Raw genomic sequence first — 57,671 nt, forward strand, 5'->3', positions numbered from 1 at the left:
AATTCATCAATTAACGTTTTCAGCGTAGAATTAGTTACAGAAATTGTCCGATCGCTAACTTGCATCTTTACTTACCTAGTCGTTTTAAAGCTTGCTGAATTCCTTTCTCAAAAGCCAGAATTTCGCTATTATTAATCTCTCTCTTCTCTTCCTTCGCGTCATGAGCACCTTCGCGGTTAAATCATTCCGATACAACCTGAAACGATATCACACCCTTGAAACAAAGTAGAGATGCGATCGACGATCGCATCTCTACCAAAATTTAAAGTAAGGCGCGCGCAGCGCACCCTACAAATTACCTACAAATTAGTAGTTTTGTGGAACCGGAGAACCTGACGCTCCTGAAAGGCTCGGTGACGCAGTGTTACTTGGTCCCGTACCATTCTTAGGCCGCTTCTTGATCAAGATCGGCTTCACACCATTTTCGGCGATCGGGGGATCTTCTTGTTGAGCGTAATCCGCACCCATCCAAGCTGGACGGCTTTGATCGAAAGCCATTTGCAAAGCAGCAGCGGCGATCGCGTGGGAGTCATACTCCTCAGACAACTGAGACACCAGAGGCAAGAAAGATGCCATCCGTTCCCCAGCCAAGGCTTCGCGAACCTTAGACTGCATCTTTTCCAACTGCCGCGCTTCTATTTGCGCCCGCGTCGGAATATTTCGCACCGTCAAACTTTGGCGAACGTGACGTTCGATCAAGCGCAGTTTCCGGCGGTCTACTGGTTGGATCAGCGTAATTGCGGTTCCTTCCCGACCGGCCCTGCCCGTGCGGCCGATCCGGTGAACGTAGCTTTCCACGCTGTCGGGTAAATCGTAGTTAATTACGTGAGTCAAGTGATCCACATCCAAACCGCGGGCTGCAATATCAGTCGCCACTACCCAGCGCACCTGACATTGGCGGAACCGCGACAGCAAACGTTCCCGCTGTGCTTGGTTCAAATTACCGTGATATTCATCAACGCTGTGGCCTGCTGCTTGCAGTTGGCTGGTGAGTTCCGCCGCCGACTGCCGAGTCCGCACAAAAATCAGCGCCGATTCCGGGTCTTCCATTTCTAGAATAGGCTGCAAAGCTCTTGCCTTCGACCAGCCGCGGGGAATCATGTAGACGCCTTGACCAATGCGCTTCGGCGTTGCTTTTGGTTGTTCTACGGTGACGTTAACTGGATTGCACAAATGCCGTGCCACCAATTTGCGAATGGAAGGTTCCATTGTCGCCGAGAAAAATGCCGTTTGACGTTCTTTTGGTGCTGCATCCAAGATTTTTTCCACATCTTGAATAAAGCCCATGCTTAGCATTTCGTCAGCTTCATCCAAAACCAACCATTTCACTCTGTCGAGTTTCAGGCTTCCCCGGCTCAACATATCCAAGATACGTCCGGGTGTACCGACCACAACGTGAACGCCACGCTTCAAGCGCTGCATTTGGCGATCGATCGACTGACCACCGTACACCGTCAAAACTTGTAGAGAGCGACCTACTTTCACCGGACCATCACTACTAATACCGCTCAAATCGCGGATGGCTTCAGTTACTTGCATCGCCAATTCGCGAGTTGGTGTCAGCACCAGTGCTTGCACCGCAGTTACATCTAAATCAATCCGCTCCAAGATGGGCAACGAGAATGCTGCCGTTTTGCCCGTTCCAGTTTGGGCTTGACCCACAACGTCGCGACCTGCTAGCAAGTGCGGAATTGCTTGTACTTGGATGGGAGTAGGTTCTGTAAAGCCTAGTGTTTCCAGATGGAGAACGAGTTCTTCCGAAAGACCCAAGCCTTCAAACAATAAATTCATTAATGCTCCTAATAACGAGTCTTAGCCTTCTAAGTCGCCCAACTCGGATGCGGATTTCTGCTCTAGGGCAGGAACTCATAAGAGTTCTGTATGGTGCTGCGCCTGCGCGCACCTTTTTAAATAGCAATCGAGTATAGGGCAGCTCCGTCGATGGTGACTAATTTACCAATTCGACAGCCGTCTTTGATTTTGTGACATGACCTACAAAAACCGCCAGCGGTTTGTTGTAAGCTTCCAACAGCCTTGAAAAGCATATTGAACTTCCTTTGAGGTACTCGCCAGTTTTCCCTCTTGGGCTTTTTATAGTGAGGATTATGACTAGCCCCACTTCACTAAATAATAGTAACCACGTTTATTGGTTCAGGCGCTATCCCGCAATCTTTCGTCTACGGGATTAAGTAAGGGATGTAGCGACCGTCACCGCCTATCAGCTCTACACTTCTTCGGCATACCGTTGTGGTGTGGGACCGACGGCGAAGCAATCTAGGATCATCCCGCTTATGTCTGGCTTGTTACTACATTATAGCTCTTTACATTCAGAAACAAAACATTAAATTTGTTAAAACTTTCTGATTGTTCTGTAGAGACTAACTACTGACTTGACCGTAAAGGTCGTAGACGTCTGCACCAGTAATTTTCACGGATACCATTGAACCGAGCCTCGCTGGTCCTGTTACATAGACGAGTCCGTCTACTTCGGGGGAGAACCGGGCGGATCTACCAATCAACTCACCTGTCTCTGGTTGTTCTTGTTCTATCAGGACATCGACTACCTGACCGACAGATTCTTGATTCTTCTTCAATGATATAGGTTGTTGTGCCGCCATTACCGAATTGCGCCAAATTTCCATTTTTTCTGCTGGAAGTTGATTTGGCAAGCTGTAGGCTGGCGTTCCTTCTTCGGCGGAAAATGTGAATACTCCGACGTGATCGAATTCGTGGCGCTTGACAAATTCCAGCAAGTGTGCTGCGTGTTCGTCTGTTTCGCCGGGGAAGCCGACTATAAAAGTTGTCCGCATCACGGCACCAGGTATTGATGCTTTCAGCCGATCGACTATAGCATCATTAATCCCAGCTTGAAAAGGCCGGTTCATCGCCCGCAGAATTTCGGGATGGGAATGTTGCAGGGGTAAATCCAAGTATGGCAGAACGTTTGGCGTTTCTCGCATTGCTTCGAAAACTTGCGGAGTCAAACCTGTAGGATAGGCGTAGTGCATCCGAATCCAAGGTACATCTACTTTACCCAAAGCCCGAAGTAGTTCAGCTAGCTTGGGTTCGCCGTAGATATCTTTGCCGTAGTTGGTGGTAATTTGAGAAATTAGGATAATTTCCTTTACCCCTTCCGAGGCTAATTGCTTAGCTTCGGCGACAATAGATTCTATGGTGCGCGATCGTTGATTTCCGCGCAAGTGGGGGATAATGCAAAAAGCGCAACGGTAGTCACAGCCTTCGGCTATTCGCAGATAAGCGACACCTTCGGATGTTGTGCGATAGCGGGGAGTAGTTTCGTCGGCGATGTAAGTTGGTTCACTAGAGACGAGGGAAACTCGATCGCCCTTTTCGACCCTTTGCATTACATCGACAATTTTATGATAGTCGCCAGTGCCGACAATTGCGACAGCTTCGGGCAATTCATCCAGCAATTGCTGCTGAAAATGCTGTGCCATGCAGCCAGTGATGACTACTTTTTTATTAGCTTCGGCTAATTCTACCAGGGTGCGGACTGATTCTTCTCGCGCAGCTTGGATAAAACTGCAAGTATTGACGACGACGTAATCGGCTAATTCTTCATTAGAATCGACTTCATAGCCTGCTTGAGCCAGCAAGCCAATCATGTGTTCGGTATCAATGCGATTTTTTTCGCAGCCGAGGTGGGTAAATGCGATCGTTGGCTTCGTTGCCATGCAGTAATATTTGCTGTTGCGCTATTTTCGAGAACATTTTATGATATCACACAATTTGAAAAATTGCAAGGTGTCGGTGGATGCGATCGGGGAATTACGCATCAAAACCAGAGAAACCGGGTTTTTACGAGAATACTTCGTTAGAGCGACAGAAACGCGAAAAAACCCGGTTTCTGACCACCCGCGCGTAAGTGATTCGGCGGTTGAAACCGCTACTAGACAAACAAAGTCCGCCTCTGCGGACTAAGAAATGGTTTGCCAAGCTTCGGAGTTATTGCGTAGAGTAATATAAGCTTGGTTTGCTGCTTCTAGAAACTGTTGTCTTCGGTATTGTTCGATGGCTTGTTCGAGAACTGCTTGGATTGATTTTCCAGAGCTTGCAGAGAGTTCTGCGAGGATTTTATAAGATATATTGGCGATCGTAACTGTAGAAGTTTGATTCATGTTAGTTTTTTATTTACCCCAACGTTACTCAACTATTATAGCTTTTATTGAAGACACGTTTTGATTAACCGACTCCATACAGATGACGGCAACTTTTAAGTTGACCGATGTTTTGCCGTCTAAATAAAAACTTTACACCAGTAATTCTATCCGTTCGTCTTGCGGGAAATCTTGCGGGAAGATTGCACCTCGTTTTTGTAGTTCATACTTTGCATCTTCAGATAGTCCGGCATTGTTACGAAATCGAGAACTTTCTACTTTGGCAGTGCTCAGATTGGCATTACTCAAGTCGGCATTGCTCAAGTTGGCAACTCTCAAGTCGGCATTGCTCAAGTTGGCACCACTCAAGTTGGCACCGCTCAAGTTGGCACTGATTAAGTTGACATTGCTCAAGTTAGCACCGCTCAAGTTGGCACTGCTCAAGTCGGCACTGCTCAAGTCGGCACCGCTCAAGTTGGCACTGCTCAAGTTGGCACTGCTCAAGTCGGCACTGATTAAGTTGACACTGATTAACTTGGCAACTCTCAAGTCGGCACTGCTCAAGTCGGCACTGCTCAAGTCGGCACCGCTCAAGTCGGCACCGCTCAATCTGGCACTTCTCAAATCGGCATCGCTTAAGTTAGCAACTCTCAAGTCGGTAGCTATCAGGTAGGCACTAATTAAGTTAGCACCACTCAAATCGGCATCACTCAAGTTGGCACTGCTCAAGTTAGCATCGCTCAAATTGGCGGCGCTCAGATTGGTCGATGTTAAATTAGCATTGTGCAAATTAGCATTGCTTAAATTGGCATTGCTTAAATTGGCATTGCTTAAATTGGTACCTCTCAAGTCGGCATCACTTAAGTCTGCAAAACTCAAGTCGGCATCCATCAGTAAAGCATTTCTCAAGTCAGCACCACTTAAGTCAGCGCGACAAAGTTTTACGTTTGTTAGTTTAGCATTGTTTAAGTTAGCAAAACTTAGATCGGCACGACTCAAATTGGCATTATCTAAGTCAGCGCGACTGAGATTGAATCTACTTAATTTGCAGCCAACTCCTTTAACACTACTTAAATCAGCTCCTGCTAAATCTTCATCGGGATTTAGGCCAGCCTGTTTTATCAATTCAGATAAATTATCTGTATCTGCTTCAATAATTTGCTTAATGTTATTAAGCGATTCAGACTCACTAGATTTAAGAGGTTGCGATTGCTTCGTTTCACTCGCAATGACAGAATCATGTATTAGCTGAGTCTGCCTCGCATAAAATTTAGTCAGTCGCTTCTCTTCACTCCAAGCAACAAACGCAATTCCCCCAACTACACTTAACCCTACTGTCAAAGCTGGCGGACTGCCCCCTGTCAGCAACAGCATCCCCAACCAACCCGTACCAACTTGAGCCGTTTGCTTGACTAAAGAATTTAAGCCAGCTTCAGCTTCTTCATAAAGACTAATTTGTTTGCGGTTGACTAAAGTCATATCAAATATCTCCTAGGGATTATTTTTCAAATCTTTTAAATCTGCCCAAAATCGACCAATAATTCGACCTGCGAGAACTATCCACAACAGAAAATCAGAAGCTACAATAATGAAACAAGCATAACGGGATACACCCCAAGGGCTTTCTTTCAGACAAATATCGAAACTTGAAAAATCTTTACCGATAATAATTTCACCGATTAAACCGGGAAGCTTTAAAAGAATACCGATCGCGATCGCATCCTGAATTGACCCAAAAACCGTCCTCCCAAGCGGGCCCATTAACCCATATAAAACCTGATCGACAAATTCTAAAACATTCATCACTAACTTTTGCGTGAATGTACCCAATTTCGTACTTACTGGAGGAGATGGCACTACAGGAGTTGGACTCGATTGGGATGGTGTCGAAGTCGGCGGAGTCACCGGAGTCGGTGGCGGATTCGGCGGCGTAGTCATTACGGCACGGTATAAACGGTATAAATTTTTATAAATCTCGATCGCACTTTTTCAGATTATATCACACCAGAAAGTCTAGGAATAACAGCTTTGGTTAGTTCGGCAAACCAGCAAGAAAAATCTGTTCTGCCGTTAATTTCAACTCTGGGAATGCCAGCGACTCAACTGTGTCATCTCCCCGAAACTGGCTGATTTGATATTCCCCGTCAACCAACTGGTAAACCGAGATAGTAGGTTGTTTCGGATTGCCAATGAAGCGTCTGCCGCCCAAAGCAGCATAATCCACAACCCAATATTCCGGGATACTTAATCTTTCATAATCAGCTACTTTAACCAGGTAATCATCTTGCCAGTTCGTGCTGACGACTTCTACAGCCAGTCGCACCGAAGACCCCATCGTGATGACAGATTCTTTTTTCCAGCGTGGTTCGTTTGCAAGTGCGGTTCTGTCTAGGACAATTACGTCTGGCTGATAACCTGCCTCGTCACGGGAAAGCTTGAGTAAGCAGTCACCAGGGATTGAGTAAGGCAATTGCAGTCGCCTGATTTCAAAATTGATTTCACTGGAAAGAAAACCCCTAACATCCGAATGGTCGCCGGTTCCTAAAGGCATTTCAACAATTACTCCATTGTGTAATTCGTACTTATGGACAGAGTTCTCTGGATACCAAGCAACGAACTCATCAAACGTGATTGTTTTGGATATGGTTTGGATCATATTGCGGTTTCCTCTGTCTGGTGATTAGTATACGGAAATCTAAAAGATGACACAATGTACAGAGTACAATTGACAAATTGGACTGTAGCTGATCAGACTACGATCGCCCGTCCCGACAAAACAGCACTTGATACAAAACGGGGATTTATCAAAAAATTGGTGTTCTTTTGTACCCGATTTGATATCCTTTTAATACCTGATCGCCCCCCAGTCCTTCTAGCTCGGCTCGGTTGCAGGCAGACCGGCTTGAAAAATCACCTCGGCCGTCAACCTCAACTCTGGGAAAGCCAGCGACTCAACTGTTTCATCGCCCTTAAACTGTTTTACCTGATACTCGCCGTCAACCAACTGGCAAACCGATAGTGTGGGTTGTTTGGGAGTACCGATGAACTTGCGGCCGCCCAAACCGAGGTAGTCCGCAATCCAGTATTCGGGGATGCCCATTTCTTCGTAGTCGGCGAATTTGAGATGGTAATCGTCCCGCCAGTTTGTGCTGACGACCTCTACAGCCAGCCGTACTGAAGACCCCATCGCGATGATGGTTTCCCTATCCCAGCGCGGTTCTTTTGCGAGAGCTGCTTCGTCTAGGACAACTACGTCTGGCAGGTAGCCCGCCTCGTTGCGGATGGGTTTGAGCAGGTAGTGGGCGGGGATAAAGCAAGGCAATTTCAGTCGCCTGATTTCTGCGATGATTTCGTCCCTGGTTAAAGCTATAACGCGGCAATGGCGGCCAGTTCCTAAAGGCATTTCAACAATTACTCCATTGTGTAGTTCGTACTTATGGACAGAGTTCTCTGGATACCAGGCAACGAACTCATCAAACGTGATTGTTTTCGATATGGTTTGGATCATGTTGTGGTTTCCTCTGTCTGGCGATTAGTATGCGAAAAGCTAGAAGATGACACAAGTCTTTTCCGTAAAATACGGAAAAGACTTGACATAGGAAGTGAAGTTTGCTATGTTATACTGCCCACAATATCAAAATACCGATCGCGCCGATCGACCTCAAGAAATTAGGAGACGGCAATGCCGTGTCCCTACCCACAATAATACTGTAGGGACACTCCAAGAGCCCATTGGTGTCAACTTAAGCTGTCAGCCCGCCAAGTCCTTTTGTCTGCCCCTCACGAGTCCAACCGGGGTTTAAACCCCTGTCTAATAGCTAAAGTCCTCTAAAAGAGGACTCAAGAACTCATCATCATCAGTCCTCTTTGAGAGGACTTGCGCTTTGAGACAGGGGTTTCAACCCCTGTCGGGCTATTGGTTCTACCTTAAGTTGACACCAATGGGCATTGCCGTCTCCTCTATATCATAAGGAGTGCAACCGGAATTGAAATAACTTAGTTATTTGGGATTTCACATAAGGCATTTTGCAACATACTTTCAAAAAAAGTATCCAGAGAAGTTCCTGATGCTTTCGTCATCGCAGAAAGCACACTTTTCTGAGCAAAAGAACAGTATAGCCCCGCTTCCAAGAACCAAGGTTTTCCCTGCGGATCTATCCGAAAATCAAATAGACTATAATCGCGACATCCCAAAGCGATGTGACACTTTCTGGCCATATCCCAAACTCTCTCAGTTACCGGATCGCTGATGTCAACTATCCACGATTTGGTACTATCTTTAGCGGCATAACCCAAGCTTCCATCATCATTTTGTTTCAGTTTATCGGCATAACTACGAATTGGCATTGTATCAGGATCGAGAGCATATTCTTCTAGTGGTAAACAGACTAACTCGCCAGCTTTGACGATAATTCCACAGCGAACTTCTCTACCCAATTCAATGAATTTTTCTACTAGCACTTCATCTGAATGAGTTAATGCTGTCTGCAAAGCTGCATCATAGTCAGCAGCATTTTTCACGAAAGCCACTCCAATGGAATTATCACTATTGACTGGCTTAAGTACGATCGGGAAATCAATCAAAGTTCGATCGCCCCCACGGACAATTTCTCCCAATGGTACACTTACCCCAGCGGCTGCTACCACTGCTTTAGCCTTCGCTTTATCAGCCACCAGCGCCATCAACTCTGCGGGATTACCCACATAAGGAATACTCAGCAAATCGAACAAGCTGCGGTATTGAGTCATGCCTGGGATACAAAACATCTGGGGGATCATTATGTCAATTTGGAGGTCGGTCAGCACCTGCACAGCGCCCGCTAAAGACATGGGACTAGCAGCCTCGATCGCACTTAGATCCAGAGAGGTAGGAAAACGCCATTGGCGATCGGGAGAAACATAGGCAATATGAAATTCATACAGTGCTGAATTAGCCGTATTTTCCAAACAATCTTGGGCATAAAGGCGCGACAAATTACAGTAAAAATCACTGACAGCCGATCCGACTAAATGCAAAACCCGTAATACTGACATACTCAATCTCCCCCTATTTCCACAAGTTTACCAATATTAAAATCAATCCGAATCCACTCTTTCGGCTTCTGCAAATTTCCCCATAGCAATAATGGAATTTGCCAATGATGCACCATCAAAAATGGTAATGGATCGTTCCAATCGAAGATGGCATCTTTACCTTGGGTGATAATTTGTAACCGCTCAGAAACTAGCTTTGGCGACGACAAATTAGTCACCAATCGCCAAATTTCATGGTAAATCCAGTAAGTCGGGCGACTTGATGCCAAGGGCTGCACAGTCTCAGGTAGAGCATCGTGTTCTAAATAAGCCTTAGCTACATCGGGATGGTTGTAAAACATCGTGATGGCTGAATGGGTGCGGGGATTACATTCGATCGCATAAATCTGTCCATCATCCGCCGCCTGAATGAAATCAAAGGAAACTTGTCCAGTCAAATTGAGGCTTTTGGCAAACTGACGAATCCAATTTTCGATGTCCGGGCGATCGACATTTTCGTAGTTTACCTGAAATGCGGATGATTCACAGCAACAATGCAACTGAACATGACCATCACGGATTGTACTGTGAGTGCAGAACTCTTGTCCCGGAATATATTCTTGCATAATCCAAGGTTTACTCTCAGAAATTGGTAAAGAGTTGACAAAAGCGGCAGTCTCTGATGGGGTTTGGCAGGGTAATTTAGTTAAGTTTAATCTGCGGATAGAATCGTAGGGAATACTTTTGATAATGTACGGGCGCTGTGCATGACTAAAATCAAAATCAATTACTTGCTGGGGATGGGTAATGCAATAGGACTTCGGGACTCGCAGCCCCAAGGCTTCCGCAGTGGCGGCAAATGTATATTTATCATCCAATCTTTGAAGGGTTTCCACATCGACGTGCATTACCGTACAGTGGGGAGAAAGCACCCTTTGGACTTCGGCATCGTAGTAACTGGCGACGGGACTGCACACGGGAACATAAACATTAACTCCCTCTTGTTGAACAATTTTTAAGAGTGCTTGGGAGTATTCTTTTGTCTGGGGATTTGGTACTGTGTAAAAGCGCTCGATCGCCCAAGAGTAACGATGACCAGTCAGCCAGTATTTCTCCGTTTCTATCAAAATTACTCGATGACCGGCTTTGTGGAAAGATCTCGCTAGCTGTAATGCCTTAGTCATCTTGCCCCCACTTATCAAAATTGTTTGGGGATTAGCTGTAGTCGGTGGAGACTGGAACGGTTTGATGATGATGGCTCTGAGCAAGGCTACGATTGTCAAGGCGAGATTCAGGGGCATTACTAATAGCAACAAAGTCAGAGTTGCTATTGTTTTAAGTGCTGTTTGGAAGCGCCGATTCCCCGCATTTTTTTCCTGTTCAGATGGCATCGCTGCAACTGAAATTGTTTTCATAATTAACTTTCTGGTATGACGTACTAACGGGAGCGTCCCGATTTTGCAAATATACTCGTAGGGGCGAAGCCTTCCGGCAGTAAATCTCTGGTTCTGACGAATTAATTCTCTATGTTAATCGACATCTAAATGCAGTTTTAGAGCAATATTTACAAACTGCATAATTTCCTCATTTAAACTCCCGACTGCATCGCTGGTAATTCGCTGTTTAGAAATTGTCCGTATTTGCTGTACTTGCACTTTAGAAGATTTGGATAAACCGCTATCCTCTGGATTTAGCAATACCTCGAAAGGGTAGACACGGGTTATATTCGAGGTAATTGGTAGAATTGTAACTGTATTGGCGGCACGGTTATTAGCATCATTGCTTACCACCAATACGGGACGGCTTTTGTCTATCTCAGAACCGACTGTAGGACTGAGATTCGCATAGTAAATTTCACCACGTTTCATCTGTTAATCCATCGGCAACTGTTAAATCCCAAACGGAGTCTACTTCGCTAGATGCTTGTCGGTAAGCAGATTCTAGTTCTTGATTCCGCAACAATTCCAAAGCTAATTCAATTACTTTGGATGGCGATTTGCATCCTTTGGCAATTTTGTAGCTTTCAATGAACTGTAGTAGTGATTGTGATAGGGAAATTGATATTTCTTTAGCTTGCATTATCTTAGCAATTGGTAATTACAAAGATTTCTACTTAACTATAGCATAAGCAGTAAATGCAGTTTCAGATTGGGGCAACTACCTGATGATTTTGGGGTAGGGACACCGCACCGTGTCCAAGGAGTGTCAACTTAAACTGTCAGCCCGCCAAGTTCGTCTGTGGGCCCGGAGTCCGCCAGGGGTTGAAACCCCTGTCTAATAGCTAAAGTCCTCTCAAAGAGGACTAATTAGTTGAAAATTCTTCTCTTCAGTCCTCTTTTAGAGGACTTTAGCTTTGAGGCGGGGGTTTAAACCCCCGCCGGACTATGGGTTTGACCTTAAGTTGACACCAACGGGCACGGTGCCGTCTCCTAATTAATATTGCTAAACGCGCCGAATCAAGGTAATCCCATCTCTCAATGGCACTAACACCTGCTCTACGCGCGGATCATCAACCAGAGACTGATTGAATTTGCCGATCGCAATTCCGTTAGCATTAGTAGTACCAGACAAATAGGGCTGTCCCTGCATCAGAGTATTGTCAGCACAAATCAAGCCATTGGGAGCCAACAAACCAGTCGTGAGTAGTAAATCGAGATAGTCAGTGTATCCACCTTTGTCAGCATCGATAAACACTAAATCGAACACTTCTCCAGCATCAGCCAGTTGTTTCATGGTTTCTAAAGCCGGTGCTACCTTCACTGAGATTTTGTGGCCAGCAGTCGATTCGTTGAAACACTTTTGGGCAAATTGTGCGACGTAAGTATCTACTTCGCAGGCTACTACTTCTCCATCAACAGGAAGGGCTTCAGCCATCGCTAGTGCTGAGTAACCAGTAAACATCCCGATTTCCAGTACGCGCTGTGCTTTGGTGAGATGGACGAGAAATTTCAGCATTTGCCCCTCCACATGGCCGGAGAGCATTTCCTGTTCCAAGTGGCGCACTGTCTCGCCGTCGGAGAATCGCTGACTCCAATCTTCTGATTGGGTGCGTTTTACTAAGGTGGCTAAATCCGCAGATTCCGCTGTGGTGCAAAGGTTCAGGTAGGGATCGAGACCATTTGCTAATTCGTAGGCTTGTTGCAATTCTGCCTTGAAAGCTCGATCGATCCCATCTTGAGACTCTACCTGCTGGACAAGACTTTCCAGTAAAGAGGCTAAAATCCCGACTGGGGTAACAGGTCTCATCTTTATACCCCGGCTGTGGAAAGAGTCCCAACTTTGTCCAATACCACGTACATATTCTCGCCATCACCATTGCGTGGATAGCTATGACAGATTTTTTGATGCACCGCTAGGGCTTCATCCAACTCGGTTCGAGTCAAATCGTTCATGAAAAAGCAGTCACCAATGGGGCATGGAGCTGCCGCACGTTGGAGACCGTCACGGGTACGGGCGATCGATGTTGTAGCCTTCCAGAGCAGTTCTGAGGTGAGATAAGGGCTATCAATTGCTAGTCCTAGGCGACTCATTAATCCTAAGATGCGATCGCGATCGGCGATCGAAATGTAGCCCCGCTGTTGAGCAATCGTCGCCGAAAAAGCCATATCGATAGCGACACTATGGCCGTGGAACATCGGAATTTCCGGTGTTAGTTCCAGCGTCGGACTCCAGGTGTGACCATAAGCAATCACTCGATCCAAGTCTAGCTCGTGTAGGTTTGGTACTTCTAATGCCAGCATTGACTCAATGGCGTTGTAGGTTAAGCGATGTGCTACTTCGCGCAGTTCAGATGTGCCGTCTAGATACCCAAAATGGCTATGCAGCAATGCTTCACCGTAGTTTTCCAGCAACTCAAAGATTTCTTTGTTACCTACTACGGCGATCTTAATTAACTCTGCCATGCCGTTGCGTATTTGGTCGATCGGCAGAGTTTTCAGGAAAGAGAAGTCTAAAATTACTTTCTTTGAAGCGTGGTAAGCACCGAGGCGGTTTTTCAGTTTACCGTGGTTCACGGCTACCTTGATCGCCACACTGGCATCAATCAGCCCAATTAGACTTGTTGGTACACGAATATAGTTAGTCCGACGGCGATAGGAGGAGCAGGCAAAACCAGCTACGTCAGTAGTCAATCCACCACCAACTACCAACACAGGTTCTTTCCGCACCAGTCCGAAATCAACGAAGGCATCTATGATGCTTTCAAAAGTTGTTAAGGTCTTATCGGGTTCCTTGATACTCACTGGAAAGACGGTTAAATCTATCTCGTGATATTTGAAATAAGCCTGCATCTGCTTGCCATACAGACCATACACTGTTTCGTCTACAACCATTAAACAGCGGCCAAATTGGCGGTAGCTATCGGCAATTTCTGGATTTTCAAGTTTGAAAGCACCATCTACATAGAGTAAGCTGAAGTCAATTTTTTCGTACCCTTCAATATGAAAAGCGCGATCGGTAGATGTAAACGTAGCTTGAATGTCACCCATAAAATTGTTGCAATTTCCGGCTGGTAAGTAACTGTAAGTATCCGGGCTACCCTCAAAATTATCAATCCCTTTTCTGGCAAGCTTTCTAGGTGTTAACTGAACAAATTGATTATTTAAGATTTCATTAACAATTGACCTGAAAATTAATTTTCAGGGCTGTTCGTTAAGAATACATTAAATACTGTTTATACAGTCTTTATGATGAAAGCTATCCTAGGATCTAGTTGAGACTGCCTTAATGCTTACACAAAACTTAACATAACGAATTTCTCATATTTGTGCAACCAGATTCATCTAAATCTCATAAAAATGTTGAGAAATATTAGATAGTTAGGGATTTTTAGTTAAAAAGTCGATCTTCATTCAGTATTTTATCAGTATTGTGTATAATATAATATTTAATAAATATAAATTACTTAGGTATGTCTATAAATGTATAAAAAAAATACATAAAATCGTGAGAGTATTTTATAGCAGTCGCCTTAACAGCCTTGGCGGTTGCTATAAATTAACTTAGAGCCTCAATTCAGCTTAGGCTGGAAAGACCAAAGACAAATCCAGAGACAAATCGGGAAAACCCGGAATTACCACAGTCTCATTTTGTAGAACGATGTTTTGCGATCGATAATTGAAAGCCCCTTGTCTTTTTTGATAAGGTTCGCTGTACATTTCCAGTTGATTATCGACTAAATTAAATATCCAATAATTAGAAATCCCAGCTTCAGCATAGAGAGATAACTTAGTTATTTGATCGTATTTTAAACTAGAATCGGAAACCTCAATCACTAACAAGATATCCGCAGGTTCCGGGTGAGAAGCTAAATAATTATCAGAACGATTGCGGGCGATAACCACATCAGGTTCTGGTTCGCTATCTGTAGTAGATAAAATTATCGGATCTTGTACGCGGACACGAGCGCGTCTTGTCAGTAAAATTATTAACTCCTCAACTAAAAGACTGTTGCAAAAAGAGTGAAGTCTACCTTTAGCAGCCATTTTGATAAGTTCTCCGCGAATCAATTCTACTCGCTCATCGGGACCGAAAAATCCTAGTTCTCCCAAACAGTGATATTCGGCGATCGAGAATCGTTTTGCAGTTACAGTAGTCATAGCTTTGCTTACCTAGTATTCTACAAGCGACGAGCGAGGCAGAGCCTCTGGATCTCGGTTCCCAGGCAGAGCCGGGGAACCAGTTGGAATCACATATTGACACTCAAGCGGTCTAAAGACGCTGAGATTCTGCGGACAAAGTAGGCTTGGGTAATACCCAAAGTCTAACTCTCGCGGGGACTAAAGTCCCTCGCGCCGCTTCCCTAGGAAGGACTGAAGTCTCTGAGTTTCCCGCATCCCGTATTGATTTATGATATATATTAGGCTAGATCACCTGACAGCACTTCAACAGCAGACGCAGCAGCTAATTTATCGTAAGAACTTCCACCCAAACCATTAACTTGACGCATCAAAGTGCCCATTTCCAAAGCACTCATTGCATAATTCCAGCCCAAATTGCTCTTAATTCCGGCCCTTTCCAAAGCTTGCTGCATCGTGTCAGTCGTCACCACCCCAAAAATCACCGGTACTCCACTTTGAAAAGCAGCAGCAGCAATTCCCTTAGAAACCTCACCAGCGACAAAATCGAAATGAGGAGTTTGGCCGCGAATCACCGCACCCAGACAGATTACTGCATCATAGCGACGAGAAAATGCAGCTTGACGAGCAATCAAAGGAATTTCAAAACATCCCGGAACCCAATAAAAATCAACCTGATTACCATGAGGATTGATATCAACCCCGTGGCGTTTCAAACAATCTTGACAACCTTCCAAAAGTTTGTTGACTACCATGTCGTTAAAACGACCAATGACAATCGCAAACCGCAAAGATTCTGTTTGAGTAAAAGTACCCTCGAAAACTGCCATAATTTTATACTTTGGTAATTGGTAAGTGGTAATTGGATTTTTTTTAGCTTTATTTATGAGTTGTGAGCTTTAAATTTTGGCCTTGAATTAATCTTTTGAAAAAGTCACTTCAATCAATAATTCAATCCAAATTTAAAACTACTAATTATAGCATAAATTTAAGTCAAAATTCAAAACTCACAACTATTTTACGTCGATCTAGACCGAATTTTAAACTACCAAAAAGTTTAAAACACCCACGGCAATAACCAGCAAAAACCAGAGACCCGAACCTGCAAAAATCAGTGTTTTAGACTGACTCCAGTTTTGGGGAGAAGCATAAGCAACTGGAACGCCAACTACCATCACAAAAGATAGCAGTACCAAACCTAGTAAAACAAGTTGAAACAGAATTGATAACATTTTTTCTCCTTTCGATATAGCGGTGGGATGATTGATCGGAAAATTGTCGGTTGTTGAAATTCGACTGGCCCGTACAAATTCTCAGTGGTGCGAACAGCAGTCAGCAGCTCTTGAGATTTACTTAAATTTTACCATTATTGGCTGCTGCGATTGAAACTAGAATCCATACTTGACTAAGCTTGAGTTATAGTGCGATCGGCTCGTGTGCTGTTCGTGAGCCAGATTCAGGGACACTTTGGGTTAGAGATGCAGGATTTGTTTATGGACTTAGTTTTGTGCCACACTACAGCAGATTTTGACACCTTGGGAGCGGCGGTGGGACTTTGCGTGCTGCACCCCGGTACTAGAATCGTGCTCGCTGGTGGGTGTCACCCCACGGTACGGGATTTTTTGGCGCTACACCGCGATGAGTACCCGTTAATCGAACGTCGATCGGTCAATCCGCAACAAATTCGATCGATCGCCATTGTTGATGCTAGCACGCGCGATCGCCTAGGAAAAGCCGCCGAGTGGCTAGATTTGCCACAACTTAACGAAATTACGGTTTTCGATCACCATTTAGAAGCCCCTTCAGACATCGGGGCCACCGTCACCCACATCGAAGCAGTCGGGGCCACCACTACTTTAATAGTCGAAAAACTTAGGGAAAAATTCGCAAATCAAGTCCCACAGAGCAACCAAGAATTCCATCTCGATCCCTCAGAAGCCACAGTCATGGCCCTCGGTATCCACGTCGATACAGGTTCCCTCACCTTCGAGGGTGCAACGGCGCGAGATGCAAATGCTTTGGCGTGGTTGATGCAGCAGGGAGCGAGTTTGGGAGTCATCGCTGAATATGTAGAACCCGGTTTGTCTGCTCAATTACAGGATTTGCTCAAAGAAGCTCTGAATAATTTGCGATCGCAAACTGTACGCGGTAACAGTGTAGCGTGGGTATTGCTCACCACCGATGCCTATGTTCCGGGACTTTCTGCCCTAGCATCTCGCTTGCTGGATTTGACGGAAACCGATGCTCTGCTATTAGGAAATGTGTATAAATCTGGTGAAAAACAAAAGAGCGATACCATCGATCCCGACTCTCCCGAATCGTCAGTTTCCAATCGATTAACTATTATCGGTCGATCGCGCATAGAAGGCACAAACCTCAGCACATTATTCAAACCCCTAGGTGGCGGAGGCCACGCCCGCGCCGCCTCCCTAGCTGTCAGAGATGTGGAACCCTTACTAACTTTAAATCAGTTAGCTGAGGAACTCAAAGCTCAAATTCCCCATCCGCCCACAGCCCGTGAATTAATGTCATCTCCAGTGCGGAGTATTCGCCCAGAAACTTCTGTGGGTGATGCTCACCGTATCCTCCTACGTTACGGACATTCCGGGCTTTCTGTGGTCGATAACGGCGATCGGCTGGCGGGAATTATCTCGCGTCGCGACATTGACATTGCCCTGCACCACGGCTTCAGTCACGCTCCTGTCAAGGGTTACATGACTCCGCAGCTCAAAACCATCACCCCCGATACCTTGTTACCAGAAATTGAATCTTTAATGGTGACTTATGATATCGGGCGTTTGCCGGTGTTGGAAAATGGCTTACTGGTGGGAATTGTGACTCGCACTGATGTGTTGCGCCAATTGCACCAACAAAAAGGACGAGACACAGCAAGTGATACCGAATTGTCCTATTGTCATTTACCTGAAGTGGTTGAGCCGTTGTTGCGATCGCGTATTAGTCCTGAATTATGGCAATTATTGTCGATCTCCGCCAACATTGCACAAGAGCGAGGCTGGCAACTGTATATTGTCGGTGGAGCCGTTCGAGATTTACTCTTAACTTTGACATCAGACAGGCAAGATGCCCAACCCCTACTCCCGACAACAACATCCAATTCTGGTGCTATAGGCAAGATGCCTGTTGCTGAGAGTGCCGCCGATCGGTTAGAGGCTAATGATACACTGCAACTAATGGATATCGATCTGGTTGTAGATGGTGATGGGCGATCGGGTAACTCTGGTGCTGGTGTCGAATTAGCCTCCGAACTACAAAAACTATACCCCACCTCCCGTTTAGAGATTCACGGTGAATTTCAAACCGCCGCCCTGTTGTGGCACAAAGACTCCCCTTTCGGCTCCCTCTGGCTGGATATCGCTACGGCTCGTACTGAATTTTATCCTTATCCCGCCGCCAATCCTGAAGTTGAAGCCAGTTCGATTCGCCAAGATTTGTACCGTAGAGATTTTACCATTAATGCCCTAGCAGTCAGATTGGGTACGCCGCGATCGGGCGAATTGTTAGATTTTTTTGGCGGTTTGTTAGACTTGGAAGGTAAACAAATTCGAGTTTTGCACGCCAATAGTTTTATTGAAGATCCGACGCGAATTTATCGAGCTGTGCGGTTTGCGGTGCGGCTGGGATTTTCCATTGAGCCGCAGACGGAAGGATATATTCGCCACGCTCTAGCCAGCGGGATTTATTATCGAATTCAAGGAGAAAATGGTCGCGCTCCGGCTTTGGAAACCAGGCTCAAAAGTGAATTAAAATACATTTTGCAAGCTCCTTATTGGCAAGTTGCTTTGCAAATTTTGGGAGATTTGCAGGCGTTGCGCTGCATTCATCCTACGTTAGATTTGGACAAAGCGCTCTGGCATCAATTGCGTCTGCTAGAACGTTTTTTGCAAGGAAGGAAGGAAGAAGAACCCCCCCCAGCCCCCCCCAAGGGGGGAAGGAAGAAGAACCCCCCCCAGCCCCCCCCAAGGGGGGAAGGAAGAAGAACCCCCCCCAGCCCCCCCCAAGGGGGGAAGGAAGAAGAACCCCCCCCAGCCCCCCCCAAGGGGGGAAGGAAGAAGGAAGAAAAAGAAACTATTCCCAATTCCCAATTCCCAATTCCCCATTCCCCATTCCCCATTATCAATATTCCTGATTGGCAGATGCGACTAGAAGTTTTAATCGCTTATTTAGCGCCGGAATATCGGGGTAAGGTGGCTACCAATCTTAAATTACCTGCTGATAGCATTAAGCGACTTCAAGATTTGTCAGCCCGCAATTCTGAGGTGTTAGAGCGTTTGCCCAAGTGTGAGTTGCCGAGTCAATTGGTGCTATTTTTGCGGAATTATGAGTTACCGATGTTAATTGCGATCGCCCTGCAAAGTCCCCGAAGTGTTCGACACCAAATTTGGGAATTTTTCACCAAGTGGGTGAAGGTTGAAGCCCCTTTGAATGGCAATGATTTGAAGGCTTTGGGCTACAAGCCTGGGCCTGGGTTTAAACTCATGTTGGATGATTTGTTGGCGGCGACTTTGGATGGGCATTTGGGCGATCGCACTTCGGCAATTGCTTTTTTGGCAGCACATTATCCTCTATCAAAATAGGTGAAAATAATCAGGTGAAAAAACAGCGCCCCCCCGGTTTAATCGCCATAGTGATTTACAAGACTTTTGTGGCTTCCCTCTTGACAGTGACTTCTCTTGCTTTGCTTTTTGCTATGAAAAATCATCAATTATTAGAAGATTTTTCTGATTCTTATTTGTTAGAAACTAAGGTGAAACTTATTGAATTTTTATTAGATAAGCTGCTGATACTCAAGCCTAAGACATTACTGTTTAGCGGAATTGCGACCGGACTTTATGCAGTGCTCACTGCTGTTGAAGCTGTAGGATTGTGGTACGAAAAAGGTTGGGCAACAATCTTAGTTTTAGTGCTAGTTGGTATCAGTATTCCGCCGGAAATTTTTGAATTAATTCAGGGTGTTACTCTCCTGAAGTTAGCGGTATTTATCGCCAATGTCGCTGTATTCTGGTATTTGTTGCACCATTTGCCGAAACACGGTAATTGAACGTGCGATCGCCAGTGGCTAGCCTGGATATTGATTGGTGGGTGGATTTTTTTAAGCTCAAGCTCGCCCTCAAACTCTCAATTACCATACTTATTATCATAAGTCAAGCAAAATACTAAAAATTGACAAAAGTGAGTCTAGTATAAAGACTTGTTAAAGGAGAGAGGGGTTACACCCCCCATAGGCTATAGTCATAGATATAGATGCACCCTGATGGCTTTCCCGCTCCAAAAGAGCGGGATTTTTATTGGAAAACTATTATATTAAGTTTTAAGACGCTGGTTACAGATAAACTGATTGGGACATCCCCATAAAACCATCGCCAGATACAAAGTCTAGTAATTTAGACAAAGCAGAGTAAAATCAGGCTTCGGCTCCATCGAACCGCTCGCCCTCAATCTGCTTTAATTACCCAAAGGCGGTAGCATAGGTTGGGACACGGCATCAACTAAAGATGAACTTAGCGCCAACAACAGTCCTGCAACAGGGCAAATACACACTTAACGCGACTTTAGGCATAGGAGGGTTCGGGATCACTTACCGAGCCACACACTGCCATTTAAACCAAACCGTCGTACTCAAAACCCTTAACGAAAGTCTGCGCCAACACCCTGAATCTGCCCAATTTCAGGAGCAATTCATCGCCGAGGCCCAACGCCTCTCTCGCTGTCAGCATTCCAACATAGTCAGAGTTATAGACTTTTTTACAGAAGCCGGACAGTCCTTTATCGCCATGGACTACATTCCCGGCCAAACTTTGGCTAAAATAGTCGCCACAGGCGGGCAACTACCAGAAGCTCAAGCCCTACACTACATTCGGCAAATAGCCTCAGCCTTAAGCACAGTACACCACAGCGGCTTGCTACACCGAGATCTCAAACCAGAAAATATGATCCGGCGAGAGGATACTCATATCGTCATGCTCATAGATTTTGGCATAGCCAGGGACTTTACTGCCGGCACAAAACAAACCCACACTAACTTGCTCTCCCCAGGATATGCACCGATCGAACAATACCTCCATGGTGGTAAATGTACACCCGCCACAGATGTTTACTCCCTCTCGGCAACCCTATACTACTTACTATCAGGCCAACCACCCATAGCAGCACCGTTGCGCGATCGGATTCCCCTGCCAAATTTGCGACAATGGCAACCCAACCTCAGCCCCGGAGTTGAGCAAGCTATCCTTCGGGGACTAGAAACTGAACCCGACAAACGCCCCCAAACCGTGGAAAATTGGCTCGCTATGCTGCAAGAAGCAGAGCAATTACCAGCAATCAAAACTAAGCAAACTCTGCGTTTGCCCGCACCACCGCCCCCACAGTTGACTCTGCTGGTCTTTGTAGTCACATCTCTAATTGCAGGCTGGATGGGTTTTGACCTAGCATGGCGCTACAATAGTACGAATCTCAGCAGGAATAGCACTGCCAAAACTGAATCCTTGCCATCTTTGGAAGATTTACTCAAATCCCGCGATTTGTCGGGACCTATGTTTGGACAGCCTTCCGTTGAAAGTAGTCCTGTGGCACCGCCAGAAGTTGACAATCTGCCCACATCTACACCAGATAGCAGCACTCCCGAACCCATTGAGTCCCCAGAAGTTAGCTCCCAACCAGAGGTATCCCCAAGCCCAGAAATTCCCAGCCCAACACTGCAACCGCAACCCTCGGAAACTCCCACCCCCACACCGGAACCGAAGCCTTCAGAAACTCCTACCCCAGAGCCTAAAATCCCCATCGCTCCATCTCCTCCCATCGCCCCAGCACCCGTACCAGAGGTTCCTCCTCTGCCCCCGGAACCGCCTCGCAAATCCTTCGGGGTTCCCACTCCGCCAGTGGCTAAGAGTGCTGAAACTTTCTCTCCGCCACAGGAGCAGCCTTCACCAGTAATTCTGCCAGATCGATCGCCTCAAGTCCCGATACCGAGCAGTAATGAAGGCAGTTTCGATAGTCCGATCGTACCTGACTCCCCGCTCACAGTTCCAGCACCAACCGTACCTTTCCCAGAACCTGCTACGAATTAGTCTGTGGACAACTCAGGAGCGGATTCCCAAGATGGTGGCAGGAAAAGAAGTTGAAATCATACCCTGAATAGATGCTCGTGAAGTTTCAGAGAAGGGATAACCAAGTTATAATTGTTTGGGGAAGTACACAGAAAATTTTCTCGTCAGCGATCGCGAATTAAACGGATGAAAAGATGGGACAAAATTCTTCAAATCCATTAAATTCGTTGAAGCATGACACAGATTCAGAATCTGTGAAAATCGTGTTTAAACCATAGTCTAAAAACATAGAGTTTCCCTACTTACCGGAGTTTTTTATGAGTAAACCCCCAGTTCATGCCTTTTTCATAGGCAGAGCACTTGCAGAAGCACTATACGAACAATTGGAGAGTGCAGCCACTAACGCTTTCTCTGAATTCGGTAAATTTGATGCCGAACAAAGAGAGCGACTGCGGCAGTTCACAGATCGAGTTGTGGAACGAGCTCATAGAGAAGCTGATTCGGCAATGCAAGGTAGAACAGGCACTGGAAGCACTACTACCTCTATTCAAGACATCCAACCAGCCGACTTGCAAGTAACTATTGATGAGTTACGTGCAGAAGTGGCCTTAGTGCGATCGGAATTGCAGCGCTACCGCAGCAGTTTGCCCTAACAGCCACTAACAAATATTTACCCTAGGAGCGCAAAGCTATGCGCTCTTACTTCTAATCACAGCAACGACATAAAATAAGCAATTTAGGAACCCAAGTGTCTGCTCTCCTTGATGACTCTGTTAATCGCAAGCGATACGCCAAGCCTACCGGCGATGCCGTTTTGCCGCCCACCGCTGGTAAATCCTACGGCAATAAAGCTTATCGCTGGAACCGCGAAAAATACTCCCGGCAGCGGCGCTTCTTCGACATTTGGACCTTTGTATTGCTCTGGTTGGCTTCGCTGTGGCTCGACAGCAAAGATTGGAGCTACTGGAAAGGTGTTACTGAAGAAAAGAAAGTTGCCAGACGGCGTTTTCAGGCTATCTGGGTTCGTGAAACTCTCTTGGATTTGGGCCCAACTTTTATTAAGGTAGGTCAGTTATTTTCCACCCGCGCTGATTTGTTCCCCGCAGAGTATGTTGAGGAACTTTCTAAGCTGCAAGATAGAGTCCCTGCTTTCAGCTACGAGCAGTTAGAGGCAATTGTTGAGCAGGATTTGGGCAAGACGGTTCACGAACTCTACCAGAGTTTTGACCCGGTGCCTCTGGCTGCTGCCAGTTTGGGCCAGGTACACAAGGCTCAACTGCATTCTGGCCCGGAAGTGGTAGTGAAGGTGCAGCGACCTGGACTGCGGAAGCTGTTCGAGATTGATTTGCAAATTCTTAAGGGCATCGCTCGCTACTTTCAAAATCATCCTAAATGGGGCCGGGGCAGAGATTGGCTGGGGATTTATGAAGAGTGCTGTCGCATTCTGTGGCTGGAAATTGATTATCTCAATGAAGGGCGGAATGCTGATACTTTTCGCCGTAATTTTCGCGATCGCGACTGGGTGCGGGTGCCACGGGTTTATTGGCGCTACGCGGCTCCGAGGGTGCTGACTTTGGAGTACCTGCCGGGGATTAAAATCAGTCACTATGAGGCTTTGGAGGCGGCCGGGATCGATCGCAAGTCGATCGCCCAAAAGGGAGCTGAAGCTTATTTGCACCAGTTGCTCAATGATGGCTTTTTTCATGCCGATCCCCACCCAGGTAATATCGCTGTTAGTGCTGATGGGGATCTGATTTTCTACGATTTTGGCATGATGGGCCAAATTCAGGCCAATGTTCGCGAAGGACTGATGGAGACTCTCTACGGTATTGCTTCCAAAGATGGTCAACGGATTATGGATTCTTTGATTAATTTGGGGGCTTTGGTTCCTACGGGTGATATGAGTCCGGTGCGCCGATCGATCCAGTATATGCTGGATAACTTCATGGACAAGCCTTTTGAAAATCAGTCCGTCAGCGCGATTACAGATGACCTTTACGATATTGCCTACGACCAACCTTTTCGCTTCCCAGCTACCTTTACTTTTGTGATGCGCGCTTTTTCGACCATTGAAGGGGTCGGCCGCGGTTTAGATCCAGAGTTTAACTTTATGGAGGTGGCACAGCCTTTTGCCATGCAGCTTATGAGTAATGGAAATGGGCATGATACAACTAGCAGTATTTTTAACGAACTTGGCCGTCAGGCGGCTCAGGTAAGTTCCACTGCTTTGGGTTTACCTCGCCGGATTGAGGAAACTATTGACAAACTGGAACAGGGAGATTTGCGGATTCGCGTCCGTTCTTCTGAAACAGACCGTTTGCTCCGCCGCATTAGCAGTGTTCAAATGGGAACCAACTATAGTTTGCTGATGAGTGCTTTTACTTTGTCGGCGACAATTTTGTTTGTCAGCAATCAAGTATGGCCCGCTCTCGTGATGGCTTTGCTAGCAGTCGGTACTGGGTTTGTTCTCCTGCGCTTGTTTAAGCGACTCGATCGCTTCGATAGAATTTCTTGAGGCTTGGAATTCCGCTGCTTTGCGCTGGCTGTGTAAGTGCCGCCGTACCAGGGGAGATTTTAAATTGTAGATTTGAGATTTCTCCCTATTACCAATGCCAGCTATTGAGATGTTCCCTGGTGGCATTTCATGACAATTATTTATTGGCAAATAGCTTGAATTGGTGTGAGCAAAAGCGTTCCCACATCAGACGTGACCTGCTTGTTTATAACCCCATCATTCACTAAAAAAGCTGATGGCTATTATTTGACTTTGAGCCTTGAAGATACAAAAATCTCAGTGTCAAACTGTGAGAGAACAAAATATTACTTTAGTTTTCAAAGAAGTGATATTGTTAGAGTTGCGGCGCTCCGTTTCCCAAAATTAGGCGAATACATGGAGAGAATTGCGATCGAGTGCAAGTCTGGAAATTTTTATATTTCAACCACGTAGGGGCTGCTACAAAGGATGACTCACAGAGCTAGCACACATATTCACAAACAGGACATTTACTCCTATGGGACTTAAGAAATTTGTTAATTATTTAACAGTCTCTCTCATGGTTGGTGCTCATGCACAAATACACTTAAGGGATGTTTTACAATTGAGCCTACCTTTCTCCCACCACCGTGCTGAGTACAGCTATGGTGGAGGTTTCTTGGAGGTTTGAGATGAAACTCTCTTTCGCAGGTCAGACAGATACAGGGTTAGTTCGTTCAGTAAATCAGGATTCGTACTACATCGACTCGGAGGGGCGATTTTTTATCGTGGCCGACGGCATGGGAGGACACGCCGGAGGTCAAGAAGCCAGCCGGATTGCTACTGAGGCAATTCAATCTTATCTGGTAGAACATTGGGAAGGCCCAGAGGATTCTCCCCTGTTGTTAGAACAGGCTTTTTTAATCGCCAATCAAGCAATTTTGAACGATCAGCTCAACCATCCCGAACGGGCTGATATGGGGACTACGGCTGTGGTTGTAGTGTTCCGGGATGAGGGGCGGCCTTGGTGTGCTAATGTCGGTGACTCTCGCTTGTACCGACTGCATGGCTCTCATTTGGATCAGATTACTGAAGACCAAACTTGGGTGGCTCAAGCTGTACAAAGAAAGGCTCTGACTGCTGAACAGGCTCGCAATCATCCCTGGCGTCACGTTTTGTCCCAGTGTTTGGGCCGTGAGGATTTGCGTGAGATAGATATTCTGCCGGTGGATGTCAAGCCTGGGGATCGCTTGCTGTTGTGTAGCGACGGTTTGACTGAGGAACTTTCCGATCCTTTGATTGCTGGACCTCTGAAGTCGATTCGCCCCTGTGAAGCGGCTGCAACTGCTTTGATTGAAGCAGCTAAGGAGAAAGGCGGCCGTGACAATATTACTCTGGTGATTGTCACTATCGACCTCAAATAAATCCAGTCCACGCCCGGACAATCTAAAATCTAAAATCTAAAATCTAAAATCGAATGACTCGCGTTATCGGTTTGATCAGCGGCACCTCAGTGGATGGCATTGATGCTGCTTTGGTGGATGTGGTCGGTTCCCAAACTGACTTGAAAATTGAGTTGTTAGCAGGTAACACTTTTCCTTATTCTCCTGATTTGCGATCGCAAATTCTTTCAGTTTGCAGCGGGGCTGCTTTGTCAATGGCCCAACTAGCAGCATTGGATGATGCCATCGCCCAAGAATTTGCCACCGCAGCCTTGACTATTCAAGCAAAGTACGATCGAGCTGAATTAATCGGGTCTCACGGGCAAACAGTCTACCACCGACCTGCTGGGAAGGGGGAGATGGGTTACAGCTTGCAACTAGGGCGGGGCGCGCTGATGGCGGCATTGACAGGCATTACTACTGTGAGCAACTTTCGAGCGGCAGACATTGCTGCCGGGGGTCAAGGAGCTCCTTTAGTGCCTATAGTTGATGCTTACTTGTTGGCACAACCCAATCTCAATCTGTGCATCCAAAATCTTGGTGGAATTGGCAATGTGACTTATCTACCTTCCAGGGAAAATAGCCCATTGAAGGACAAGTCTGTGGTTTCCCATTGGGGGGATGGCATCTTGGGATGGGACACAGGACCAGCAAATTCTCTATTAGATTTGGCTGTGCAACACTTCTCAGGTGGAACTAAAACTTGTGATGAAGGTGGAGCAGGGGCCGCCCTTGGTACTCCTTGTCAAGCTTTAGTAGAAGCTTGGCTCCAGCAAGAGTTCTTCCTGGAAAAACCGCCAAAATCTACAGGGCGAGAGTTATTTGGTGTAGACTATTTTAACCGTTGTTTGGTTGAGGCTTCTGATTACAAGCTCAGTCCTGCTGATGTGCTGGCTACTCTGACAGAACTGACAGTCGCCTCCATCGTTCACAGTTACCAAACTTTTTTACCGCAGATGCCCGATCGAGTTTTGCTGTGCGGGGGCGGTAGCCACAATCTCTACTTAAAACGCCGATTACAAGCCCTATTGCATCCCGTGGAAGTGTTGACCACCTCTGAGGCGGGCTTGAGTGTAGATTTTAAAGAGGCGATCGCTTTTGCGGTTTTGGCCGAATGGCGGGTTCGGGGCATTCCCGGCAATCTCCCTCAAGTTACTGGTGCGATCGCTCCGGTACTTTTAGGAGAAATTAACTCCTGTTGGTAGAGTTGATCGTGATACCATAGACTTTGAGGGGACAACGGCTGTGCGTTGTTGCACCAGCATTGTAGCCGGCAGTCCAAGCATAGGAACAGCACTGTGGCTCACACGTTTTTAATGGAATCAGGCCAATGGATGCTCGAAGGAAGTTGGATTGAGCGCAATGGCGTGCCAATTACGGTTAAAGGCAAAACTTTAGTGAGCTGGAACCGAACAGATTGGTTCAATATGGTGACGAAGCTCGTGTTTCCTGGAGGCGATCGCGAAGAAATTATTTTGCAGTACCGAGGACACCTGAACAGCGATGAACGGCAGTATACTTTTGTGCTCCAGCACAGCGAACTTGGCCGCGTCGAGGGCGAAGGTTGGATCGCTCCCCAGTCGATCGTCCAACGTTACTGGGTACTCGGAGACGAACGCCAACGGCGAACAGGTTTTGATACCCTTCACCGCGTCGATAGCAACCGCTACTACCACTCTAGCGGCATCATGTCTGGTCATTACTTAACCAGCACCATGGAGGCTACCTTGGAACGTCAGTCGGAATAGATGTTATGAGACTTACGCATAAATACCAAAAAAACCGGGTTTTTCACAAGTTTTCCAGGTTCAAACCCAGTCTTTTCGTAAACAACCCGGTTTTGGCGTAAGTCTAGGGAAAAACTATCACTTTTGAGTTCTAGGCTTTGATTGAAAAATTTAAAGTCTTGTTAGTCGGATGTCGGTTTCAGATGTCCGACTCACGAAATTTTTGTTCAACCTCATCCGCTGGAAGTTGAGACGAATATATTTGATTTATTTAAATAACTTGCTCTGGGCGATCGAAATATCCGAACAGAAAGCCTCAAATGTTCATAGCCAAGGATGAGTAGGTTAAAATACCTTCTGCTTTCTATAGGTTGTAACTTAGGTTGTAACTTGTGGCTTCGAGTTGACGCCCCATCACCCCCAACTCATTTCCATCTGGGAAGAGAGTAAGAGACGGAGGTCGCCCACTGCGACTTGACATTACTCAAGACCTGGGTTTGGTTCTAGGCCCCAGTGGTGTTTCAGAAAATGACGATACATGGTTTCCCGCAACATCATTTGTTCGTAGAGCTTAACTAGAAACTCTTGAGCTTGCTCGCGGCTCATGTCATTGACCTGTGTCTTGAAGGAACACAGGCTAAATTGCTGTTCCAAAGATAGTTCTGCTGGTTGGTTCATGACTTTGACTCCTTGACAAGTAGAGGTGACTTGAAAGTACAAATCTGGATTCACCGGTTTTGTAAGTTGTTCCAGCTCACGCTAGTTGGTTTCAGGATGACCTAAAGCCCATCTTGCTTTAGCTATATTACAAAAGGTAACAATGATTTGACAAAATTGCCATCTTTCCTAAGAAATAATCTATGAGTAGAGATGGCTAACCACAGACAAAGGTTCCTTCTGTAGATATATATAAATATATATACTTGTCTAGAGAAAAAAAGCTCAGTACGAACCAAAATAATTGCAGCGATTTATACCGATTTTTTAAGGAAGAAGGAAGAAGGAAGAAGGAAGAAGGAAGAAGGGAGAAGGAAGAAGGAAGAAGGAAGAAGGTTCTTCGACACTTCGACTACGCTCAGTGTCCGAAGTCCGATGCCCAATGCCCTGTTTGGCCAATGCCCTGTTTGGCCAATGCCTAGATAAATCAATATATTGCCTAATTTTGAGGCGCAACATTCTGCGATGGAGTTGCGACTCCCGGCCCGATATTAGGAGCAGTGGGTGCAGGGGAAACAGGAGATTTGCTAACCCCCTGGCTAGGAGTCGGGAGAGGGGATGGAAACTGACTTTGATTCAACTGCTGGGGCGGTGGTACTTGTAACTGAGGTTGTGGAGGGTTCGAGGGAGTTGCCAGAGGATAGGGCTGGGGTTGAGTCCGATTGCCGGTGGGTGGTGCGACGGGAATGCCAGAATTGGGAACCGAGGGAGTTGGCTGCGGGGATGGAGCCGAACTAGGAAGAGTTGCTAGGGCGACTCGATCGCCTCCTACTTCTCGCAATTTATCCAAAACCTCCACCACTTTGGCGTACTTGGCATTTTGAGGAGCGTATAGCACCGTCAATCCCGCAGGATTTTGCTTGTGGAAACTGTTTAAAACTCGATCGAGCTGTTGATAATTAACAGGCAATTGGTCGATATAAGTTTGGCCAAAATCGTCAATGCTGACAATCAGCATTTCTCGCATCTGGGTTTGTCCTGTTTTGGCTTTAGGCAAATCGACATTAATGGCTTGCTGGCGAGTCAGTTGCAAAGCAGCCAGCAGAAAAAACGTCAGAATGCAAAATATCACATCAATTAAAGGTACCAGTTCAATCCGAGCCTCTTCAGCAGGAGTATCTAGATGAATTTTCATTGTTTTTCAAGGTTTTAACTAGCTCGGCGGGGATTGGGCCACTATAGCTTTACTCAGCTTAGTGCGGGTTGACACCAATGGGCTCCTTTCGTCGAAGTTGGAAGCCTCAAACCTACCGCCTAAGCGGTGGGTGTAGGTAGTTCACTTGTTAGAAGTTGAATCAACATCAGGATCGGAACCTTTCAATTTCGGCTCTCGATTTCGTTCCATAGATTCTTGAGAATTGAGGGAATGGCGGTTCAAGCCATCGACACCAAAGGAAGAATTGGTGTTTTCTGTACTAGACGATCGACCTTTAGCGTTAGCCGTAGGCCAATATTGTCTGTAGAGCAATTCCAGTTCATTTCCAGCTTTGCGAAAAATTTTAGCCTGATCGAACAAAAAAGCTTGAAATATGCGATAAAACGCCAAAGTAAAAATTGCGACTACCATCCCCGTCGCCGTAGTAATCAGCGCCTCACTAATCCCCAAAGTTACTCCAGTCGTTGCCGAGGTACCGATGTCGCCCAGCCGGATCGAACTCAGGGAGTTAATCAAACCCAAAACAGTTCCCAGCAAGCCCAACAAAGGAGCTAGAGCGATCGTCGCTTCTAAGATTTTGTCACCACGGCGCATAGAAGCCAACTCTTCATCAGCAGAGGCTTCCAGTGCGAGTCGAAATAATTCTGGTTCAGGATTGTACAGTCGCAGAGGTGCAGATAAAAATCGTCCTATAGGCTGTCGATTAGCTTGTCTAGCAATTTCATTAGCAGCGCCCCAATCACTGCGAGCGGCATCGAGGATGCGGTTGACTATTTGCTTTTCCTTAGTGAGGAGGCTCGCCCAGAACCATAAGCGCTCGATAATTGTACTTACAGATAGAATAGACAGCACCAACAGGGGGTACATGGCTGGGCCGCCTTTTTGAAACAGTTCTTGAATATTCACAGTATTTTTACTCCCGCATAACCTGCTAAATGATACTTCTGTTGTACTTTTTTTTTAAGAAATTTAAGGCAATTTAATTTTAGCTATTAATTTACCCTGTTCTGAAGCCGATCGACTATTTGCTCCAACCTAGAATAAGTCGTCTTGACACATATCTTGCAGCGACTGGTGTTGAAGGCGGCGAGAAGAACGGCGATATTTTTTAGTTTGCAACTTGGGTTCATATTGCTGCGTACCATCAGACTTAGTTTGCTGCTTCAAACTCGCCTCGGCACTGGTAGAGTTTAGCTCTTGTTGCTGACGGACGATCGCCTCAGAGAGAAACTGCAAGTAATACTCATAGCGCTCCCAATCGCCCCGCACAACGCAGTTAGGCTCACTTCGGTGCGAACAGTCGCTAAACTGGCAACTACCCAAAGCCAGCCTCTGACGAGCTTCTGGGAAATATTGAGCTAACTCAGATGGTTCGCATTCAAGTGCGGGCTGATTAAAGCCAGGAGTATCGGCCAAAAGTCCGCCACCTGGGAGTTCAAACAATTCTACATGGCGAGTAGTGTGTCTGCCGCGCCCTAGTTTGCCCGAAACAGCACTGACTCGCAGATTCAGTGCCGGAATTAGTTGGTTGATTAAGCTGGACTTACCCACTCCAGAAGGGCCGCAAATTACGGTTATTTTGCCTTGGAGGTGACTTTGGAGAGAGAAGGAAGAAGGAAGAAGGAAGAAGGAAGAAGGAAGAAGGGAGCTATCGATTTTGTCTAATAAATTTGGGTTTGTGGCAGAAACTGGATTTTGACTGTCATTAGCGGTTTGCTTGTAGATTCCTAAGCCGCTACGGACACTAATAAACATGGGTTCGTATCCCCATCCTTTCAGCCGATCGCGCCACTGTGCCAAATCCTCTGCCGTGACTAAATCGCATTTGTTGAGACACAAACTCACCTCTAAACCTGTAGATTCTGCCTTGACTAAAAACCGAGTTAATGATGCGGGGTCTAAGTCCGGCTCCGTGAGGGCAAAAACGAGTAGAATGCGATCGGCATTAGCTACAGGCGGCCGATTGAGTTCTGTTTGGCGGGGAAACACTTGAGAAATCACACCCCTGCGATCGTTCCAGTCTGGTTCTTCTACCACGACGCGATCGCCCACCATCACCTGTTGACCAATTTTTTTCAGTCTAGTGCGACGAGTACACAGGAGAACTCGTAGATCTGCCCAGAGAGGATTTTCCCCCTCAGTGCTTGCATCTGGATCTAACCTCACTTGATAGAAGTTAGCATGAACAGCCACAACAGTACCCGTAATCAAGGAGGAGTCCCGGCTCATGCTGCTTCCTGCTCAGGTCGCTGCACTTGCATCGCAAAAAAACCAGAATTATCCTCACCAGCCACAAATTGGGTTTGTAGAATCTGGTAGCCTTCCATTTTTAGACTATCCGGCACTTGTTCGATCGGCTCCCCAGCGTCCAACCAAACCTCCAAAACCGCTCCAGGAGCCATTTGCTCCAACCGCAGTTTAGTTCGGACAAAATTGATCGGACAGGGGGTACCCCGCAGATCGAGCTGAGCATCTGGGGATTGGGGATTTTCAATTTTCGATGTTGAATTCATATAGCTGAAGGAAGAAGGAAGAAGGAAGAAGGAAGAAGGAAGAAGGAAGAAGGAAGAAGGAAGAAGGAAGAAGGAAGAAGGAAGAAAAAACTGGTTTCGATGCAGTTTATCCTGAGCACTTCGACTACGCTCAGCATAAACTCCGTCGAAGGGCTCAACCAGCAGGTTTTTGACTCGGCGTGCGTAAATCCCGAAGAGGCAATTTATTATTATTTTAATAAAAAATGAGCGCAATTGCGCTCATTTTTTTCAGAAATAATAAACTGCGCTCATTTTTTTGCTTACTTCTGAAACAAATTGCCCAGAAATCCTTCCAAGCCACCTTTTCCAGTTCGATCGCCCTTAAGCTTAGCCAACTGCATCAACAACTCCCGCTCCTCCGTCGTCACCTTAGTCGGAATGTCAATAGACACCACAATTAAATGATCGCCACGACTGACTGGATTGCCCAACCGAGGCACCCCTTTTTTCTCCAGAGTCAGAACAGTATTCGCTTGAGTTCCCGTAGGAATCAACAATTCCGTCGGCCCATCTACAGTTTCCACCTCCAAGCGACACCCCAAAATAGCTTGCAAGTAACTAATTTTAACTTCCGAGTTAATGTTAGTACCTTCGCGCTTAAATACGGGGTCTTCACTCACAGCCAAGAACACGTATAAATCCCCTGGTGGCCCCCCCAGTTTGCCAGCATCCCCTTCATTGGAAACGCGCAAACGAGTACCATTGTCAACCCCTGCCGGGATGGTAATTTTCAGCTTTTTCATCACTTCTTTTTGGCCGCGGCCGCCACAAGTTTCGCACTTGTCCTCAATCACTTGCCCGGTGCCATTGCAGGTGGGGCAAACTGAAACTTGAGTAAAACTGCCAAAGGGAGTACGGGTAGCGCGCCGGACTTGGCCACCGCCACTGCAAGTCGAGCAGGTTTGGGGTCTGGTTCCCGGTTTTGCGCCGGTGCCTGTGCAAGTTTCGCAGGTTTCTAGGTGCTTGATGCGGAGTTCTTTTTCCCCACCGAACACTGCTTCGCGAAAATCTAGCCGCAAATCGAGGCGTAAATCGTCACCGCGCACGGGCCCGCTGCGTCTGCGACCTTGTTGTTGTGGACCGCCTACCCCTCCCTGAAAACCCTGAAAGAAGCTTTCAAAAATATCGGCAAAACTGTCGCCGAAGTCTTGGAACCCCGGCGCTCCTGCACCACTAACCCCTGCTTCGCCAAAACGGTCAAAGCGAGCACGGGTTTCCGGCTCTGACAGTACCTCGTAAGCGCGGTTAATTTCTTTAAACCGGTCTTCGGCACCGGGTTCTTTATTCACGTCTGGATGGTACTTACGAGCTAGGCGGCGGTAGGCACGCTTAATTTCTTCTTTGTCTGCGCTTCGAGAAACGCCTAATATTTCATAGTAATCGCCGGCCATAAAGCTGTTTGCCTGGAGGTAAATAACAAAAAGTGTACGAAAAAGAAACTATTGACCTTTCCAGATGTTAAAGATTAAAAATTACGAGCGTTTATTTGTAACTTTTAATCTTTAATTTTTAATTTTTAAAGGAAAGGATTCATATCATCAACTTCAGGTTCGGGAACCTGTGGTTTTGGTTTTGTCTGTAGATTTTGCTGTTTTTCGCGTTTTGGTTCCGGCTTTGGTTCCGGCTTTGGTTCCGGCTTTGGTTGCCGTTTTGATTCCGGCTTTGGTTCGGGCCTTAATTCCGGCTTTGGTTCCGGCTTTGGTTCCGCCTTTGGTTTCAGCGTTGGTTCCGCGATTGTCATTAGGTCTTCTGTCGGCAAGATACTTTCATCGCTAACTGCAACCTCATCTAATTCTGGCACCGATTCGCTGGCAACCACAGTGGGGGAAGTGGCTTCCTCGTTCCGAGCTTGCTCGTAAACAGCAGTACCAAGCGAGTATAGCAGTTGCTTGAAAGATTCGATTTGTGCTTCGAGTTCTTGGCTGGTGATGTCTGGGTTAGCCATCGCTGCCCGCAAGGTAACAGATGCTGTTTGGGCTTCTGCCTTCAGGTCGTCGCTTAGTAATTGGGCATTGGTTTTTAAGGTGACACCACAATTATAGACCAGGGTGTCGGCTTGATTTTTGAGTTCGGCAATTTGGGCCCGTTCGAGGTCTTCTTCGGCGTAAAGTTCTGCCTCTTGTCTCATCCGCTCGACTTCGGTTTCGCTCAATCCTCCTGTATTGGAAATTTGGATGCTTTGTTCTTTTGAGGTTCCCTTGTCTTGAGCTGAAACTTTCAGAATACCGTTGGCATCGATTTCAAAGGTAACTTCGATTTGAGGTATGCCGCGGGGTGCTGGGGGAATACCTTTGAGCAGGAATTTTCCCAGACTTTTATTGTCTTTGACTAATGCCCGTTCACCTTGCAGCGCATGAATTTCTACCGAAGTTTGCCCATCTGCGGCTGTGCTGTACATTTGCGATCGACTGGTGGGGATAGTGGTATTGCGTTCAATGACTTTGGTGAACACTCCGCCCAAGGTTTCCAGTCCGAGGGACAGGGGAGTCACGTCTAGCAGTAGCAAATCCTTGACCTCGCCACCCAACACCCCTGCTTGAATGGCGGCACCTACGGCTACAGCTTCGTCAGGATTGACCGATTTATCGGGAGACACGCCACCAAAATATTTGCTAATTGCCTCTTGAACTGCCGGAATCCGGGTTGACCCTCCTACTAAAATAATTCGATCTATGTCTTTTGGGGTCAAACTGGCATCTTTGAGGGCTTGAGTCACAGGGTCGATCGTGGCTTGGACTAAATGAGCGACCAGTTTTTCAAACTTAGCTTTGGAAAGTGGCATTTCCAGATGCTTTGGCCCTTTTTCATCGGAGGAAATAAAGGGCAAATTGATGGAGGTTGATTCGCAACTAGAAAGTTCTATTTTTGCTTTTTCTGCTGCTTCTCGGAGGCGTTGCAAGGCCATTTTGTCTTTTGACAGGTCTGTGCCTTCTTTGGTGCGAAAAGCTTCAACCAGCCACTGCACGATGCAGTTGTCAAAGTCATCTCCTCCCAGATGATTATTACCCGCAGTGGCGTTGACTTCAAAAATTCCGTCTCCCAGTTGCAGGATGGAAACATCGAAAGTACCGCCGCCGAGGTCAAATACTAAGATTTTTTGTTCTATATTTTGTTTGTCCAAGCCGTAGGAAAGGGCGGCGGCTGTCGGTTCGTTGACTATCCGCAGGACTTCTAAACCCGCGATCGTACCTGCGTCCTTAGTCGCTTGTCGCTGGGCATCGGTGAAGTAGGCCGGGACTGTAATCACGGCTTGGGTAACAGGTTGTCCCAAATAAGCTTCTGCATCCTGCTTCAGCTTTTGGAGTACCATTGCCGAAATTTCTTGGGGGGTGTGAACCTTGTTCCGAATTTGGACGTTAACGGTATCGTCTTTGCCTTTAATGCAGGTATAGGGTGTCCGGGATCTTTCTTCTTCTGTGTCATCCCAACGACGTCCGATAAATCGTTTGATGCTGTAGACAGTGTTTACAGCATTAGTGACAGCTTGCCGCTTGGCCAATTGACCTACTAAGCGATCGCCCCCTTTGCCAAATCCTACTATGCTCGGAGTTGTGCGACCGCCCTCAGAATTGGCGATCACGACTGGTTTACCGCCCTCTAACACAGCTACGCAACTGTTGGTTGTGCCTAAGTCGATGCCTATCACCTTTCCCATAGCGCCTCATAAAACTTCGTGGGATATTTACAAAAATTTTTCAAACCCCCGAATTCTATTCGGGGGTCTGTTACGGCCTGTACAGTTTGAAGCGTTGAGGCTATCGATATTTTAGGGACGATCGCACTGCAACGTTTCTTAAATGTGAACGTAGCCTCTGCTTCAGCTTCCAGAATGCAGTAGGTTTGATCCCGATCAACCTTCCGAACTATCAGGATGGTCATCTGAGGCTACCACAGATAGCCCCGGCGCTGCAACTTTAACTTTGGCGTGCCGCAAGACGCGATCGCCCAGAGTATAGCCTCGTTCTAGTTCTTGGATGATTGTGCCTTCTTCCTGTTCGTCAGTTGGTTCGCTGAGCAAAGCTTCGTGGAGGTTGGGGTCAAACTGTTCACCTTCTGGACGCATCGGAGAAACTCCGATTTGTTTGAGGCATTCTACCATTTGCTTGTAAACGCTTTGGTAGCTTTTGTGTATGTTCATTTCGCCATCTGTTTGTGGCTTAATGTGGGCTCTTGCCCGCTCAAAGTTATCAATTACTGGCAACAGGGGTTTGATAATTAAACATTTTGCCTGTAAATCTAACTCTTCTTTTTCCTTTTGGGTGCGCCTGCGGAAGTTTTCAAAATCTGCTGCTAAGCGGAGATTTTGATTTTTCAGATCTTCTAATTGAGTAGAATAGGCTTGCAACTGAGCTTTTAAACTCTCTTTGTCGCTGGTTGCTTGTGCCAGCTCTCTCTTGAGCAACTCCGTAGCATCAGCAGTGACGCTGTTGCTGGAACTAGAGGAGCCTGTTTCCCCGGCATTGTGAGTCGCCCCGGGATCGACCTGAGCACTTTGATAAGCTTGAGCAAGTTCCAGCTCCCAATCGGCTGCTGCATTGGAGTTTGCGGATGCTGGCGGCGGATTTTCGCTTACCATTGGCGAACTCTCTGGGGTTTCCCCCGTTGAGCTAGGATCTTGATGTTGCTGTTTTTCCTCGTCAATCATATATATCTGTGCGACAGAACCCTATCAATTCTAGCAGATACATTTAATCCGGTAAATCCCGGACTAAGCCAGGAATAACCGTGTATGGCAAGACAGAGAAAGCAACAAGCTCTCCTGTCAAGGAGGTATCTCTCAAAGCTTTCAACAAAATATTGAAAGCGCCATTTTGATCTCTATCTAGAATGTGTCCGCATTCTGGACATTTAAAAACTTTAGACCCGCTCAATTTAGTATGGATATGCCCACATTTTGAGCAAGTTTTCGATGTGTACTCTTCTGTTACGTCTACTACAACACCACCGTGTTTGGTGGCTTGATGCTTCAACATTTGTTGAAAACGATAATGACTCAAAGTGACCATCGCTCTAGCGGTTTTAGTTGCCAACCTGCGCTTACCTTTCTTGACCATTTGTTGTGTCTCAAAGGTTGGCAAGAAAATTAACTTGTACTTACCTGTCAAATATTTTGCAGCTTTTTTGTGCAATTCATTGACTAAGTTTTTGATTTTGATTCTGATTTTTGCTGCTGATTTTCGCAAGCAATACCTCAGTCGTTTGAATTGCCTTCCTTTACTTACCCCAATTCGCGACATTAATTTATCGAGATGTCTTGCTAGCCGATAGATGCGGCCAATATCGTTTTTCCCTATTTCGATGAAACCACTGCCGTCAAAACCAGTAAGGAAAGTTCTAACACCCGGATCTAACGCGATCGCCAAATCGCTATTGATTGGCTTCATTCCTCGTGCATCAATCGCATAGCAGATAAACCACTGCCTGTTAATCAAGCTGAGTGTTGGTTCGTGTTGCATTACCTCAACGATTGGTTCTGATGTTTTAAAGCTTAGCCCCTTGGTAGAATTTGGGTAAAAAGTACCCAACTTCCAGTTAGATGTTTGGAACCGGATAGTCCCAGATGTGTCAAAACGGCTTCTAAACTTTGCCGTTCCTTTGACTTTCTTAGCAGCTTTGTGCGCTTCAAAAGCTTGAAATACTGCCATTTGTCGCGGATTGTAAGGCTGCTCGGATACCCACTTAGGAGCCGAGTCCATTACCTTCTTTCTTAAATCGTACTTGCCAATTTTTTCGTTTTTAAGAATAGCAATTGCTTGGTTGTAACACCACCTACTTGCTGAGATCCAAGTCCTCCATTTCGCTGCTAGCTTGGTTTCCGGGTAAACTCGAATCTTCTTTGATAGCAGATTTGTATTTTCGGAGACCGTAGAGTCGGCAACTAAAGACGTGGATGATGGCAAGGATATCTTCAACCATTTCTCGTTCTGGAGACAACTCATTTCTACTGAGAACCATGAGTTGGCAATTGTTTTGCTCGCAGATCCATTTGATGAGATCGCCACCGAACCTTGCGAGCCTGTCTTGGTGTCCGACCACAACTGCTGAGATATCTCCTGACATGACTTGTCCCAGAAGGGCAAGCAGCGCTTTTCTTTTAAAGTTGAGTCCGCATCCGATGTCTTTGAAGACTTTAGCTTGCGGATAGAGACTTTGGAGGTAGCTGACTTGTCTGTCGAGGTCTTCTCGCTGTTTGTAGCTACTGACCCGGGCGTAGATGGCTGTAATTCGGTCGTGTCCGGTTCCAAGAACGCTGTCGATGTCGTAGCGTCGCTGGTTGGATGGGGTTCTGATGGCTGATATTTTGTCGGCAAGTTCCCAGTTTCTAAGGGTTTTATCTGAGACTTGCAGGATTTTGCAAGCTTCTCGCGGTGTGACATATCTGGTCATCGCTAGATGGTATTTTTGTTCTCAATACATAGTACCAGATTTTACAGGGATTTACCGAAACTTTCTAGGAAATCATTTACTTTGTGTCAGCAGTCGGAAGAGACGCGCCCTCTGTGTAGTATTTGCTGACGGCAAATTGACCTGCTTCCAATCGGCCTTGGTGAGGACCGGAGGATGGGCAGTTGATTAATCAAAATATATCTCACTAGACCGATCGAAGGCTTTGTAAAAGCTATCATCACAGAACAGGCAATGTTTAACATCCTGCGGTCAAATTCAACAAGTTAGGCCTGTTGCCTCCAGATTAGTCTCTTCTGGTTGCAAGAGGAAACCAATGTTAAGTTATGGCCGGTAGATTCCCGTCAAGCAAGCTTGAACAGAATATAAAATTATCGTTGGAAAGCGATACACCCCGCCCCGCTTTCCTCTCCCGGTAAGGGCAATGCCCAAGTGCTGCGCCCTCTCTGCTATCACGGGAGTCTCCCGCGGGTTTTAGGTAAATGACTAACACATCCGATCGGCGTTTCTCCACATCTATAGTTACTACCAGCCTGTTTACTCCCGCTCTCAACAAGATGATTCAGTCTGGTTACGTCAACAGCGACCAACTGAAGAAAGCTCAACTTGAAAGTAAAAAGTCAGGTAAGCGGTTGACGGAGGTACTAGAATCTGCTACTGGGCTGCCCTTGCCGCCAGAATTGCTGCGGCTTTACAAAAAGCAGCAGATGTTTGAACTGAAAATAGTCTACGGGGTTGAAGCGTTTGACCCGGAATTGAGCGAACTGTCTAACGAGCAACTTGGAGCAATGCTCGATGACTTGAAAATGTCGATCGACATTTGTCGTCAACGTCGGTTTTTGCCTGTGGCGAAGACAGAAACTGAACCTCCGGCGCTAGTAGTGGCAATGGTCGATCCTGACAACCTGGATGCTCAAGAAGATTTGCGGCGGATTTTGAAAGGGTTGAGTTTTCAGCGACGGGTGATTACGCCAGATGACTATCAAGACATTACTTCTGCCTATCAAGAAGACCAAGTTAAGATAGCAGCCAAAATGGCTGAAGCCGAAAAGGAGAGAAAGCTTTCCCTAGGGGAGGGAGACTTTGGCGAACTCTCCTTAGAAGAGGTTTCTGCCGATACAGAAGACATCGCTGACACCATAAATGACATGGACCAAGCTCCTGTCATCAAAGCGGTGAACATCATTTTGGCTAAAGCTTTATCGGAAAAAGTGTCTGACATCCACGTAGAACCTCAAGAAGAGTTCATGCGGATTCGGATGCGGAAGGACGGGGTGCTGCAAGAATATTTCCGATTTCCCAAACAAGTGGTGCAAGGGATTACTGCCCGCTTCAAAATTATTGCCAATTTGGACATTGCCGAACGCAGACAAGCTCAAGATGGTCGCATCCGCCGGGTATTTGAAGGACGGACGGTGGATTTCCGGGTAAATAGCTTGCCTTCTCGTTACGGCGAAAAAATTGTGCTGCGGATTTTGGACAGTTCCAGCACTCAGTTGGGTCTGGGTTTGTTAATCTCGGATCAAGAAACTCTGGCTTTGGTGCGAGAAACTGCCAGTCGTCCCTTCGGACTGATTTTGGTGACTGGGCCGACGGGTTCGGGTAAGTCCACTTCGCTCTATTCCATTCTGGCAGAAAAGAATGATCCGGGGATTAATATCAGTACGGCGGAAGACCCGATCGAATATGCTTTGCCCGGAATTACCCAGTGTCAAGTAATTAGGGAAAAAGACTTGACTTTTTCCAATATTCTGCGGGCGTTTTTGCGGCAAGACCCTGACGTGCTGCTGGTGGGGGAAACGCGGGATAAGGAAACGGCGAAAACCGCTCTGGAAGCTGCTTTGACCGGACACTTGGTGTTGACTACGCTCCACACTAATGATGCGGCCGGTGCGATCGCCCGTTTGGACGAAATGGGCGTAGAACCCTTCATGGTTTCGGCAGCTTTGTTAGGCGTGTTGGCTCAGCGTTTGATGCGCCGGGTTTGTGACAAATGTCGCATTCCTTACCAGCCCACGGCCGAAGAACTCGGTCGGTACGGTCTGTCGGCTACTCAAGAAATGGATCTGACTGTCTACAAAGCTAACACCATAGCAGTTGAACAGAGGAAGGAATTGGCCGATCGGGAGCAACTCTGTACCAAGTGCGGTGGTATCGGCTACAAAGGACGGGTAGGGGTTTACGAATTCCTGAAAAATACTGAGCGGCTGCAAGCTCTGATTACTCAAGGTGCTCCCACAGAGCAAATTAAGGAAGCAGCAGTAGAAGAAGGGATGAAAACCTTGTTGGCTTATAGCTTGCAGTTAGTGCGAGAAGGGGCGACTACCTTTGAAGAAGTGGAGCGGGTGACTTTTACCGACTCTGGGCTGGAGGCAGAATTGAAAGCGAAACGCAAGCAGGGACTAACCTGTAAGACTTGTCAGGCGGAATTGAAGCCGGAGATGCTGGATTGTCCCTACTGTTTGACTCCGCGCGTTTTCTAGATTGATTCAGTAGTCAGTAGTCAGTAGTCAGTAGTCAGTAGTCAGTAGTCAGTAGTCAGTAGTCAGTAGTCAGTAGTCAGTAGTCAGTAGTCAGTAGTTGTTGGTAATCGGTTATTAGAAAAACAACAGTCAACAGTCAACAGACAACAGACAACAGACAACAGACAACAGACAACAGACAACAGACAACAGACAACAGACAACAGACAACAAATAACTGAGTTAAATTGGTCAATAACTATCAACTTGATTAGGGAGATATATCTATGGGTCTGATGATTGAAGACGTACTGGAGTCCCTGGTAGAGCAAGGGGGTTCAGATATACACATCCAAGCGGGCGCACCTATTTTCTTCCGGGTGAGCGGGAAACTAACTCCTCAGCCACAATACGGGGAAATTATGTCTGCTGAGGAAGTGCAGATCCTGATCTTCCAAATGCTCAACAATATGCAGCGCAAGCAATTGGAAATGGAGTGGGAATTAGACTGCGCTTACGGTGTTAAGGGTTTGGCTCGGTTCCGGGTGAACGTTTACCGGGAACGGGGTGCTTGGGCTGCTTGCATGCGGGCTTTGGCTTCTAAGATTCCGAACGCCGATGCTTTAGGTGTGCCACAGATTTTGCGGGATCTGACGGAAAGACCCAGAGGTATGCTTTTAGTGACGGGACAAACGGGTTCTGGGAAAACAACGACGATGGCGGCTTTGTTGGATCTGGTCAACCGGACGCGGGCGGAACATATTCTGACAGTTGAAGACCCGATCGAATATGTGTTTCCCAATATCAAGAGTTTGTTTCACCAGCGTCAAAAGGGCGAAGATACTAAGAGCTTTTCTAATGCGCTGAAGGCTGCTCTACGGGAAGATCCTGATGTGATTCTGGTGGGGGAAATGCGCGACTTGGAAACGATCGGTCTGGCAATTTCGGCTGCGGAAACGGGTCACATGGTCATGGGAACGCTGCACACTAATTCTGCGGCTGCTACGATCGATCGGATTTTGGACGTGTTCCCCCCCATTCAACAACCCCAGGTTCGCGCTCAGGTATCTAACTCTTTGGTGGGAATTTGCAGCCAAAATTTAGTTGTAAAAATTGGCGGCGGCCGTTGCTGTGCTATGGAAATCATGCTGAATACTCCTGCTATGTCTAACTTGATCCGGGAGGGGAAAACTCCCATGATTTACTCTCAAATCCAAATGGGGGCGAAGTTGGGTATGAGGACAATGGAAATGGCTTTAGCTGAACTTTACAAAACTGGTAAAGTCTCTTGGGAATCGGCAATGGCTAAGGCTTCTAAGGCTGATGAACTCGAACGCTTGATTGGCCCTGCACCAGTTGGTGCAAAGACAGGGGGTCATTAATTCAGTTATTGGGAATTGGGAATTGGGAATTGGGAATTGGGAATTGGAAATTGGGAATTGGGAATTGGGAATTGGAAATTGGGAATTGGGAATTGGGAATTGGGCATTGGGAATGGGGCATTGGGCATTGGGCATTGGTTAAATAAGTAACCAGTAACAACTAAACAATAACCAGCAACCAGTAACCAGTAACTAACCAGTAACCCATAACCAATTACCAATTACCCATAACAACTAACCTATGCCCAGTGCAGCGATGCCCAATGCCCAGTGCAGCGATGCCCAGTGCAGCGATGCCCCATTCCCAATAACTACTGATTACTAATTTTCACTAAAATCCCAGAGGCAATATATGGCAACGAATGTTATCAGAGAAAAGCCTAAAAGCAGCTTTAGCTTTAATCAAATCCAGGAGCAAATAGAGTACACTTTTAGCAGTGTTACTATTAAAGATTTAGCGATTTTTGCTCGTCAGTTTTCGGCGATGTTTAATGCAGGGGTTGCCATCGTTAGATGTCTTTCTGTGTTGCAGGAACAGTGTTCTAATCCTAAGTTGAAACGAGCGATCAGGAGCATGAATGCTGACGTACAAGAGGGGATAAATTTGGCAGAATCAATGGCGAAGTTTCCTGATGTTTTTGACCAACTGTTTATCAGTATGGTGGCAGCGGGAGAAGTCGGAGGCGTTTTAGATGAATCACTAGAACGTCTGGCGGTAATGATGGAAAAAAATCATAAGACGTCGTCTGAAATTAACTCGGCTATGTCTTATCCGAAGACTGTGTTTTCCATCGCGATCGTGATTTTTTTCGCAATGACGATATTTCTGCTACCAACTTTTGCGAAAATTTTTAAGGATATTGGTGCAGATTTGCCGGCTTTTACGGTGTTTATGTTGGCAATTAGTGCATTTTGTACGGCTTGGCCTCCCATCCAACAGGTGACAACTATTGGGGTGATTATAGCGCTAAATATTGCATTCGGGATGTACTACAAAACTCCAGTAGGTCATCTGCAAGTTGATAAGATGATGATGAAGGCGCCGATTTTTGGAGATTTGCTGGAAAAATCGGCTGTGGCTCGATTTTGTGTGATATTTGGGTCGCTGACGCGATCGGGTGTGCCGATTCTCAACTCTTTGGAAATTGTGCGAGATGTGGCGGGGAATCAGGCAATCTCAAATGCGATCGAATATGCAAGACAAGAAATTCAAAGTGGCGGCATGATTAGTATTGCTTTGCAAGAACAGCAAGTGTTCCCATCTTTGGCAATTCAAATGATCGCAATTGGCGAAGAAACTGGGGAACTTGACAAGATGCTGATGAAAGTTGGCGCTTTCTACGAAACGGAAGTGGAAGAAGCAGTAAAAGGACTCACGAGTATGCTAGAGCCGCTGATGATTGTGGTCGTAGGTGGTATCGTAGGTTCGATTTTGCTGTCTATGTATCTGCCGATGTTCGCAGTGTTCCAGAAGCTGTAAAAAACAGTCAGTTGGCAGTTGACAGTTGACTGTTGACTGTTGACTGTTACCTATTACTTGATTTATAATGTCCATTAAAAAATCACATTACGAAGCTTTATTAGCACAATATAGTGAATCTTCTGCAACACTTGAACTGCTGAAAAAATATCGGCTTTACATGGAAATGATTCCGAGTATCCGCCGCATCAATGATAGTTTAATCGTAATTCCTTTGCCGATCGCGCGGCTGCGAGAGGGAGTTTCCTATGCGGGGAGTAGTGGTGCTAGTATATTGGCTGGACAGGCTGCTTGTCTGCCATGCGATTTGGCGATTTTGATGTGCGATCCTGAATGGAAAGTTAAAATTGGGGTGGAAATTTTGATTTTTATTCATCGCCCCGATGAGGAGTTTTCTGAGTTACTCGGTCGCTGGCGGCAGTGTCAGGTTTGGCTGGATAAAGATTATGAGTGGTTGATGCCACATCGCTACAGGCATATTTTCAGCGATAAAGCTGAGGCTATTCATCCTTTATTTGTGTTGTTTGATGAAACGCCGGAACTGATTCAGCGAGGTTTAATGGGGGCTGGTTTGCCGTTTGTGGTGGAAAGTTTCGACTCTGGGATTGAGGAAGTAGAGGAGGAAGAGTTTCTGGGTAGTGGGGAACTGGGAAGTCTGGGTGAAGAGAGTTATGAATTGTAGGGTTGGTGCGATCGCCTATGCCGATATTTAAACATAGTTTGCGCGCGGAACGCACAGTTTATGCTCCACCGGGAGAGCGAATTTCTGACTTGGGAATACCAGACCATTGTATCAGTCTCCACATTGCGAATCCGGGCAATTTAGAACGGCGTTTAGAGCGGCGGTTAGACGGCGGAAAGTTGATTGAGCGGCTAACATTGCCTGGTTTCTTCACTTTTGTACCTGCTTTTCGACAACCTGAATGGTTTTGGGAATCTGCTGTTGAAATATTAGATATCTATTTGCCTGCTACGGTATTAGAACAGATTGCGATGCAAAGTTGCGTTAGCGCACCTCAAACAATCGAATTAATCGATCGCTTTGCCATTCGTGACCCGCTTTTAGAACAGCTTGCCCTTACTTTGAGCGCGGAAGTGGAGCGGGGCGATAATCGCGATCGGCTTTATTTTGAATCGGTACAAACTTTGCTGGCAGTGCATTTGCTGCGACATCACTGTACAGTAAAAATTACCAATTATCCTAAATTAGGCAAACTATCTCCATCCAAGTTGCAGCAGATTATTGATTATATTCAAGATGATCTCGATCGCGATATCGGTTTGGCAGATCTGGCAGAAGTTGTGCAGATGAGCTCACACCATTTTGGTAAAATCTTTAAACAAAGTACGGGAGTTTCTCCCCATCAATATGTATTGCAGTGCCGCATCGATCGAGCCAAAAAATTGCTCTCTAATCCGCAATTAACCCTTGCTGATATTAGTCAAACCGTCGGCTTTTGCGACCAAAGTCATTTTACTAATGTTTTTCGCCGCTATACCAGTGTGACTCCGCGACAGTATCGCGATCGGCTGTGAGGTAAAACAAACACCACGAGATTTTGCAATTTATCGGGAGAATTTACAAGACTTGGCAGGCGTAAGTGACTTATGCTGCCTTTCATACAGAAACGTATGTTGAGTCAAAAAAGAACGATCGCATTTATGAAGACCCGGAAACGATCGATCTAGCAGTTAGCAATGTTTCTGAATGGTTTAATCGCCATGTTTAAGAGAAATTGAGTAGTTTAAACACGTAAAACAGGAGATTTTCAATGAAACTGGCATTATTTGGTGCAAATGGCATGGCTGGGAGTCGCATTGTTTCTGAAGCATTGATGCGGGGACATGATGTAACGGCGATCGTCCGGGATGCGTCGCGTTTTTCTATCTCTGGCGATCGCCTAAATGTGGTTGTGGGTAACGTTCTCGATGCTGGTAGTGTTGCTGAAATTGTCACAGGACATGATGCCGTCATCAGCGCCGCCGGGCCTGGTGTTGCTACTGCTAATGACCCGATTTTAGCTAGAGATATTGTAACAGCAGCTTATGCGCTGATTGACGGCTTATCTCGTGCGGGGATTAATCGCTTGGTTGTTGTTGGCGGTGCAGGTAGTCTCGAAATAACTCCGGGCGTTCAACTTGTCGATACTCCTGATTTTCCAGAACAGTATCGTGCGGCATCTCTTGCTCATCGGGAGGCACTTGGTGTTTACAAAACTGCTGATTTAGATTGGACTTTTATCAGTCCGGCGGCGGAATTTGAAGCAGGCGAACGGACGGGTAGATTTCGGTTGGGAGGCGATATGTTGGTTGTTGACGAACAGGGGAGGAGCCGGATTTCGGCTGAGGATTTTGCGATGGCCCTGATTGATGAAGTTGAGAGTCCTCAGTTTATTCGCCGTCGTATGACTGTTGCTTATTGAGGCACATTTTCGCATCGATATTTTAGAGCGAACCAGTCATAAGCCCCCTCAATCCACGCCACTTGCTAGACTCGATTTGAGATTTGAGATTTGAGATTGTGACCGCGGCTTCGGGGGCTTGTGACTAAATTGCTTTCGATCGTAAATTATGATAAAATGACTAACAATAGCTCCGATCGCCCTAAAATTATGTCGGAAACATTAATTGACATAGGTCTGCCCCCCGCATTTCCAGATCATACACAACTTCCTGAGTCTGACGGTACTTTCGTGAAAAATTTTCAGGAGCATCCTCAAAGCATAATTCTTACCGATGCCATCGGGCCTGTTTTGCAACGGCGACATCCCGACGGACGCTACTGCATCGGACAAGATTCTGGGATTTATTGGCGGGAAACTGAGCCACCGGAAAAAGGGGCAGAAGCTCCAGACTGGTTCTACGTGCCGAATGTTTCAGCAGGCCCGGAACAGGGAAAATATCGCCGTTCTTACGTGCTGTGGCGAGAACATTTAGCACCTTTAATTGCTTTGGAATTTGCCAGCGGAAATGGCAATGAAGAACGGGATGCCACTCCTCTGTTGATGACTGATGAAGGAGAGGTGCAAAAACCGGGTAAGTTTTGGGTTTACGAACAAATTATTCGGATTCCTTACTACGGCATTTATGAGATGAGCAACGATCGATTAGAAGTCTATCATTTGAGAGATTTTGCTTATCAAAAACTCGAACCTAATCAACGCGGTCACTATCCGATTGAACCATTAGAAATTGAGTTGGGACTCTGGCAGGGAAGTTATCAAAATCAAACGCAACTTTGGTTGCGGTGGTGGGATATTCACGGGAATTTGTTGTTAATTGGTGACGAAAGGGCTGAACTTGAAAAACTCAGAACTGAACAGGAACATCAACGTGCTGAACAGGAACATCAACGTGCTGAACAGGAGCGTCAGCGTGCTGAACGGGCGGAACAAAAAGCGGCGCGACTTGCAGAGCGGCTGCTAGCAATGGGTATTGATCCTGATGCAGATGATATTGGTTGAATCGGGCGATCGCAAGAAGTCAGAAGGCCCTTCGGCTTTGCGATCGGGTAAAAAGGCACTCTGTAGTTGGGACTGATGGTGAATTTGGGCCAGCAACAGACAAAGCTGTCAAGGAATTTCAGCAGAAGAAGGGTTTGAAGCCAGACGGAATTGTTGGAACTAGCACTCGCCAACAACTGGCTTGAGGTGTTCGCTATTGAGTTAACAAAATCTTGAACAGAAGATATGTTGCTGAATTGGCAGAGTTCTCAGAAGAGCTTGGACTTATGGATACAGAACTCTGCTGATGCAGCAATGCCCTGAATTACACAAAGACGCTGGAGCGATAAAGTAAAAATGGCTAACCAACTTGAGCAAACACCCAACATTTACGCCTTATTAATTGGCATTGACGGCTATAAGCCTAATCGATTGTACAAGAATCTTAAAGGAGCCGTGCGTGACATTAACCTTGTAGCGGACTACCTCCTGAAGACGCTGAGGATTCCCTCAGAACGGGTTTTTAAGCTGACTTCTCCGAATCCTGAAGTCGCTGAAACAATCGAAACCAAAGACCCGGAACCAACTTATGAAAATATTGTGGCGAACTTTAAGGCCATTACGGAGATAGCACAACCAGGAGAACAGGTTTACATCCACTACTCTGGGCATGGAGGACGGGCAACAACCATCTATCCAGAACTGAAGGGGGCTGACCAACCTGATGAAGGCATTGTGCCAATTGATGTTGGCGATGAAGGGGGTCGCTACCTGCGGGATGTAGAATTGGCGACGCTGTTGAAGCGGATGACAGAAAAAGGGTTGATTGTTACGGTTGTGTTGGATAGCTGCCACTCTGGAGGAGCAACTCGAGGCGACGATGTTGCAATTCGAGGAACTGGAGAAACCGACACGGCATCTCGAAACTTGGAAAGTTTGGTTGCTCCGCGTCAAGAGTTGGTTAAAAACTGGCAGGCCCTGACTGATGGAACCGTTGCAAGTATTACCCCAGGACGCTGGCTTCCTCAACCTAGAGATTACGTATTGCTAGCTGCTTGTCGTCCTAGTGAGTATGCCTACGAGTATGCGGTGAGTGGCAAGCAGCGGCATGGGGCACTGACGTACTGGATGATCGATACGTTGACCAGTAGCCCTTCAGGATTGACTTACAAGACATTGCACGATCGCATCGGTGCGAAGATTCAAAGCAAGTTCCCTCAGCAGATGCCTATGCTGTTGGGCGAGAGTGATCGCTTTGTCTTCGGAGTTGAGCGTGGCTCCTTACAATATGCCGTGAATGTGCTGGAGGTGATTGAGGAAGAGGTTACGGAGACAGACTCAGAAACGAAGAGAGTCGCCAAGAAAGTCCGGCTGGATGCGGGGATGGCAAATGGTCTCAGTTCAGGCGCTCGCTTTGCGATCTATGCGTTTGGCACGACAGATTTTACTCAGAAAAACAAGCAATTGGTAATCGTTGAGATTGCCGGAGTTGGTGCTTCGGATGCTTGGGCAGATGTAGTTGAGGTTCTGCGTCAGGACAAGATTGAGCAAGGTTCTCAGGCAGTGATGCTGTCAGCCCCTGTGGATCTAGTGCGTGGAGTACGACTTTTCAAAAAAGAGGTGGGTGAGAAAGAAAATGAACTGCCTCAAGATATTGCAGATAAGCAAGATGATCCACTGAAGGCAGTTGAAAAGGCACTCGCAGAAAATGGCTGGTTGAAACTGGCGGATGCACAACAGAAGGAAGATTATCAGGTTGCGGTTAACCAACACGGTGAATATGAAATTTGCGTTGGCACACCCATTGAAAACCTACTACCTGCCCTGAAGATTGAGGATTCTGATGCTCCGAAAAAGGTGGTGCAGCGTCTGGTACACTTGGCAAAATATCAGGCAATTCAAGAGTTGAGTAATCAATTTTCTGACTTGACTAATCAGTTAGAGGTGGAGTTGCTTACTCAGCCAAATTGGCGACCGGGAATGACTAAAAAACCACAGCCTTTTGCCGATACAAGTTATCTAGTGGTAAAATCTGGTGAAAATGCATTCTTGCGAATCAAAAATACTTCCTCTCAAGTTTTAAACGTTGCAGTGCTAGATCTCGAACCAAACTGGGCAGTTTCCCGCATCCAACTAGAAAGTCAGGAAAGAATTTTTTATCCGTTTAATCCCAATCAAGAGATTTTGCTGCCACTCAACTTTAAGCTACCGGATACTGCAAGATATTCTAAGGGAGGAGAAACTCTAAAAATTTTTGCCACTATTAGGCAGAATGATTTCCGTTGGCTGGAGTTGCCCTCCTTAGATCAGGAGATTGCAAAAAAGGCGGCAACATTCACCCGTGCAGATAATCCCCTTGGGAAGCTTCTAGCTGCGGTTGGTGCTGATGTTGATGAACTTCCAGAAGGATTCAGAGCCTCAGCAATCTTCGATCCCAGTCAGGAATGGACGACGAAGGAGATTCAGCTTAAGGTGGTACGATAGTTTTATGAATGGGGCTATTTAATAGCATGAAACAGAGTATTACTACAATCGCTTGCTTAGCCTCATTCTTAGTCTAGTTAATTATAAAACCATTATCCTCATGAAAATCCTATTCCTTGCTGCAAATCCTCCAGGAACTACCAAGCTCAAGTTGGATGAAGAATTAAAAAAGATAGATGATAGCTTGCAGCTCTCAAAGCTGCGCGATCAGTTTCAACTTGTATCGAAATGGGCAGTTGACTCAGACGCGTTACGGCGAGCATTGCTGAGAGAAGACCCAGATATTGTGCATTTTTCTGGGCATGGGGAAGGACAAGCAGGATTAGTGCTGGTTGGGCAGAAGGGGGAACCCAAGCCAGCAACTGCTGAGGCTCTATCGGAACTGTTCAAGCTATTTCCTAAAGTGAAGTGTGTGCTGCTCAATGCTTGCTATGCGGAGGTGCAGGCAAAAGCAATTGTTAAGCATATCGATTATGTTATCGGTATGAGGCAAGAGGTGCGAGATGATGCCGCGATCGCATTCGCTACGGGATTTTATGATGGATTGTACCATGGTAAGCCAATCGATGTTGCATTTCAATTTGGGCGGAGTGCGATTAACTTTGAGCTTGCCAATTCTTTCCCGAAAGGACGCAAAGCAACTCCTGTTGATCATGAGGGTGCTAAGGAGAAGTTTGAACCTCTTGCCGACCATCTTATTCCGGTTTTGCTGAGAAAGGAAACAAGTTGTCTAGAAAATCCAGGAGATTCTCCTGCACCTACTACTATTCAGATAGGCTCGCTTCCTGAGCAGCTGCGAACAGACCAAAACACAGGTAGGGTAGAGTCTATCAATCAATATCGAGACCGAGTCAAAAAATTTCTGGCCGATCGGGACCTAACGCCGATAGAAGAGTATCAGCTTGCTACTCTTGCCAAGGTAGGGGGACTCTCTGAGAAAGAGGCAAACATAATTCTACAAGAGGAGTTGGATCGAATTGAGCAAGCCAAGGAAAGCTACAGACAAATTCTCACCGAGACTCTTCAGAAAGGTTACTACCCATTTAATGAAACAATCCAAAAGCAATTAAAGGATCTGAAAGATAATTTAGAGTTGACAGATGGAGAAAGTGAGCAAATTTCTAGAATAGTCTTTGATTTATTAAGACTAGAACAAACAGTTGAAGAAAATCTGGTTGATGATCTAAGCTCTGAAAGAGGAATTGACTACACAAAACTGCAAAATCTCCTTAGCCAGGGAAGATGGGCAGAAGCAGATAAGGAAACAATGCAAGTATTGCTGAGTGTAGTAAACAGATCCCAACAAGGTTGGCTGAGGCTAGAAGATTGTGTTAGATTTCCCTGTCTTGATCTCTGTACAATTAATCAGCTTTGGGTGAAGTATAGCGCTGGACGCTTTAGCTTTGCGATTCAAAAACAAGCTTGGGAAACTGTAAGCCGCTCTGCCGAGAGTAAGCACATCATACGTGACTTCTGCCGAGCCTGTGGTTCTGCTCAGATAAGAAAGGGAGCTGTTGGGTGGTGGAGTGGAGACAAAATCCTCTGTATTGAGCAAATTTACGAACGTTTCAGTTGCATTGGTACTCCAGGGACATCTTCTAAAGAGTTTAGAGGCCTCCCTAAAGGTTTACTCCCTGCGCCTGCTCATTGGAATTGGCTTGAGACGGGAAGGCAAGCAAGCTGTCTTTCCGCTTTTTTTGCGCGGCTGGAAGATTGCAAACTGTAGCTTCCCGATATAGAACCCATTTGACATCTTTTCTTAAAAAATAAGGCGGATAAACAAGCCGTCTCACATAACTCAATAGCCACAAGACGAGCAATCATGTGGCGAGCGTGGTAAAAAAGCTGAAATCCATCTGGCATAAGGCTTACAGTAACAGCAATAGATCTCAAATGGGTTCTATATACCCCTCAAGTATCTCAGCCAAGCAAGATTTGCTTAAGATGCTTGTGAAAGTATATTTCCGGCAATAAAGAGAATAATGACAACAAGTACAATCCCTAACACTGGATTCTGAGTGAATAAAGCCATAATGAATGCCAATATACTCGGTGCGTTCTTTACGACATCATCTGCGTTGGTTTGAATGGCTTTAATAGCAGAAGATTGTGCATTTGCTGCTTCTAGCTTGAACAAGATAACGGAGAGAAAACTCACCAAAAACATTGGAGCAAAAAATTTGTGCTTCATAATATATAATCTCTTAAGGGAATAAGCAAAAGCTCTGAGGGTTCCATAAAATAATCTACACAAGAATAGCAGTGAATTCCGGATACTTTTCTAAATAAATTATTAAATTATCCTGTTACTGTAGAGATTTGTTATGTATGAATTAGCGGAATCTCTACTTTTCTAGAGTAGGACTGAAGTGTAGGGCAACTCAATCACTATTATAGAAATTTATAGAATGCGGCTTCATATGTCAAACTTTCAACATAGCTATGCCCTGGTCATTGGCATCAATGACTACGATAACGGCATCTCTCCACTCACAACTGCTGTCAGCGACGCGACCGAAATCGCTCGTATCCTCGAAAGCAAGCATCACTACACCGTTACCCTGCTCCTCGATCGCGCAGCTACCCTCAGTCAGCTTCGGCAGGTGCTAGAGACAGAACTGCCCAAACAAATTCAGGAGGGCGATCGCTTCCTCTTCTACTTCGCTGGACATGGGATTGCCCTCAACGGCGAGGATGGCCCCGAAGGCTATCTGGTTCCCCAAGATGCTCGCTTGGGCAATGTTAGCACTTACCTGCCCATGTCAGAAGTGAATAAAGCCTTGCTTCAACTTCCTTGTCGTCACTTTTTAGGTATTCTTGACTGTTGTTTTGCGGGTGCTTTTCGCTGGTCAAGTCTACGCAAAGCGATTCCTGTTGAACTGGGTACACTCCACAAAGAACGTTACGATCGCTTCATTCAAGACCCAGCATGGCAAGTTTTAACTTCGGCTTCCCACGATCAATCTGCATGGGATGCTTTTAACCTGAAAGACGATCGCGGACAAATCGGAAGCCATTCACCGTTTGCTTGTGCGTTGATAGAAGCACTTGAGGGTAAAGCCGATGCTTTTCCACCAGCAGAACCAGGTAAGCCTGCGGGGGATGGTGTAATTACGGCAACTGAACTCTATGTGTATTTGCGCGATCGGGTTGAAATTGCCACAGAAGCGCGGGCTATTCGTCAGACGCCAGGGATTCATTCCCTCAACAAACACGATAAAGGCGAGTATATTTTCCTGACACCAGGACACGCCCTAAATCTACCTCCAGCACCACCATTAGATGTTTCCAAAAATCCCTATCGCGGCTTGTTACCCTTTGAAGAGGAACACAACAAACTGTTTTTCGGTAGAAACGAACTAATAGAAAAGTTACAAAATTTTGTCAAAACTAATCATCTAACAGTGGTTTTAGGTGCTTCGGGTTCTGGTAAATCCAGTTTGGTAAAAGCCGGATTAATTCCTAAACTGCGGAAAGAAAAAACTGAAAAATGGTATTTTTTGCCACCCATCCGTCCTGGTAAGACTCCCTTGCAAGCTTTAAATAATGCTTTGAAACAAATTCAATTACCAGAGGTAGATCCACAAAATCCACAGCATAACCTGGTAATGAGCATTGATGTTTGGGCGAAAAAACACCCCAATTTTAAGTTATTACTGTTTGTTGACCAAAGCGAAGAAATTATTACACTCTGTCAAGATGAGGATGAGCGCAAGGAATTTTTCCAACAAATACTTCAAGCAATTAACGCCCATCGGGATAAATTACGGGTAGTGTTAAGCCTACGTTCTGACTTTGAACCCCAAGTCCGCGATGCTGGCTTACAGTTTATCCCCACAGGCTATAACGTAGGAAATACAGTGCTTAAAGGTCGTTGGCTCAACGGACGATTTATTGTCCCCGCGATGACACGAAAGGAATTGAGGGAAGCGATTGAGAAACCCGCCGAAACACGGGTAATGTATTTTCAACCTCACGATTTAGTAGAACAATTAATTAATGAAGTGGCGGATATGCCGGGAGCATTGCCTCTGCTTTCTTTTGCATTGAGCGAACTTTATCTGAAGTATTTAAAGCGACAATGGGATGCAGGAAACGAAGGGATAACAATTGACCGGGCGCTGACTCAAGCAGATTATCAAGAATTGGGAGGAGTCATCCTATCACTGACTCAAAGGGCTGATGAGGAATATCAGGCGTTAGTTCAAGAAAATCCAGCTTATAGCCAAGTTATTCGTGATGTGATGCTGCGGATGGTAGCCCTGGGCGGGGGTGAGTTAGCGCGTAGACAAGTCCCGTTATCGGAATTGGAATATCCGCCCGATCGAAATAGTTTAGTTAAAGAAGTAATTGAGCATTTTAGCACAGCCAGGTTGTTAGTGAAAGGGCAAGATGCAGAGGGGAATCCCTATGTGGAACCGGCCCATGATGCTTTGGTGCGGGGGTGGGAAAGGTTGCTGAGGTGGGTAAAAGAGGAGGAAGAGAGTTTAATTTTGCAACGGCGGTTGACACCTGCTGCGGTGGATTGGAAAAGCAAACAACAGCCACGGTTTCTTTGGAATGTTGACCCTTACTTGGATGTGTTGCAAAAAGAGGTACTTAGCTCACAAAACAACAACTGGTTGAACCAGTTAGAAACTGAGTTTGCGCGACAAAGTATTAAGCGAAGACGTAACAAAAGTATTACCCGTTGGAGCCTGGTAAATGCTGCATTTCTAGTATTGAGTAGTGTGGCTGGGATTGCAATTAATAATGCTATTGATGCCCAAAACAGATTACTTGAAGCTTCTACTGCTTTAACAGAAGAGCGTTTAGCCTCTAAGCATGAGTTAGAAGCCCTCATAGAAGGTATTAAAGCTGGAGAACGTCTGAAAAATATGTTTCCATTTGTGGTTAGGGAAGACACCAAGATGCGAGTCATCCTTGCTTTAAGGAAGATAGTTTACGATATGAGGGAGCGCAACCGCCTGGAGGGACATGGTGGGGCTGTTCAGAGTGTAGCTTTTAGCCCCGGTGGTGAGGTGATTGCTTCAGCAAGTGCCGACAGTACCATCAAATTGTGGCGGCGCGATGGTAGTATACTTCAAACCCTCACAAAGCATAAAGACGGGGTTTTTAGTGTCAGCTTTAGTCTCGATGGTCAAATTCTCATCTCCGCTAGCTCTGATAAAACCATAAATCTATGGCAGCGTCAGCATAATAACACTTTCACATTGCTCAGATCGATAACAGACAAAGAAGGAATTGCGGCTGTTAGTTTGAGTCCTGATAAACAAACTATCGCAACTGCTACAAATGCCACTGCCAGAGGAAAGTATACCGTAAAGCTTTGGTATTACAATGGCAAGCTACTCTCAACTTTTCCAGAACATAACGATCAAGTTAGGGATTTGAATTTTAGTCCAGATGGTCAAATTCTTGCTTCGGCAAGTTTGGATAAGACTATCAAACTCTGGAATGTAAAAAACTATAAGCTAGTCAATAATATAAAAGGTACTGAAAAATTCTTTGGAGTACGCTTTGTGGATAACCAGACAATTGCGGTGGCTAGCGCTGATCATACCGTGCAAATTTGGAATCTCAAAGGTCAACAAATCCGCACTTTGAAAGGTCATACCGATGATGTACTTTACTTGGATGTGAGTCGGGATGGCAAAACAATCGCTTCTACCAGTAGCGATCGTACAGTTAAAATTTGGAACCTAAAAGATGGCCAAAAACTGCAAAATATAGAAATTACTAACGGAACTATCAGTCAAGCTAGTTTTAGCCCAGACAGCAAAATGATTGCTTTAGCGAGTACAGATCAATCTGTATATATCTGGAGCCGCAATGGTATGGTATCACCGACAATTTTACAAGGTACTAGCCTTAGTTTCAGCCCAGACAGTCAGATAATTGTCTCAGGAAATAAGGATGGTACTGTGAAGTTATGGCATAGAGATGGCAAGTGGTGGCGGACTTTTAAAGCAGACAATCAGAAAATATTAAAGGTAAATTTTAGTCCTGATGGTAAAACAATTGCTTCTGTTAGTAAGGATCGAACACTAAAACTCTGGAACCTTAAGGGTGAATTAATTAACTCTCTCAAACAGGATAAAAATGGTGTTTTAGGTATGAGCTTTAGCCCCGATAGCAAAAAAATAGCCTTAGCCAATAGTGACAACACAGTGAAGCTTTGGGAACTAGATAAAAAGCTTACATTACTCAAAACTTTTGTGGGTCATAATAAAGAGGTTAAAAGCGTGAGCTTTAGTCCTGATGGCAAAACCATTGCCTCAGCTAGTGATGACAGAACAGTGAAGCTTTGGAGTTTGGATGGGAAATTAGTCAAAACTTTTCCAGGTCATGAAGATGCAGTTTTAGATGTCAATTTTAGTCCTAACGGTAAGATGCTTGCGACCGCTAGCAGCGACATGACTGTAAGAATTTGGGATATAAATAACCAATTAATTAAAAATATTAAGAATGACGACAAAAAAGGTTTTTCAAAAGCTAAGTTTAGTCCTATCGGTGAAAATTTAATTTCAGGAAGTAGTGATGGAGAGATTAAGCTTTGGAATTTAAATGGCACTCTGCTAGCAACTTTGCAAGGAGATAAGACTTATATATTTGATGTCAGTTTCAGTCAGGATGGTAAAATAATGGGTTCGGCTGTCTATCCAGAAAAAGTGATTCTTTGGAACTTGGATTTGGATGATTTACTCCAGCACAGTTGCAGTTGGCTGCATGACTATTTGAAGAATAAATCAAATGTTACTCCGATCAATATTTGCCACCAAAACTAACTAAACTCGCTAATTATGTAATCTGACAAAGAAAGATTTTTTGGGGAAATTTATAATTGAAACATTTTTTTACATAAAAAATAGTTTGATAATCATACTATCATGTTAGTGTGATATTGAAATTCACAAGTTCAGATCCAAAATTCAATTTTTAACGCATATGCCACTACCAATTTATTCCACACATGGGAACGATCCCAAATACCGAAGTGCTAGCGCTTTGTACGACGAGGCTAGGGCAATTGCTGATATCGATAAAACAACAGCTACAAAAAAATTTCGAGAAGCTTTGCGGCTCTTGGAAAGCTGTAATGAGACGGCAGGAGCCGAATTAGTGCGAGAGGAAATTAGAAAACTCGGAGGATAGATTGAGTGATTGTGACAATTAATTTTGATCCCAATCTCAAGAGCGATCGCCACCTATGCGACAATGTGCCAAAAGTAGTTGGAAAAGATAAAAGTTTTTAACGGCGTAGCAGCTATTCGTCAAATATGGGTAGATAAGTGCGATCGCCCAACAAAACCTCTGAGTACAAAAGTGCGATCGCCTCACAGAGTTTTTATGACACCCTAGACGCACGGGTGGTCAGAAACCGGGTTTTTTGCGAGAAGATGCGTTACAGCGCGCAGATTTGGTAAAAAACCCGGTTTCGAGGAGTCGGAGTGCGTCCAGGACTGTATTACCAATCTTTGTAAATAGCTCAGATTGCAGGTTTTACTAAACTTTTCTCCCAAGTCTCGCAAATTGCTTTAGCACCAGTATTTGCAATCTTTTTGATAATTAAAGTTGCAACAAGAGTAGCAACAGCAGGAGCTAACCCAACTCCATTGACTAAAACAGGAGCCAACATCCCAGCCGCTTTGGTATAGTTCTGATTGATTATTTCATCTAAAATCTTCTGAGTATCTGCATTGTCTCCTCCGAGGGGTTTGCACATAAGTTCGTAAGCTGAGGGGTTCACGCGATCGAACAACCGCTTACCCGCTTCTAGAAATCTTGGATCGATCGATGCTCTAGCCGCAATGCTCACATCAATAGATTCCAACGAAGCTGGGTCTACCCCTCTTGTTCCACGTCCAGCAACATCATCCTCTATAGCTTGTGCACGATCGCCTAGCTGAGCAGCCAATACATCATCATCCAAGTCCCACAAACTTGCCACAATGTCTTCAAATTCTGTCATTGCTTATCTCCAAACTTTAGTTAACAAGAGTATTTCTGATTATTGCTTTGTTGTAGAAACCGTATCAATTGCGATCGATCCTCTTCGAGGGCTCCGCTAACGGAGTCAATGGGGCTTTATTAATCTGTTTGCGATCGCACCACAACTTATTCCAGCAGACAATGATTCACCAGATTTTGGCCATCCGTAAGACAAATCCTGTTAACTCTGGATCGCCGCTCAC

53 protein-coding genes (1 of these 53 only partly in view) are annotated in these 57,671 nt (G+C 45.8%); 24 read left to right on the forward strand and 29 right to left on the reverse strand.

Translation table 11 applies throughout. The features are described from left to right. Window positions 1-306: 306 nt before the first annotated feature. Together AAFP11_RS04870 and rimO are read right to left on the reverse strand one after the other, a co-directional pair. Window positions 307-1,791 carry a DEAD/DEAH box helicase gene (locus AAFP11_RS04870; protein ID WP_341736000.1) on the reverse strand — a complete coding sequence of 495 codons (1,485 nt, stop codon included), beginning with the start codon at window positions 1,789-1,791 and terminating at the stop codon, window positions 307-309. A 587-nt stretch (window positions 1,792-2,378) separates the two neighbouring features. Then, the gene (gene rimO / locus AAFP11_RS04875) at window positions 2,379-3,695 is read right to left on the reverse strand and encodes a 30S ribosomal protein S12 methylthiotransferase RimO (RefSeq protein ID WP_341736001.1); all 1,317 of its coding nucleotides are present in this window, start codon (window positions 3,693-3,695) and stop codon (window positions 2,379-2,381) included. A 40-nt stretch (window positions 3,696-3,735) separates the two neighbouring features. Here rimO and AAFP11_RS04880 point away from each other — a divergent pair, with 40 nt between their 5' ends. Then, window positions 3,736-3,942, forward strand: a complete 207-nt coding sequence (locus AAFP11_RS04880) for a hypothetical protein (RefSeq protein WP_341736002.1) — start codon at window positions 3,736-3,738, stop codon at window positions 3,940-3,942. Here AAFP11_RS04880 and AAFP11_RS04885 read toward each other — a convergent pair. The 3 genes from AAFP11_RS04885 to AAFP11_RS04895 form a co-directional block, all read right to left on the reverse strand. Continuing rightward, window positions 3,939-4,139 carry a hypothetical protein gene (locus tag AAFP11_RS04885; RefSeq protein WP_341736003.1) on the reverse strand — a complete coding sequence of 67 codons (201 nt, stop codon included), beginning with the start codon at window positions 4,137-4,139 and terminating at the stop codon, window positions 3,939-3,941. The genes AAFP11_RS04880 and AAFP11_RS04885 overlap by 4 nt on opposite strands. Window positions 4,140-4,271: 132 nt before the next feature. Next, window positions 4,272-5,597, reverse strand: a complete 1,326-nt coding sequence (locus AAFP11_RS04890; RefSeq protein WP_341736004.1) for a pentapeptide repeat-containing protein — start codon at window positions 5,595-5,597, stop codon at window positions 4,272-4,274. Window positions 5,598-5,609: 12 nt separating this feature from the next. Further along, complete coding sequence (locus AAFP11_RS04895; protein WP_341736005.1) at window positions 5,610-5,921, reverse strand: hypothetical protein; 312 nt, start codon at window positions 5,919-5,921, stop codon at window positions 5,610-5,612. Window positions 5,922-5,934: 13 nt separating this feature from the next. Between AAFP11_RS04895 and AAFP11_RS04900 the strand changes: the two genes are divergently transcribed. Next, a complete protein-coding gene (locus AAFP11_RS04900) occupies window positions 5,935-6,090 on the forward strand; it encodes a hypothetical protein (RefSeq protein ID WP_341736006.1) in 156 nt (51 codons plus the stop codon). 60 nt (window positions 6,091-6,150) lie between these two features. Here the strand turns inward: AAFP11_RS04900 and AAFP11_RS04905 are convergent, their stop codons facing one another. The 11 genes from AAFP11_RS04905 to psbZ form a co-directional block, all read right to left on the reverse strand. Beyond that, a complete protein-coding gene (locus tag AAFP11_RS04905) occupies window positions 6,151-6,774 on the reverse strand; it encodes a Uma2 family endonuclease (RefSeq protein ID WP_341736007.1) in 624 nt (207 codons plus the stop codon). Between the two features lie 216 nt (window positions 6,775-6,990). Continuing rightward, window positions 6,991-7,626 carry a Uma2 family endonuclease gene (locus AAFP11_RS04910; protein WP_341736008.1) on the reverse strand — a complete coding sequence of 212 codons (636 nt, stop codon included), beginning with the start codon at window positions 7,624-7,626 and terminating at the stop codon, window positions 6,991-6,993. 488 nt (window positions 7,627-8,114) lie between these two features. Then, complete coding sequence (locus AAFP11_RS04915) at window positions 8,115-9,152, reverse strand: D-alanine--D-alanine ligase (protein WP_341736009.1); 1,038 nt, start codon at window positions 9,150-9,152, stop codon at window positions 8,115-8,117. Window positions 9,153-9,154: 2 nt separating this feature from the next. Further along, window positions 9,155-10,546, reverse strand: a complete 1,392-nt coding sequence (locus AAFP11_RS04920) for an ATP-grasp domain-containing protein (protein WP_341736010.1) — start codon at window positions 10,544-10,546, stop codon at window positions 9,155-9,157. A 114-nt stretch (window positions 10,547-10,660) separates the two neighbouring features. Next, entirely contained in the window at window positions 10,661-10,999 is a 339-nt protein-coding gene (locus AAFP11_RS04925; protein ID WP_236503380.1) for a type II toxin-antitoxin system PemK/MazF family toxin, read from the reverse strand. Then, window positions 10,986-11,210 (reverse strand): CopG family transcriptional regulator, encoded by a 225-nt coding sequence (locus AAFP11_RS04930; protein WP_340522664.1) that lies wholly within the window; start codon window positions 11,208-11,210, stop codon window positions 10,986-10,988. Before AAFP11_RS04930 ends, AAFP11_RS04925 begins: the two co-directional genes overlap by 14 nt. Before the next feature lie 363 nt (window positions 11,211-11,573). Beyond that, entirely contained in the window at window positions 11,574-12,377 is an 804-nt protein-coding gene (locus AAFP11_RS04935; RefSeq protein WP_341736011.1) for a class I SAM-dependent methyltransferase, read from the reverse strand. A 2-nt stretch (window positions 12,378-12,379) separates the two neighbouring features. Then, window positions 12,380-13,618 carry a sedoheptulose 7-phosphate cyclase gene (locus AAFP11_RS04940; RefSeq protein ID WP_341736012.1) on the reverse strand — a complete coding sequence of 413 codons (1,239 nt, stop codon included), beginning with the start codon at window positions 13,616-13,618 and terminating at the stop codon, window positions 12,380-12,382. Window positions 13,619-14,149: 531 nt separating this feature from the next. Further along, window positions 14,150-14,728: a Uma2 family endonuclease gene (locus AAFP11_RS04945; RefSeq protein ID WP_341736013.1), complete on the reverse strand. Its 579-nt coding sequence runs from the start codon at window positions 14,726-14,728 to the stop codon at window positions 14,150-14,152. A 260-nt stretch (window positions 14,729-14,988) separates the two neighbouring features. After that, on the reverse strand, window positions 14,989-15,537 hold the full coding sequence (gene ribH / locus AAFP11_RS04950) for a 6,7-dimethyl-8-ribityllumazine synthase (RefSeq protein WP_340522660.1): 549 nt from the start codon (window positions 15,535-15,537) through the stop codon (window positions 14,989-14,991). A 210-nt stretch (window positions 15,538-15,747) separates the two neighbouring features. Next, window positions 15,748-15,939, reverse strand: a complete 192-nt coding sequence (gene psbZ, locus AAFP11_RS04955) for a photosystem II reaction center protein PsbZ (protein WP_341736014.1) — start codon at window positions 15,937-15,939, stop codon at window positions 15,748-15,750. Between the two features lie 261 nt (window positions 15,940-16,200). Between psbZ and AAFP11_RS04960 the strand changes: the two genes are divergently transcribed. The 8 genes from AAFP11_RS04960 (at window position 16,201) to AAFP11_RS04995 (ending at window position 27,434) form a co-directional block, all read left to right on the forward strand. Then, window positions 16,201-19,302, forward strand: a complete 3,102-nt coding sequence (locus tag AAFP11_RS04960) for a CBS domain-containing protein (RefSeq protein WP_341736112.1) — start codon at window positions 16,201-16,203, stop codon at window positions 19,300-19,302. A 14-nt stretch (window positions 19,303-19,316) separates the two neighbouring features. Further along, window positions 19,317-19,766 carry a DUF2127 domain-containing protein gene (locus tag AAFP11_RS04965; RefSeq protein WP_341736015.1) on the forward strand — a complete coding sequence of 150 codons (450 nt, stop codon included), beginning with the start codon at window positions 19,317-19,319 and terminating at the stop codon, window positions 19,764-19,766. 454 nt (window positions 19,767-20,220) lie between these two features. Continuing rightward, window positions 20,221-21,792 carry a serine/threonine-protein kinase gene (locus tag AAFP11_RS04970; protein ID WP_341736016.1) on the forward strand — a complete coding sequence of 524 codons (1,572 nt, stop codon included), beginning with the start codon at window positions 20,221-20,223 and terminating at the stop codon, window positions 21,790-21,792. 296 nt (window positions 21,793-22,088) lie between these two features. Then, window positions 22,089-22,424, forward strand: a complete 336-nt coding sequence (locus AAFP11_RS04975; protein ID WP_341736017.1) for a DUF6825 family protein — start codon at window positions 22,089-22,091, stop codon at window positions 22,422-22,424. 95 nt (window positions 22,425-22,519) lie between these two features. Then, the gene (locus AAFP11_RS04980) at window positions 22,520-24,286 is read left to right on the forward strand and encodes an AarF/ABC1/UbiB kinase family protein (RefSeq protein ID WP_341736018.1); all 1,767 of its coding nucleotides are present in this window, start codon (window positions 22,520-22,522) and stop codon (window positions 24,284-24,286) included. Window positions 24,287-24,936: 650 nt separating this feature from the next. Continuing rightward, on the forward strand, window positions 24,937-25,668 hold the full coding sequence (locus AAFP11_RS04985; protein WP_341736019.1) for a PP2C family serine/threonine-protein phosphatase: 732 nt from the start codon (window positions 24,937-24,939) through the stop codon (window positions 25,666-25,668). Window positions 25,669-25,721: 53 nt separating this feature from the next. Further along, a complete protein-coding gene (locus AAFP11_RS04990; protein WP_341736020.1) occupies window positions 25,722-26,891 on the forward strand; it encodes an anhydro-N-acetylmuramic acid kinase in 1,170 nt (389 codons plus the stop codon). A gap of 93 nt (window positions 26,892-26,984) precedes the next feature. Then, on the forward strand, window positions 26,985-27,434 hold the full coding sequence (locus tag AAFP11_RS04995; RefSeq protein ID WP_341736021.1) for a hypothetical protein: 450 nt from the start codon (window positions 26,985-26,987) through the stop codon (window positions 27,432-27,434). Between the two features lie 459 nt (window positions 27,435-27,893). Here AAFP11_RS04995 and AAFP11_RS05000 read toward each other — a convergent pair whose 3' ends face one another. From AAFP11_RS05000 to AAFP11_RS05045, 10 genes are all read right to left on the reverse strand, one after another. After that, window positions 27,894-28,091 (reverse strand): NblA/ycf18 family protein, encoded by a 198-nt coding sequence (locus AAFP11_RS05000; RefSeq protein ID WP_340525411.1) that lies wholly within the window; start codon window positions 28,089-28,091, stop codon window positions 27,894-27,896. A gap of 478 nt (window positions 28,092-28,569) precedes the next feature. Beyond that, window positions 28,570-29,265: a biopolymer transporter ExbD gene (locus tag AAFP11_RS05005; RefSeq protein ID WP_341736022.1), complete on the reverse strand. Its 696-nt coding sequence runs from the start codon at window positions 29,263-29,265 to the stop codon at window positions 28,570-28,572. Window positions 29,266-29,406: 141 nt separating this feature from the next. Next, window positions 29,407-30,192, reverse strand: a complete 786-nt coding sequence (locus AAFP11_RS05010; protein WP_341736023.1) for a MotA/TolQ/ExbB proton channel family protein — start codon at window positions 30,190-30,192, stop codon at window positions 29,407-29,409. A 129-nt stretch (window positions 30,193-30,321) separates the two neighbouring features. Then, entirely contained in the window at window positions 30,322-31,515 is a 1,194-nt protein-coding gene (gene rsgA, locus AAFP11_RS05015; protein WP_341736024.1) for a ribosome small subunit-dependent GTPase A, read from the reverse strand. Continuing rightward, window positions 31,512-31,799: a sulfurtransferase TusA family protein gene (locus AAFP11_RS05020; RefSeq protein WP_341736025.1), complete on the reverse strand. Its 288-nt coding sequence runs from the start codon at window positions 31,797-31,799 to the stop codon at window positions 31,512-31,514. Before AAFP11_RS05020 ends, rsgA begins: the two co-directional genes overlap by 4 nt. Window positions 31,800-32,080: 281 nt before the next feature. Further along, window positions 32,081-33,211 (reverse strand): molecular chaperone DnaJ, encoded by a 1,131-nt coding sequence (gene dnaJ, locus AAFP11_RS05025; protein WP_341736026.1) that lies wholly within the window; start codon window positions 33,209-33,211, stop codon window positions 32,081-32,083. A 125-nt stretch (window positions 33,212-33,336) separates the two neighbouring features. After that, the gene (dnaK, locus tag AAFP11_RS05030; RefSeq protein WP_341736027.1) at window positions 33,337-35,475 is read right to left on the reverse strand and encodes a molecular chaperone DnaK; all 2,139 of its coding nucleotides are present in this window, start codon (window positions 35,473-35,475) and stop codon (window positions 33,337-33,339) included. A gap of 195 nt (window positions 35,476-35,670) precedes the next feature. Continuing rightward, on the reverse strand, window positions 35,671-36,465 hold the full coding sequence (gene grpE / locus AAFP11_RS05035) for a nucleotide exchange factor GrpE (RefSeq protein ID WP_341736028.1): 795 nt from the start codon (window positions 36,463-36,465) through the stop codon (window positions 35,671-35,673). Window positions 36,466-36,508: 43 nt separating this feature from the next. Further along, complete coding sequence (locus tag AAFP11_RS05040) at window positions 36,509-37,666, reverse strand: transposase (protein WP_341736113.1); 1,158 nt, start codon at window positions 37,664-37,666, stop codon at window positions 36,509-36,511. After that, window positions 37,590-38,207, reverse strand: a complete 618-nt coding sequence (locus AAFP11_RS05045; protein ID WP_341736029.1) for an IS607 family transposase — start codon at window positions 38,205-38,207, stop codon at window positions 37,590-37,592. Before AAFP11_RS05045 ends, AAFP11_RS05040 begins: the two co-directional genes overlap by 77 nt. A 500-nt stretch (window positions 38,208-38,707) precedes the next feature. On the opposite strand from AAFP11_RS05045, the gene AAFP11_RS05050 reads away from it, so the two are divergent. The 11 genes from AAFP11_RS05050 (at window position 38,708) to AAFP11_RS05100 (ending at window position 51,202) form a co-directional block, all read left to right on the forward strand. Continuing rightward, window positions 38,708-40,708 (forward strand): GspE/PulE family protein, encoded by a 2,001-nt coding sequence (locus AAFP11_RS05050; RefSeq protein ID WP_341736030.1) that lies wholly within the window; start codon window positions 38,708-38,710, stop codon window positions 40,706-40,708. Between the two features lie 266 nt (window positions 40,709-40,974). Continuing rightward, window positions 40,975-42,069, forward strand: a complete 1,095-nt coding sequence (locus AAFP11_RS05055; protein ID WP_341736031.1) for a type IV pilus twitching motility protein PilT — start codon at window positions 40,975-40,977, stop codon at window positions 42,067-42,069. A 352-nt stretch (window positions 42,070-42,421) separates the two neighbouring features. Continuing rightward, window positions 42,422-43,549 carry a type II secretion system F family protein gene (locus AAFP11_RS05060; RefSeq protein ID WP_341736032.1) on the forward strand — a complete coding sequence of 376 codons (1,128 nt, stop codon included), beginning with the start codon at window positions 42,422-42,424 and terminating at the stop codon, window positions 43,547-43,549. A 67-nt stretch (window positions 43,550-43,616) separates the two neighbouring features. Continuing rightward, a complete protein-coding gene (locus tag AAFP11_RS05065) occupies window positions 43,617-44,231 on the forward strand; it encodes a hypothetical protein (protein ID WP_341736033.1) in 615 nt (204 codons plus the stop codon). Window positions 44,232-44,248: 17 nt separating this feature from the next. Continuing rightward, window positions 44,249-45,085 (forward strand): AraC family transcriptional regulator, encoded by an 837-nt coding sequence (locus tag AAFP11_RS05070; RefSeq protein ID WP_341736034.1) that lies wholly within the window; start codon window positions 44,249-44,251, stop codon window positions 45,083-45,085. A gap of 65 nt (window positions 45,086-45,150) precedes the next feature. After that, window positions 45,151-45,279 (forward strand): hypothetical protein, encoded by a 129-nt coding sequence (locus AAFP11_RS05075; RefSeq protein ID WP_341736035.1) that lies wholly within the window; start codon window positions 45,151-45,153, stop codon window positions 45,277-45,279. Window positions 45,280-45,321: 42 nt separating this feature from the next. After that, window positions 45,322-45,972: an NAD(P)-dependent oxidoreductase gene (locus tag AAFP11_RS05080; protein WP_341736036.1), complete on the forward strand. Its 651-nt coding sequence runs from the start codon at window positions 45,322-45,324 to the stop codon at window positions 45,970-45,972. A gap of 189 nt (window positions 45,973-46,161) precedes the next feature. Then, the gene (locus AAFP11_RS05085) at window positions 46,162-47,013 is read left to right on the forward strand and encodes a Uma2 family endonuclease (RefSeq protein WP_341736114.1); all 852 of its coding nucleotides are present in this window, start codon (window positions 46,162-46,164) and stop codon (window positions 47,011-47,013) included. Continuing rightward, the gene (locus AAFP11_RS05090; protein WP_341736037.1) at window positions 47,010-47,198 is read left to right on the forward strand and encodes a peptidoglycan-binding domain-containing protein; all 189 of its coding nucleotides are present in this window, start codon (window positions 47,010-47,012) and stop codon (window positions 47,196-47,198) included. The genes AAFP11_RS05085 and AAFP11_RS05090 overlap by 4 nt, the downstream gene beginning before the upstream one ends. Before the next feature lie 151 nt (window positions 47,199-47,349). Further along, window positions 47,350-49,476 carry a caspase family protein gene (locus AAFP11_RS05095; RefSeq protein WP_341736038.1) on the forward strand — a complete coding sequence of 709 codons (2,127 nt, stop codon included), beginning with the start codon at window positions 47,350-47,352 and terminating at the stop codon, window positions 49,474-49,476. Between the two features lie 52 nt (window positions 49,477-49,528). After that, the gene (locus tag AAFP11_RS05100) at window positions 49,529-51,202 is read left to right on the forward strand and encodes a GUN4 domain-containing protein (RefSeq protein ID WP_341736039.1); all 1,674 of its coding nucleotides are present in this window, start codon (window positions 49,529-49,531) and stop codon (window positions 51,200-51,202) included. Between the two features lie 213 nt (window positions 51,203-51,415). Here AAFP11_RS05100 and AAFP11_RS05105 read toward each other — a convergent pair whose 3' ends face one another. Then, window positions 51,416-51,667, reverse strand: coding sequence for a hypothetical protein (locus AAFP11_RS05105; protein WP_341736040.1), 252 nt, complete (start codon window positions 51,665-51,667; stop codon window positions 51,416-51,418). Window positions 51,668-51,896: 229 nt separating this feature from the next. Between AAFP11_RS05105 and AAFP11_RS05110 the strand changes: the two genes are divergently transcribed. From AAFP11_RS05110 to AAFP11_RS05120, 3 genes are all read left to right on the forward strand, one after another. Further along, the gene (locus AAFP11_RS05110; RefSeq protein ID WP_341736041.1) at window positions 51,897-56,264 is read left to right on the forward strand and encodes a caspase family protein; all 4,368 of its coding nucleotides are present in this window, start codon (window positions 51,897-51,899) and stop codon (window positions 56,262-56,264) included. Between the two features lie 160 nt (window positions 56,265-56,424). After that, window positions 56,425-56,631 carry a hypothetical protein gene (locus tag AAFP11_RS05115; RefSeq protein WP_341736042.1) on the forward strand — a complete coding sequence of 69 codons (207 nt, stop codon included), beginning with the start codon at window positions 56,425-56,427 and terminating at the stop codon, window positions 56,629-56,631. 78 nt (window positions 56,632-56,709) lie between these two features. Continuing rightward, window positions 56,710-56,838 (forward strand): hypothetical protein, encoded by a 129-nt coding sequence (locus AAFP11_RS05120; protein WP_341736043.1) that lies wholly within the window; start codon window positions 56,710-56,712, stop codon window positions 56,836-56,838. Window positions 56,839-56,965: 127 nt separating this feature from the next. Here AAFP11_RS05120 and AAFP11_RS05125 read toward each other — a convergent pair whose 3' ends face one another. Both AAFP11_RS05125 and AAFP11_RS05130 read right to left on the reverse strand, forming a co-directional pair. Then, window positions 56,966-57,448 carry a hypothetical protein gene (locus AAFP11_RS05125; protein ID WP_341736044.1) on the reverse strand — a complete coding sequence of 161 codons (483 nt, stop codon included), beginning with the start codon at window positions 57,446-57,448 and terminating at the stop codon, window positions 56,966-56,968. 166 nt (window positions 57,449-57,614) lie between these two features. Next, window positions 57,615-57,671: the final stretch of a Uma2 family endonuclease gene (locus AAFP11_RS05130; protein ID WP_341736045.1), read on the reverse strand. 546 nt of this gene lie beyond the right edge of the window; 57 of the gene's 603 nt are visible here — the last part of the coding sequence; the start codon falls outside the window, past its right edge — the gene reads right to left on this strand; its stop codon occupies window positions 57,615-57,617.

It is taken from the genome of Microcoleus sp. CAWBG640, assembly GCF_020883015.1.
GTDB classification, from domain to species: Bacteria; Cyanobacteriota; Cyanobacteriia; order Cyanobacteriales; family Microcoleaceae; genus Microcoleus; species Microcoleus anatoxicus.

Bases quoted from the DNA above. Each gene is read 5' to 3' on its own strand.
- AAFP11_RS04880 (WP_341736002.1), top strand. From the start codon at position 3,736: ATGATATCACACAATTTGAAAAATTGCAAGGTGTCGGTGGATGCGATC.
- AAFP11_RS05095 (WP_341736038.1), top strand. From the start codon at position 47,350: ATGGCTAACCAACTTGAGCAAACACCCAACATTTACGCCTTATTAATT.
- AAFP11_RS04870 (WP_341736000.1), bottom strand. From the start codon at position 1,791: ATGAATTTATTGTTTGAAGGCTTGGGTCTTTCGGAAGAACTCGTTCTC.
- AAFP11_RS05115 (WP_341736042.1), top strand. From the start codon at position 56,425: ATGCCACTACCAATTTATTCCACACATGGGAACGATCCCAAATACCGA.
- AAFP11_RS04945 (WP_341736013.1), bottom strand. From the start codon at position 14,728: ATGACTACTGTAACTGCAAAACGATTCTCGATCGCCGAATATCACTGT.
- AAFP11_RS04940 (WP_341736012.1), bottom strand. From the start codon at position 13,618: ATGGGTGACATTCAAGCTACGTTTACATCTACCGATCGCGCTTTTCAT.
- AAFP11_RS04920 (WP_341736010.1), bottom strand. From the start codon at position 10,546: ATGAAAACAATTTCAGTTGCAGCGATGCCATCTGAACAGGAAAAAAAT.
- AAFP11_RS05060 (WP_341736032.1), top strand. From the start codon at position 42,422: ATGGCAACGAATGTTATCAGAGAAAAGCCTAAAAGCAGCTTTAGCTTT.
- AAFP11_RS04905 (WP_341736007.1), bottom strand. From the start codon at position 6,774: ATGATCCAAACCATATCCAAAACAATCACGTTTGATGAGTTCGTTGCT.
- AAFP11_RS05125 (WP_341736044.1), bottom strand. From the start codon at position 57,448: ATGACAGAATTTGAAGACATTGTGGCAAGTTTGTGGGACTTGGATGAT.
- AAFP11_RS05105 (WP_341736040.1), bottom strand. From the start codon at position 51,667: ATGAAGCACAAATTTTTTGCTCCAATGTTTTTGGTGAGTTTTCTCTCC.
- AAFP11_RS04925 (WP_236503380.1), bottom strand. From the start codon at position 10,999: ATGAAACGTGGTGAAATTTACTATGCGAATCTCAGTCCTACAGTCGGT.
- AAFP11_RS05065 (WP_341736033.1), top strand. From the start codon at position 43,617: ATGTCCATTAAAAAATCACATTACGAAGCTTTATTAGCACAATATAGT.
- AAFP11_RS04930 (WP_340522664.1), bottom strand. From the start codon at position 11,210: ATGCAAGCTAAAGAAATATCAATTTCCCTATCACAATCACTACTACAG.
- AAFP11_RS04985 (WP_341736019.1), top strand. From the start codon at position 24,937: ATGAAACTCTCTTTCGCAGGTCAGACAGATACAGGGTTAGTTCGTTCA.
- AAFP11_RS05020 (WP_341736025.1), bottom strand. From the start codon at position 31,799: ATGAATTCAACATCGAAAATTGAAAATCCCCAATCCCCAGATGCTCAG.
- AAFP11_RS04935 (WP_341736011.1), bottom strand. From the start codon at position 12,377: ATGAGACCTGTTACCCCAGTCGGGATTTTAGCCTCTTTACTGGAAAGT.
- AAFP11_RS05080 (WP_341736036.1), top strand. From the start codon at position 45,322: ATGAAACTGGCATTATTTGGTGCAAATGGCATGGCTGGGAGTCGCATT.
- AAFP11_RS05000 (WP_340525411.1), bottom strand. From the start codon at position 28,091: ATGAACCAACCAGCAGAACTATCTTTGGAACAGCAATTTAGCCTGTGT.
- AAFP11_RS05055 (WP_341736031.1), top strand. From the start codon at position 40,975: ATGGGTCTGATGATTGAAGACGTACTGGAGTCCCTGGTAGAGCAAGGG.
- AAFP11_RS04915 (WP_341736009.1), bottom strand. From the start codon at position 9,152: ATGTCAGTATTACGGGTTTTGCATTTAGTCGGATCGGCTGTCAGTGAT.
- AAFP11_RS05005 (WP_341736022.1), bottom strand. From the start codon at position 29,265: ATGAAAATTCATCTAGATACTCCTGCTGAAGAGGCTCGGATTGAACTG.
- AAFP11_RS04895 (WP_341736005.1), bottom strand. From the start codon at position 5,921: ATGAATGTTTTAGAATTTGTCGATCAGGTTTTATATGGGTTAATGGGC.
- AAFP11_RS04960 (WP_341736112.1), top strand. From the start codon at position 16,201: ATGGACTTAGTTTTGTGCCACACTACAGCAGATTTTGACACCTTGGGA.
- AAFP11_RS04910 (WP_341736008.1), bottom strand. From the start codon at position 7,626: ATGATCCAAACCATATCGAAAACAATCACGTTTGATGAGTTCGTTGCC.
- ribH (WP_340522660.1), bottom strand. From the start codon at position 15,537: ATGGCAGTTTTCGAGGGTACTTTTACTCAAACAGAATCTTTGCGGTTT.
- AAFP11_RS05050 (WP_341736030.1), top strand. From the start codon at position 38,708: ATGACTAACACATCCGATCGGCGTTTCTCCACATCTATAGTTACTACC.
- AAFP11_RS04885 (WP_341736003.1), bottom strand. From the start codon at position 4,139: ATGAATCAAACTTCTACAGTTACGATCGCCAATATATCTTATAAAATC.
- rsgA (WP_341736024.1), bottom strand. From the start codon at position 31,515: ATGAGCCGGGACTCCTCCTTGATTACGGGTACTGTTGTGGCTGTTCAT.
- AAFP11_RS05085 (WP_341736114.1), top strand. From the start codon at position 46,162: ATGTCGGAAACATTAATTGACATAGGTCTGCCCCCCGCATTTCCAGAT.
- AAFP11_RS04890 (WP_341736004.1), bottom strand. From the start codon at position 5,597: ATGACTTTAGTCAACCGCAAACAAATTAGTCTTTATGAAGAAGCTGAA.
- AAFP11_RS05045 (WP_341736029.1), bottom strand. From the start codon at position 38,207: ATGACCAGATATGTCACACCGCGAGAAGCTTGCAAAATCCTGCAAGTC.
- AAFP11_RS04975 (WP_341736017.1), top strand. From the start codon at position 22,089: ATGAGTAAACCCCCAGTTCATGCCTTTTTCATAGGCAGAGCACTTGCA.
- dnaJ (WP_341736026.1), bottom strand. From the start codon at position 33,211: ATGGCCGGCGATTACTATGAAATATTAGGCGTTTCTCGAAGCGCAGAC.
- dnaK (WP_341736027.1), bottom strand. From the start codon at position 35,475: ATGGGAAAGGTGATAGGCATCGACTTAGGCACAACCAACAGTTGCGTA.
- AAFP11_RS05110 (WP_341736041.1), top strand. From the start codon at position 51,897: ATGTCAAACTTTCAACATAGCTATGCCCTGGTCATTGGCATCAATGAC.
- rimO (WP_341736001.1), bottom strand. From the start codon at position 3,695: ATGGCAACGAAGCCAACGATCGCATTTACCCACCTCGGCTGCGAAAAA.
- psbZ (WP_341736014.1), bottom strand. From the start codon at position 15,939: ATGTTATCAATTCTGTTTCAACTTGTTTTACTAGGTTTGGTACTGCTA.
- AAFP11_RS05070 (WP_341736034.1), top strand. From the start codon at position 44,249: ATGCCGATATTTAAACATAGTTTGCGCGCGGAACGCACAGTTTATGCT.
- AAFP11_RS04990 (WP_341736020.1), top strand. From the start codon at position 25,722: ATGACTCGCGTTATCGGTTTGATCAGCGGCACCTCAGTGGATGGCATT.
- AAFP11_RS04970 (WP_341736016.1), top strand. From the start codon at position 20,221: ATGAACTTAGCGCCAACAACAGTCCTGCAACAGGGCAAATACACACTT.
- grpE (WP_341736028.1), bottom strand. From the start codon at position 36,465: ATGATTGACGAGGAAAAACAGCAACATCAAGATCCTAGCTCAACGGGG.